Origin of the sequence: Mammaliicoccus sp. Q-M61 (assembly GCF_022386055.1) — a bacterium.
GTDB lineage: Bacteria > Bacillota > Bacilli > Staphylococcales > Staphylococcaceae > Mammaliicoccus > Mammaliicoccus sciuri_A.
Map to the genome: position 1 here is coordinate 57,672 of NZ_JAJNJL010000006.1, position 57,671 is coordinate 115,342.

Consider the following 57,671-nt stretch of genomic DNA (forward strand, 5'->3'; position numbering starts at 1 on the left):
TGCATTTTCGTGTTTTTCGATATTTTTAACTAATTTACGCGTTAATTCACCGAAGTTAACATCTGTACCTTCGTCAATTTTACTTGCTGCAAGGGGCTCGTTTGAATTACGACCTTTCATCATTAAAGGCATCCACTCAGCTAATACTTTATGATCTTCTGTATAAGTTAAGCCTTCAAACATTGGTAGAGATTTTAATGCATCATAACGACGTTTTAAGAAATCTACATTTCGAATACCCATTACGAAACTAATGTGAGGTAATGGTCTAATGAATTCTTGTGGATTCTCGATAGCTTTGCTCTTAACTAAGTATGACCAAAATTGCTTAGAAATTTCGAATTGCTCGTTAATTTCTTTCGCTCTTTCAACATCAATTGAACCGTCCTCTTGCTCAACTGTGTAGTTTAATTCGCATAGCGCAGCATGACCTGTACCAGCATTATTTTTTTCATTTGAACTTTCAATAGCTGGTTGTTCTAATCTTTCGAATAACTTAATATTCCAATCTGGTTCAATATTTTTCAAAAAAGAACCAAATGTTGTACTTAAAATACCAGCACCAATGAGAATAACGTCTTTTGGTTGGTTATTATCCATTTTGATCACCTTTCTAAAATTTAAGATGTATTATATTCATGAATTGGGTATACATAAATATAAAAGTCTGAAAGAATTGCAACTTTCTTTAAGAGATATCTTAATTCTTTATATACCAATTCTAAATCAATATTGTGTAAAAGTAAATCATAAGGTGTGCAGGTCACATGATGTGTTGTAAAAATACATTAAAATTTTTTATCTGAGCTTTCTGTACTTAACGAACTGATTTTGGATTCAGTGCATCTTTTAAACCTTCACCTATAAAGTTAATACATAAAATCGTAACCGTAATGATGATCGCTGGCGGCATCCAAATCCATGGTTTACTTCTCAAAATATCTCCTTCTTGCGCATCAGTTAGCATATTACCCCATGTCGGAACAGTCTTATCAATACCAAATCCTAAAAAGCTTAATCCCGCTTCTGCTACAATTTGGACTGCAAATACTAACGTTGCTTGTACAATAATAACGCTCAGTATATTAGGTAATAAATGCTTTAACAAAATTTTATAAACAGGTGTTCCAATTGATTGAGCTGCTAAAAAATATTCATTTTCTTTTTCTTGCAATACTTTACCGCGAACAATACGTGCAATACCAACCCATGACAATGCAATCAGTACGATTGCAAGTATTAAAGCAGATCCATATTTGTTTTCAATTTTACCGCTAAAAGTCGCATTCAATACAACAGCGAATGGTATAAAAGGAAAGAGCATTACAAACTCTGTGAAACGCATAAGTATTGTATCAACCCATCCTCCATAATATCCTGAAAGCATGCCGACTAATATTCCGATTAACATTAATCCCACAGTCGTAACGAGACCGAAAATAAGTGAAACTCTACCAGAATACAATAATCTACTCAATATGTCTCGACCACCTGAATCTGTCCCTAACCAATGCTCAGTTGTCATTTCACCTTTAATCATGACTAAATTTTGCAAGTTCGGATCATATGGAGCAATGAGTGGTGATATTATAGATACAAAGAATATTAAAGATAATATTAAGGTCGCAAACATAGCTGGTTTGTTACGTATAAATTTGTTTCTTGCAATTGTCAAAGGCGATTTGTTTTTGATTTTATCTTGCTTACTCATATTATCCCCCCTTAGTTACTCTTGATTCGTGGATCTACTAAACTATATGAAATATCCGAAATTAAATTGGCTAATAACCCTAAAAATGAAAAGAATAATAATAACGACATCATGAGTGGATAATCTTTACCACCAATAGATTCAATCAGCAACTTCCCAATTCCAGGATAAGAAAAGATTGATTCAGTTATAACTGCTCCACCAAATACAGATAATACGTCAGATCCAAAAAATGTAACAATCGGAATGATTGAATTTCTTAAAATATGTTTATTATAAATTTTAGATTCCGATAACCCTTTCGAACGTGCTGTACGTATATAATCTTTTCTCGATACTTCGATAATGTCATTTCGTAAGAATTGTATATAACTTGCAGTTGATAATAACCCCAATATCATTCCTGGTAAAATAGCGTGATATAACTTACTTATATAATATGCCAAACTACCTTGTTCAAGTCCTATTTCAACAGATCCTGAAAATGGAAACCAGCCTAATTGAAATGCAAATACATATATTGCAAACACACCAGCTACAAATGAAGGTATGGCTAACATAAGATAATTCAACACTTGTATACTATAATCGTATAAACTATATGGTTTCCTACCCGAAATTATGCCAAGTGGAAATGCAATCATATATGTAATGACTAAACTGATAACACCTAATAAAATCGTATTAGGCATACGTTCTTTTACTAAATCCATAACTGGTCTTTTATATCTAATTGAATCACCTAATTCTCTATGAAGTATTTTATTCCCCCATGTAAGATACTGTTTATAGAGCGGATCATTAAGTCCTAATTTTTCTCTTTGTTCTTCATAATATTTCGAACTAACATTAGGTAGCTTTTGACCAGTAAACGTATCTCCTGGTTGCATTTTAGCTAAACCAAAAATAACAATAGAAATTAAAAATAGTAATGGAACCATGAGTAATAATCTTCTAATAATTAGAGTTGTCATTTACTTTCACCTCATCTTCTAGCAGAATACATGCAGCATAATGTTCGTCTCCAACTTTACGATAGCTCGGTTTTTCAACTGAACATTCTTTTCTCACATAAGGACATCTTGTATGGAATGGACAACCTTTTGGCGGATTACTCGGTGATGGTAAATCACCTTCTAATAAAATTCTCTTCTTCCGCTTCGAAGGATCTATTTCCGGAATAGCTGAAATTAACGATTGTGTATAAGGATGTCTAGGATTTTCATATATTAAATCAGCAGGTCCTTTTTCTACGATATGTCCTAAATACATCACACATATATAATCACTTACATGTTTAACAACGCTTAAATCATGCGCAATAAATAAGTAACTCAGTCCAAATTCTTTTTGTAAGTCTGCCATGATATTTAATACTTGAGATTGTACAGATACGTCTAATGCACTTACTGGTTCATCCGCAATAATCAATTTAGGTTTTAACGCGAGCGCTCTAGCGATACCTACACGTTGCCTTTGTCCTCCAGAAAATTCATGCGCATATTTATAGTAAGCTTCTTCGTTAAGTCCAACTTTTTCTAGAAGTTCCATCACTTCTGATTTCACTTCTTCTTGAGATTTCTTGTAATAATTTCTAATTGGCTCTCCAATAATATCTCCAATCATCTGCATTGGATTCAACGAAGCATAAGGATCTTGGAATACCATTTGGAATCCTTTTCTCACTTGTCTTAAAGACTTTCCTTTTAATTTTGTAATGTCTTGATCACAAAATATAATTTCTCCAGATGTTGCCTTTTGTAATTGTAAAATGGTTCTACCAGCTGAAGATTTACCACATCCTGATTCACCAACAAGTCCGACAGTTTGTCCAGCTTTAATATTGAAAGAAATACCATCGACTGCTTTTACTTCTCCAACTTTACGCTGAAAAACACCACCTTTAATTGGGTAGTACTGTTTAAGATTTTTAACTTCTAATACATACTCATTAGACATGTAATGGACCCCCTTTTTCTGATATCGATTCATCATATAAATGACACGTTACTTTATGTTGTTCATTTATAGAGATATCTTTTAAATTTGTCGTTGCACAGGCGTCCATAGCAAATGGGCATCTATCATAAAAGTTACATCCAACACTCGGTATTTTATCTATTGAAGGTACAGAACCTTTAATCGTTTCTAATTTATCTTGTTTGATATCTAATCTTGGTATCGTTTTTAATAGTAATTTCGTATATGGATGTTTAGGATTATTAAATATTTCTTCCACTGAAGCACGTTCAACAATTTTACCTGCATACATAACTGCGACAGTATCACATATTTCTGCAATAACCCCTAAGTCATGTGAAATAAAGATAACGCCCATATCCGTTTCATCTTGAACATTCTTCAATAAATCTAATATTTGCGCTTGAACAGTTACATCTAGTGCTGTTGTAGGCTCATCTGCAATAAGTAATTTAGGGTAGCAAGAAATCGACATAGCAATCATGACTCTCTGCCTCATACCTCCAGATAATTGGTGAGGGTACTCGTTAATAACTTGCTGTGCTCTTGGTATACCTACCTTTTTCAATAGATCTATCGCTCTTTCTTTAGCTTCTTTCTTAGAAATATTTAAGTGCAATAACATCATTTCGATTAATTGATTACCTATTGTAAATACTGGGTTAAGTGATGTCATCGGCTCTTGGAAAATCATAGCAAGTTCTTTTCCTCTAATATTATTTAATTGTTCATTCGTATATTGATCAATACGTTCACCCATGTATTTGATCTCACCTGAATTAATTTTCGCAATTTTTTCAGGTAATAATTTTAAAATCGACATACTTAACACCGATTTCCCAGAACCAGATTCTCCTACAATCCCCAAGATTTCACCTTTCTCTAAAGTTAAATTAACATTAGAAATCGCATTGTAGTTCTTACCGTTTATATCAAATCCCGTACTTAAATTATGTATTTCTAATAAATGATTACCATGCATATTATCCCCCCGTTAGTTAGTAAGTCCTTCACCTTTTATAAAGGTTCAAATGTTACACTAATAGATATGATAAGAGTCTGGAACATTAGTACTCGTCCCAGACTCAAAAAATTAACGCACTAAAATATTTATTTATCTTCTTCTACAGCCCATTCGTAGATTGGATTTGCACCTTTTAATGAAACTTCATAATTTTTAACTCTTTTATTTACAGCTGTTGTATCAATTAATTCAGTAAGTGGAATTGCTGGAATTTCTTCTGCCCAGATTTTTTGCCACTCTAGATATTTCTTCTTACGCTTATCTTGGTCTTCACCTACAATTTTTACGTCTAAAGCTTCATCTAATAATTTGTCTGCTTTTTCATTTTTATACCTTGTTTCATTCCAAAGTGCTGTTGATTTATACATTTCTGATGGATCTGGGTCTGCTCCTTGAATCCAAGTACGGAAGTATACTTCCATATCTTTAGAGCCTTTCTCTAAATCATCATTATATTTACCAAATTCAACCATTTCTACTTTTGTTTTTAGACCAATTTTTTCCCAATATCCTTTAAGTGCTGCTGTACGAGGTTCAAATGTTGGGTTTGTTCCTGCATAGTGCTTAAGATTGATTTCAAACTTTTTACCATCTGGATCTTCTCTAAAGCCGTCACCATCTTTATCTTTGTATCCTGCTTTATCTAATAATTTTTCTGCCTTTTTAACATCATATTTGTATTCTGTTACTTCACCTTTTTTAGCACCACTCCAGTGTGATGATGGAATTAAACCATTTAACGGTTTACCATAACCATGATAGAATGCTTTAATCCATTCATCACGATTGATCGCATATGCCATAGCTTGTCTTAATTCCTTAGATTGATATTTAGGACGTGCTTTACCGATTTCATTCTTCTCTTTATCGTAATCATTCAACACAAAACCAATAATTGCATAAGATGTTGACGGTGATTCTAATAATTTAACGTTTTCAGATTTACTATCTTTAATTTCTTTAGCAATCGGTGGTGAAACAGAAGATATATCAATTTCCCCTTTTTCTAAAGCTTGTGCAATTGAAGTTTGTTCTACAACTCTTAAATTAATTTTGTCTAACTTAGGTTCACCTTGCCAATAATCTTTATTCTTAACAAATTCTACTGATTCTCCATCAACAATATTTTTAACTTTGAAAGGACCTATACCTATAGGATTTTTACGAACTGCATCAGATTTAGCCATCTCTTTTACAGGAATATCTTTAAATACTTTTTCACTAATAAGTGATCCAGTCCATAAAGCATATAAATTGTTTGCTTTTTCTTTCTTAAATGTAATTTCTACAGTGTAGTCATCTATTTTCTTAATACCTTCTACTTTGTCTGCTTTACCAGCATGTTTCTCTTCGGCACCTTTAATAAGCTCAACACCACTATAACGTGGACCATCATAGTCTTTATTAGCTAATGTTTCTAAAGTAAAAATCCAATCGTTAATAGTAAGTGGATTGCCATCATGCCACTTAATGCCTTTTTTCATTTTGAAAGTATAAGTTAAATTGTCTCCATCTTTCTTATCCCATGACAAAATATGTGGCTTTATTTGTAAATGATCATCGAAATCAACTAATCCATCGTTGAAATAACCGATAACTTCAGAATCACCTGCTGTACCAGCAAAAATACTTTGGAAGTTACCTTCAGGTGCATCGCCGATACCAACTTTCAAAGTGCCACCTTTAGCATCACTTTTTCCAGTTTTATTTTCCATAGCTGATTCCTTTTTAGAATCCTTATCTTCCCCTTTGCCACATGCTGCTAATACAAGCATTAAACTTAAACATACTAATAAAAAAGTTTTCCAATATGGTTTCATATTTATACCCCCTTGTGTTGTTAAAGTATGTATATATAGTAAATATTTTAATTATTCTGTAAACTTTGTCAATAACTGGTAAAAATATTATAATTTAATAAATCTACAATTATTACGTATGTAAAATATTTTGTTTTTTTATCTGAGCTTTCTATTTGTAATTTCTCCTGTGTAATAATACACTATTGTTAAATAGATATTTGTCTCTTGCTTTGAATTTTGGATATTCATTATGAGTAATCAAGGAGGTTTTTCAAATGACTGTTGAAGGTAAAAATCTTATAAAAGTGAACCGGCAGAATGAACAAAGATCTTCAGAGATTTCAGTTATGATTGAAGAAGGTGGATTAGGCGCTGATAATTACTATCAAATTATTAAGCCAAACGCGAGCCATAGGGAAACAGAAGAAAATATTTTCCAATTCGAAGATGAAGTTAGTCAAAAAAGTGATTCTGATTTAATTGACTTACTTATTGTAAATGCACAGGAACATACTGCAGAGAATTACAAAGAAGCACAAAATATTATTAAAGCTGAGTTATTGAAACGAATGTGTTAAGAGAATATACAATATGAGGCTGGACCATGGTTTATATGGTCCAGTTTTTTATATTTTACTGGCTAACGATCTTGTTTCAGTTTCTTGAACGTTAAAATTTCTAACGATCTTGTTTTTGAGTCTTGATCGTTAGCCCCTTTCTCTCCATTATCCTTTTTTTGTATATCCTTGGTAAATTATGGTACAATATTTCTTATTGGAAATTTTTACAATTTATTGAGGAGACAATGAGAAATGAATGGTCAAATGAAAGAGATAAAGTCACATCCAATTCGTTATTTATATGGTCTAGATGGCTTGCGTGCAATTGCTGTTATAGCTATCATCATTTATCACCTTAATCCTAAGTGGTTATCGGGTGGTTTTTTAGGTGTGGATACTTTTTTTATCATTTCTGGCTATTTAATTACGAGCTTATTAATCCATGAATATCAACATACTGGCACGATTAACCTCTTACATTTTTGGAAGAAACGTATTAAAAGGTTACTGCCGGCAGTCTTATTTTTATTAAGTATTGTACTCATATATACCTTATTATTTGAACCGAGTATTATTAAAAGTGTAAAACAAGATACGTTTGCTGCTTTATTTTATGTATCCAACTGGTGGTATATTTTTCATCATGTTAGTTATTTTGATAGCTTCAAAGTGATGCCACTTAAACATTTATGGAGTCTAGCGATTGAAGAACAATTTTACGTATTTTGGCCAATTTTATTAATGATATTACTTCGCATTAAAAAGTTAAAAAGGCATTTTGTTTTAGTTGTATTTATAGCTTCTCTTATTTCATTATTGTTAATGATTTTAATTGCTGAACCGAATGTTGATAATTCAAGAGTATATTTCGGAACAGACACTAGATTACAAACTTTGCTATTAGGTGTAATACTAGCATACATATGGCCGCCTTTTAGATTGAAACAGCATATTATAACGCCGTTAAAGATTGGAATTGAAACGATAGGTTGTATTTCTTTAGCGCTACTAATTTACTTTATGTTGACTGCTTCATCCAGTGACAATTGGTTATACTTTGGTGGTATTTATCTTATATCTTTAGGTTCTTTACCTGTTATCGCGAGTGCTGTTCATCCTAGCACGTTATTATCTAAAGTATTAGGTAATCGATTATTGTTATGGATTGGACAGAGATCTTATAGTTTATATTTATGGCATTACCCTGTCATAACATTTATCAATAAACATTTCGTTCAAGGGCAAATCCCTTTTTACATGATATTGATAGAAATCATATTAACGTTACTGTTAGCTGAATGTTCATATCGTTATGTTGAAGTACCTATTAGAATACACGGGCTAGCGTATTTCAAACCTGGAAAAGCTCAATTAAAATCACTTATTGCTAAGAGTAGCATTACTTTAGTATTAATTGGTCTTACGTTAACAATACTTTCTGGACATTTTGATTATTTACAACAAACGCAACAACATCATGCCAAGAAGACTTTTAAAGTTTCAAATCACGATGATAGGAATAGTTTGATATTACCTATTCCTAAAATTAATTTTAATAGCGAACAAACTCATAATCATAAAGGGAAGCATCAAGATAAAATGTTATTTATCGGTGATTCCGTCATGGTTGATATCGGGGAAGAAATACATAAAGCATATCCAGATGCAATAATAGATGGTAAAGTCGGTCGTAATTTAAATGACGCTATTCCACTCGTTCAAGAAAAATACAGTACATTTAATAAAGCCAATCAACAAGTCGTACTTGAACTTGGTACGAATGGAGATTTTTCTTATGATGATTTGACAAAGCTCATTAAAATGTTTGGTAATGCGCATGTATATGTCGTGAATACACACGTACCAAGAGATTGGGAACAAAGTGTCAACAAGAAACTTTCAAAAGCAGCAGATTCACATAAGAATGTTCAATTAGTCAATTGGTATCAAAAAGCACACGGCCATTCAGAATACTTCGCCTATGACGGCGTGCATTTAGAATATAAAGGCGTACAAGCACTCGTATCCGAAATAAATAAACACATCAAGTCATAATATTTGAAATTAACAAAAAACAGTCTAGAACCCTATTTTGTTCTAGACTGTTTTTTTCGTTTAGCTCGTATTGTTTCTTCTATAATTGAACCGACTATGAGACCGACTGAGATGATGATTTTTCCTATTAATAAAATCATACGAAATCACCCTTTAATATCATATTTGAGTTCTGAAACAAGTATTTATATTTGTGCTAATAATCTATAAGATTGCATTCTATCCTCATGCGTTATTGTATTTGTACTGACCATGATTTCATCACATTGATATTCTGATCGAATTGCTTGAAGTCTTGATTGAACGGTTTCAACATCACCTATGATCATATTGTCTTTCATGTCATAAAGCATTTCTTTTTCACGGTCACTTAACGCATCAAATGTTTGTACTTTTTCTTTTTTATCTTCACCTTGTACTTTAGGTATTAAACTTTCTATAGCAAGTGCTTCCGCTTCTTGATTAGTCTCTGCACATATGACAGATACCGTTACAATCACTTTAGGTGTTTCTTGATTTCTTTGTTCAAAATGTTCACGGTAACGATCCACAATTGCACGACCATTTTGATCACTCATAAAAGCACCAAACACATATGGCATGCCATTTTTAGCAGCAAGTAAAGCACTTTTCTCACTTGTTCCTAATAACCACGGTGTTGGTGGTACATCAGGTTGTGGTAACACATTTACTTTATGATATTCGTGATCTACAGGAAATTGACCTTCCAAGAACATCAATAATTCTTCTAACAGTTCTGGTAAAGCCCACACTTGTTTCAAAAAATGCTTCGATAACGCATTAGTTGCTTCAGCTGAGCCACCGGGTGCTCTTCCTATACCTAAATCTACTCTATTTGGAAATAAAGTAGCCAAAGTATTAAACTGCTCGGCAACTTTATACGGTCTATAATGTGGTAACAAGATAGCACCTGCACCAATTCTAATACGGTTTGTATGCGCACCAATATAAGAAAGTAATACCTCTGGCGCTGAACTTGCAAGGTTGGACAAACCGTGATGTTCAGTTAGCCAATACCTTTCATAACCTAAAGCCTCTCCTAATTGCGCTAATGCCAACGAATCTTTAAAAGCATCACTCGCTGTTTGACCAGGTGCAATCGGTGATTGATCAAGTATACTCAATTTCATACCGTTCATCCCTTTTGGTCCTCTCGCATTTCTTTAAGCACAAGACGGTACACCGCAACTTGATTGTCCTCATATAAATTTGTTAAAGACGTTGAATAATTATAGATTTCACCTTTAAACTTCTTATCTTTATCCGGAACTTCAACATCAAAACGCCCTCTATATAACAAAACTGCAATATCGTGATACGCTTCACTCGTTACATTAAATTCAATTGTTACTTTATATAAACCATCTACAGTTTCGTCTTCAAAAAATGTTAATGGAATTTTCGTTTCATCTAAATATATATTTTCAACCAATTACGTCACCTTCAAAGTTTATATTTAATATCTAAGTTCAGTATAATATGTCGAAAGATATAATACATGCATTCTGTTTATAGTAAGTGAGCATTATGATGAGCTCAAGTATAATTGATATGTAACTTGTAGCCTTATTTTTCTAATGCTTTTTGGTACTCATATAACGCAATAACCGTTTCAAATTTAAGCTTATTGATATCGTGTATACCTTGTCTAATTTGTTTAATAGTAGTCGCTGCAATTCCGATATCTTTATTGATTCTATATGCGCTAATATCCTTGTTGTCTATTAACTTTTGTACCGTTGATATAACTTCTTGAATTGGTTCCATTTTCATTACTCCTTATATAATTTACTTATTTTCTAACATTTATTATTTACACTAATATTACCTTATTACCCAATTAATTTAAACATTAGTTATGTGCAGAACCGCCTTTAAAAAAATAACCTCCTACCTATTAAGTAGGAGATTTATTTAAAATTTTAAATCTTTTTCGTCTAATGTTTCTTCAATAAAGTCTAACGTATCTCTTATTGCTTCTAAATCAATATCAAATAATATTATTTTTCTTTCATCTTGAACATCTCGTTTTTTCTTAAAATACCCTAATGATTCAAGATTTTTTAAAGATGATGCAATTTCAGATGAAGAAGTGTTGTACATAAGTTTCCTCAGACGTCGCACATAAATTTTTGTAGCATTCATTTCATTTATATAAAACAACGTTATAATGTCTATTTTCTTTAACTTCTTCTTATCATGTATTTGATTCAAAACATCTTTTCTATGTAATTCATATTGTATAATGCCTTTCATACTAACCTCTCCTAACCTTTAAAAGCACTCAACTAAATATATTATTGAAACTCAAATACAATAAACATATTTTTCAATTCATTAGCTGCTATGGAATATACTAATAAATGAATACTTTATAATTTAAATATATGAGCCTTTTCTACACTAAGAAAAGGCTCATTATTTTTGGATTCAATAAACATCTATCCTCAGTCCTACACTAAATAAGAAGAATAAACTTACTTCATCTTCTCTATATTTAGAAATGACCAAATCTTAAACAATATTTAGTTCTTTATCGTTCAAACTTATACAAACATCACTTTTAACTAACCTTTTAAATTACATATCTTCTTTTTATTTAGTTACTTTTCTTCTCTTGAATAAGAGGAAGCTAGCACCAAATATACCTATTAAACTACCAATTAAACCTTTATCAACATTAGCTTCACCCGTATTCGGAAGCATTTGACTTTTATGATCTTTGTCACTATGCGTGTTCATATTTATTTTTCCAGAAGACATATTATTTCCATTATCATTATTTTGGTTATTCATATTTTCAGATTTAAGAGGAACCATCGTTTTATCTTTATTTCCTGGATTGTTAGCTTTAATTGGCTTCATTGGTTCCATTGGTTGCTCCGGTTGTTCTGGTTGCTCCGGTTGTTCTGGTTGCTCTGGTTGCTCCGGTTGTTCCGGTTGTTCCGGTTGTACTGGCTCTTCTGGCTTCACAGGTTTGTTACCATTACCGTCACCTTTTTGCCAATCATATTTTAAAAGTTTTTTACCAGACCATGTAGTACCTTCTGGTGCAGTTGAATTGTTTGAAAAATAAAATTCATCCATACTTTGTTGTTGTTTAATATTATCTGCAAGTAAAACTGGGACTGCTACTGTATAACCATAACCTTGCTCTACATCCATAGAAACAGTAACTTTCCCTTTAGAGCAAACGACTTTTATGTTGTATTTATCCGCATCTTTAATTGTATTTAAGAGCGTATAGTTATTTTTAGCAACACCATAGTATAAATTTAATCCATATTTTTCGATTGCTTCACAGTTATAATATGCATCTGGATAATTTTCAGAAATGAATTCTACAGTATGTCTGCCTGACTCTTTAAATTGAGGCGTTGAATACATATGTAAAATATCACTTACCCCTTCTTTATATTCTTGAACTGGCGTAAGAGATTCTGTATATCCAGAATATGTACTTACTTTAAGATTTAATGTATTATTTGTTGATACAAAATTATCATTAATCAATAATCCAACTTCTCGAGAAGTGTTGTTTTCCCAAATTGGTGAAGTTGCTTTTGTAACAATATTTAAGTTTGCATTTATGTCAGTATGTGTATCAAAGTAATTATCAGCAGTAAATATTAATTTGTTGTTCTCATAATTAACATTTCCTAATAATTCCCCTTCTTTATCATAAACATCTAACATCTTTGATCCACTATACTTATTCATATAATCTGGTAGCGTTATTTCAAACTTATCTCCAGGCTTTGCATTAGGATTAAATGTCATATTTAAAGCTAGATTAATATTTGTATTGTAATCAATAGTACTTCCATTCTCAGGAGATAACATCTTAACACTAATGTCTTGAATAATTGATTGATTGTCTGTTTCTGCTGAAGTTGCAGTCATTCTATCTGTATTTTCATTACGTTCATTATTTGAATCTGTATTTGCAGTTTCATTTGGTTGAGTGATATTTGATTCCATGTTTTCTTCTGTTGTATTTGAAGTTTGATTGCTGTTTGGCTGTATTTCTTCTGTTGTTGCTTCATTTACACTTTCTGATTCTGTATTTTTATCATCATTTTGCAAGCTTTCTTTATTTTCCGCTTCGTTAGTGTTAGTGTCTGTGTTTTCCGTCATGTTGTTTGCGTTATTTATAGGATTTTCTTCACTCATTGTACTTTCTTCGGTCATAACATTTTCAGTAGCTTGATCATTCTCAGCTGCTTGCGCTTCTTGATTGACCCCTAAAAATATTAGTACCCCTAATAATACTGATCCTGTGCCAATAGAGTACTTTCTAATACTAAACCTTTGTTTATTAATTTTCCTTTCCACCTTAACTTCCCCATCCTTTTATCAAAACGTAAAATATGAAGTTTGCTTTGTAAATGATGTAAATATACACAATAAACTTCAGAAAAATTATACAATACATTTTGTAAAATTTTCAAGTACTTTTTATATAATTTTATAAGAATTCGATATTTTATTTAATATTTACGTTACAGTTGTTTTATTTATAAATAATTGTATGAATAAAAAATGTTAACAATGTAAAAACAAATATTTCCGTATATTAATTTAGTTTTATTCAAAGAATCTTGATTATACACTATTTATTTTTATCGCATTAATTTAGCTTTATTAATATAGTTCTTATATTATTTTCCTACTATCCTTAACTACAAAATCAACAGTATAAGATTATTTTTTTAGTTTTTTAAAATAGTTATTTTAAGTGGAATTAAAGAACACTCACAACTAATTGGACACTCTAGAATTATCGTTATTTGTCACCCATTCATTAAACGCTTACAATATAATATGAATCTAAATGTGGACTTGAAATGTGGTGGGATTATTGTTAGAAAGACATGTGAAATTAATGAGACTATTACTTTTAAATCGTGATAGTTATTTAAACGGGACTGAAATAGCTGACTATTTGAATGTTTCAAATAGAACGGTAAGAAGCGATATTAAATATATTAATAGTGAAATTAAAGATGTCATTATCAGTATTAAAGGGCGTGGTTATCAGTTAAATCACGAGTTATATCAAACTGAAGAGATAGAATCCATATTGAATCAATATACGGAAAAGAACGGTCAGACGCTTATCAAGATGGCTTACCAATTATTAATGTATAAACAATCTGTTACGCTTGAACAATTATCTGAAGACTATGCTTTAACGAAGAATGAACTCATCGATCATTTAAATCAAATTCAAGCTTGGTGTGAATCTTATGACGTTGCGATTAAACTTGTTAAAAGAAAAGGCGTTACGGTAAGTGGCAATGAAATGGATATTCGCAACGCTATTCTTCATTTAAACCAACTCTCTACAAACAATGTTAAGGTAGAGGACTTCATTTTGAATGAAATCCCAAAAGCGCATAGCGAATTAATGATGCATATTATGGAACAACATTTAGAGCATAACCATATTCAAACTTCAAAAGTACATATTAAACAGTTGCTCGTACACCTAATCATTATTTTCAAAAGAATCCACGATACAACAGAACAATGGGATATTAATCAAGAGGCATTGGCCATTTCCCGGGCAATTATAGAAGATATTAATAGACAACTTAAGTACACTTTAAGCGATGAAACAGCGAAGTTATTTTCATTTTTTATTAGCTATTATTTTGATAAATATGATCTTGGCTTCAAACAAATATTTATTCAAAGTTATATTGAACGTTTAATTTATCAAATGAATGCCAAAGTCGGTATAGATTTTATGCAAGATGCTGTACTTCGTGAAAATGTTTATTCACATTTTAGCAGAACATATTTGCGTATCGTTAAGAACGTTTATATTAACAATCCGCTTACAGAGGATATAAAACAGCAATACCCATTTGTGTTCAATGCATTATATGAAACGGTTCATTTACTGGAAGAAGATGCACAACTTAATATAAGTGAAGACGAGATAGCCTTTCTAGCATTGCATTTTCAATCATCGATAGATCGTAATGTACAAGATCAATTTAACGTTGTCATTACTTGTTACTATGGACTTGGCATTTCAAGCTTATTAGAAGCAAAAATTCAAAAGTTAAACCATAAAATTAATATTACGGATACGATTAAACTTGAAGACGTTTCAACTTACCCATTTTCTAATACGGATATACTCGTTACAACACACGAAATTGATATGAAACATATACCAAGTAACGTGCAAGTTGTTCAAGTATCACCTTTATTTTCAGAAGAAGATGCTCATAAATTTCAAACCATTTTAAATCAAAAGCAAAACCCTATTTTAAATAACGACGCATTATTGCCTATCGACTTTCTATCGGTACCAATCGAAACAGACATACATTCTACTGTTGATATATTCCAACATGCGGAACGTTTGCTTAATCAACAACATGCAATATCAAGTGGGTATATTGAAAGTGCATTAGAAAGAGAGAAGTTCTCATCAACTTATATTGGAAATGGCATCGCTATTCCACATGGCGACCCTACTAAAGTCTTTAAGTCACATGTACTAATGTTTAGACTCCGCCAAGATATATCATGGAAACAACATAAAGTTCATTTAGTATTCTTCTTATCTATTGCAGACAAAGATAAACAAGTAATGAAGAAAATCATACACAGTATTGCTGCATTAACAGAACAAGATGTTAAACATTTACTAAAATTAGAAGATGAACCATTCAAACAATATATCATTGATCGTTTTAAAGAATAATTGCCACTACTAACGGCAATTATTCTTTTTTATGCTTCAGTGAATGCGTTTACAATTGAATTAAGAAGGAGCTGACGTTATGAAAATTTTAGCAATTACATCTTGTCCAAACGGGATTGCACATACTTATATGGCTCAAGAAAAATTAGAACAAGCCGCAAAAGAAATGGGCATAGATATTAAAGTAGAAACACAAGGTGGTGTCGGTGCAGAAAATGTTCTGACATCAAAAGAAATTAGAGAAGCGGATGGTATTATTATCGCTGCTGACAGACAAGTCGATTTATCAAGATTTGACGGGAAACGATTAATTAACGAAAGTGTTAGAGAAGGTATTCACAACCCTAAATTATTAATTCAACGCATCATCGATCAAGATGCACATATCCATCATGAAAAAGGTGGCAATAAACAAACTCATGATGACGAAGAACAAAAAAGTGGTCTACAAATGGTCTACCAACATTTAATGAATGGTGTCTCATTCATGGTGCCATTTATCGTAGTTGGTGGTTTATTAATGGCCATTGCTTTAACTTTAGGAGGACATACAACACCTGAAGGTCTTAAAATTCCGGATGATTCATTCTGGAAATCTATTGAAAATATCGGTAGTTTAGCATTTAGTTTTATGGTTCCAATTCTAGCTGGTTACATTGCAGTTAGTATTGCTGATAAACCAGGTTTAGTACCAGGTATGATTGGTGGCGCAATTGCTGCTGATGGTAGCTTTTACGGAAGTGAAGCTGGTGCAGGATTCCTTGGTGGTATTGTCGCTGGTTTCTTAGCAGGTTATATTGCTAAATGGATTAAAAATATTAAAATTCCTAAAGCAATGGCACCGATTATGCCAATTATCATTATTCCTATTATTTCTTCAATTATTGTAGGACTTATTTTCATATTTGTTATCGGCGCACCGATTGCGAGTATTTTTGAAGGCTTAACAACATGGTTAAAAGGTATGCAAGGTACAAATAGTATTATCTTAGCGCTTATTATCGGAGCTATGATTGCATTCGATATGGGTGGTCCAGTAAACAAAGTTGCTTTCTTATTCGGATCAGCTTTAATTGCTGAAGGAAACTATGCCGTTATGGGTATGGTTGCAGTAGCTGTATGTACACCACCTATTGGTTTAGGTCTTGCTACTTTTATCAATAGACGTAAATTTAATAAAGGTGAAATTGAAATGGGTAAAGCATCATTTACAATGGGCTTATTCGGTATTACTGAAGGTGCTATTCCATTCGCCGCACAAGACCCATTACGTATTATTCCCGCAAATATGATTGGTGCAATGGTTGCAGCAGCTATTGCAGCTATAGGTGGCGTTGGAGATAGAGTTGCACATGGTGGTCCAATTGTAGCTGTACTTGGTGGTATCGATAAAATACTATGGTTCTTTATTGCTGTCATCATCGGAAGTAGTGTTACAATGCTTGTCACACTTTTATTAAAGAAAAAAGAAGCAACAGTTGCAACACCTGAAATGGAATCATCTAATAGTGGTATCACAACATCATTTATGGGATTAGATGAAGATGATAACGATCAAAAAGAAACAACCACTTCAAATGATGAAACTCAGAAAGAATCAGAACAAGTCTTTCACGAAAAAGTCATCACAATAGAAGACGCTGAAATGTCTCGAGATGACGCAATCGATAAACTAATTCACAATTTAAAACATCACAACTTTATAGACGATGAAAAAGCGTTAAAAGAAGCTGTATTGAAACGCGAATCAGAATCAACAACAGCAATTGGCATGAATGTAGCCATCCCACACGCTAAATCAAACGTTGTCAAACAGCCTGTCGTAGCTGTTCTAAATAACAAACAAGGTGTTGAATGGGAAAGTTTAGATGAAACACAACCTAAGATCATCTTCTTAATTGCTGTACCAAATGATAGTAGTGACACACACTTGAAGTTATTACAAAGACTGTCACGTACGCTTATGGACGATGATACTAGAGAAAAATTAATCAACGCTGAAAGCACAGAAGCTATTTATAACATTTTGAAAGAAATTTAATTTAAAAATCCTGGAACGAATTTGTTCCAGGATTTTTTTATGTCTGATATACCTAACTGCATTGCTCTATTTCGTGATACTTCTCACCTATCTTGCGTGCCGCTTCTCTTCCACCCATAATATTTCTAGCGAAAGGTCCCAATTCTAAATCAGCTAATCCACCTGATACGAATAAATTCGGCAACCATTCTAAATGTTTACTGATTTCAGGATAACCACATTTATTGAGTGGTGCTTCATACTCATGAATTAAACGATTTAATATCGGTTGAGTTAATAAAGTATTATCAAACCCTGTTGCCAATAATATATGGTCATAATCCATATGTTTCCCATCAACTGTTATGATTTGATGATTGTTAATATAATCTAATTCATTGAGATGTATCGTTAGTCTGCCCTTTTTCACATATTTCTTTAATCTAATGAATAACTCTTGTGGCATCGAACCTTTATGACGTTCTTTTAAGACAATATCCATCTTCTCTTCTGGATCTATTACTTTTGAAAAGCTTGCCATATTTTTAGGTCCTAACCACCCTGGATCAGCATCAAAATCATGAATTTCTAACGGCTTGTTCGTCCATAAATGCACATGCTTTTCATCATCATGATAAATTAATTTTAACGCTAAATGTGCTGCTGATATCCCACTTCCAACAACATGTGAACTTTCATCAAATTGAATATTTGCATCTTCAAAAATATGTTGTACATCTGGTGCATTCTCATACATTTTTGGAACCTTTGGCTTATGGTTACAACCAGATGCGATAATGACATTCTGTGTATATATCATCTTCCCTGATTCCAATACAACACACCAATTATCTCGATCTTTCTTTATATCTACTGCAGTATCTTTAACATGACATTCATGTAATCGGTAATATTCAACTTGTTCTGCTGTATGGTCCATAAACATATCTCTTTTCGGTCTCTTATACTTACCATAAATGCCACCTGCATAATCCATTTTCTTAAAATATTGTTTTAAATGAAAAGGATTTGGATGAACATGGTGTACGATTGGAGATCTTAAATAAGGCATACTAATATTCTGTGTTCGATGATCAAATTGATGACAGAACACATCGTGCGGGTCAATAATTGTTAAGTCTTTATTTTTTAATCCTTTAACTTTTAATTCTAATGCTATCGTTATAGCGTGGATGCCACCACCTACTATCGTCCACTTCATCTTATCACCTTTATTCTTTTTAAATCGTAATCAGTACGTTTTATATCATAACCGATTTTACCTATCGTTTGCAACTGAACATTTATACAAACTTGACATCGATTATTAAAAACTATACATTGAAAGTAATTAAATAGATGCACTAGGGGTGTTTTTTTAACTGAGATGAGTATGAACTCGAACCCTTTGAACCTGAACTAGATCGTACTAGCGTAGGAAAGTGTTTGTGAAAAGAATTTATAGGGATGACTATGCCCTTTTTATAAATATCTTTGTTTTTACACAACTTTCTTACGAGAAGGTTGTGTATTTTTTTATTTAAAATTCTATATGGGAGTGTTACATATGACAAAGACAATTTTAGTAACAGGTAGTAGTAGAGGATTAGGCGCAACAATCGCACGTACATTAGCATCTGAAGGACATCAAGTCATCATTAATTATCATAATAGTAAAGCGTTAGCAGAACAGTTAGTTGCTGAAATCGGTGCAGAACAAGCGATTGCTATTCAAGCGGATGTGACAAATCGTTCTGAAGTTGACCAGTTAATTGACGAAGGTACGAAACATTTTGGAAAAATTGATGTCGTCGTCAACAATGCTTTAGTTAACTTTAAATTTGACCCAGTAAAACAAAAAGCATTCGTCGATCTTACATGGGAAGACTATCAACAACAAATTGATGGCACATTAAAAGCAGCATTTAATATCGTGCAAAGTGTTGCACCACAATTCATTGAAAGAAAACAAGGTGCTGTCATTAGCATCGGTACAAACTTATTCCAAAATCCTGTCGTACCTTATCATGAATATACAACTGCGAAAGCTGGTTTAATAGGTTTCACGCGTAATATCGCTGCTGAATTAGGTCAATACGGCATTACAGCCAATGTTGTTTCAGGTGGCTTACTCAAAACGACCGATGCCAGCTCTGTAACAACACCTGAAGTATTCGACTTAATTGCTCAATCAACACCTCTTAAAAAAGTTACTTCACCACAAGATGTCGCAAATATGGTGAGCTTCCTTGCTTCTGATAAAGCAAGTGGTATAACTGGCCAAAATTATACTGTAGATGGCGGCTTAACAATGAACTAGAATTCCAAAAGAGAGATAAGGAGAATAGAAATGCGTAATTTAAGAAGTGATCAACTCAATATTGGTGTCTTATTATATGGCTGTGGCCATCATCAAGCTGCATGGCTTATGGAAGACTCCTCTATCGAACAGATTGGTGATATCTCTTATTATCAATCATTAGCACAACTATCAGAAAGAGGTTTATTAGATGCCGTGTTCTTTGCAGATAATCAATCTTTCCCTGCAAAGTCAGATAGTGAATTACCTGCATTCTGGTTAGATCCGATTGTGAACTTAACTGCTATATCACAAGTTACACAACATATTGGTTTAGTTTCAACAATCTCAAGTTCATTTTCAAACCCTTATACTGCTGCAAGGCAAATTTTAACACTCGATCATGCAACGAATGGTCGTGTTGGTTGGAACTTAGTAACATCTATGACAGATATAGAAGCTCAAAATCATAGTATGAAAGCTTTACCTCAGCATGATGATAGATATCATAAAGCGCAAGAATTTGCTGAGTTGATGGACAAACTATTTACATCTTGGCATAAAGAAGACTTCGTTCATGACCGTCATAACAATAAAGTGATTAATCATGAGCATGTGCATGCTTTTCATCATTCTGGCGATTATTTCCAAGTAAATGGACCGTTATCGACACCAAGTAGCCCACAAGGGAAACCTGTCGCTATGCAAGCTGGTGCATCCAAACAAGGTATTGCATTAGCCGTCAAACATGCAGATGCAGTTTATTCAGTATCATGGAATTTGAAACAAGCGAAAGCTTATAGAAATAAATTAAATACGGCTATTAGCGAAAGTGATACACCTGAGAAATATATTAAAGTCTTCCCAGGATTAGTCACTTATGTTGGCGAAACACGTGAAGAAGCACTGCTCAAAAAAGAAAAATTAGATAAAGCTTTACCAATTGAAAATGCCATCAAACAATTAAGTACGTTTGTTAGACAAGATTGTTCGAAATGGGCATTGGATGAGCCTGTCCCAGAACTGCCACCTGTTGAAGCATTCGATGGTCCAGTAGGCAGATATGAAACAATTTTAGAAATTATAGAAGATACCGCCCCTACAGTGAGAGAATTATTAGGATATCTCAATGCAGGTGGTGGGCATCTAACATTAATAGGTACACCCGAAGAAATAGTAGATGAAATGGAGCTTTGGTTTAAGTCTGGTGTTGCAGATGGCTTTAATTTAATGCCACCTACTTTACCACATAGTCTTGAAGATTTTGTAACATACATCGTTCCAGAATTACAACGACGTGGACTCTATAGAGAAGCTTATTCAAGTCAGACATTTAAAGAACTTTTAAATGTACATTAAAAAATTAAATAAGATAAATAAATGACAACAACAACAGAAATAGAACTAAACAACGTAGACATGAAGACTAATTCTGCAGCTAAAGCTGGATAATTATCATATTCTTGCGCAATAACTGAACTGTTCACGGATGTTGGCATCGCTGAAGCAATAAATAGTGTTTGTGCGATAATGCCATCTAACCCCATGCATTTTATAATGACTAATGCGATAGCTGGTCCAACAACTAATCTTATAAAGATATAAATATAAGAAGATGACCATTTAAAATTAAGTTTAATATTGGCAATTTGTGCACCGAGAAGAATTAAAGCAATCGCAATCATAGCATCAGACAAATAACTGACAGTCGTCCACATGAACTCAGGAATTGGAATATGATTATAATTTAAAATAATAGCAAGGACGAGTGCATATATAATGGGCATCTTAAAGTAATTGAGTAAAGCTTTAAGTTTACCTAATTGAACAGATTGAATTGCGAAGACACCATATGTAAACGTGAAGACATTTTGTAGCGTTAATACAATAACTTGTGCAGACATTGCGAGTGGATCACTTTTAAATACAATATCATTTAACGGCGCACCGTAGTTACCAGAGTTAAAGAAGAGTACACTGTTTGTTAAAGTTGTCTCTTTACCTTTATCTAAATTTTGCATTTTGGCGATAACAAAAGCGACGATATATAGAGCAATTATGTATATGACGAAGAATACGATGATTAATAATAATAAATTGACCGCTAACTCAGCTTTGTAAAACTTCGCAAAAATAAATCCAGGCACAAACACATTGATATTTAATTTTGCGAGCGTACGTAAATCAAGTTTCACACGCTTTTGAAGCACATAACCTAACGCTGTCATTAGAAAAATCGGTACAACAACCGTTAGTAAAATATTGAGCATTTCAGACAAAAAGACACCCCCACGATGTATAAGATAAGTTTTTGATAGTAATATCATAACATTCTTAGAAAATTGTTGGGGTGTCTTTTTAATATTGCAAATAATCGTGTGCTGTATATGAGAGAATGATACAGGATTTGAATCATTTTATGGGTTGGATGTGGGATAGAATTGGTTTTTTGTGGAACTTGTGAGTTTACTAGGGTATTAACTCGCATCTGCGGCAATCACGTGTGTTTACTCCGACTTTAACTCACATCTTTTGCGATCTTGTGAGTTTACTGCCTCTTTAACTCACATCCCAGCCAATATTCTCATTCCACTCATTACTCAATTTATAAAATATACACTATGATTTCATGAATCTCTTTTCTACACCTCTTCATTTATATAAAAAAGAAGAATCTTGGACAAAAATTCATTTGTCCAAGATTCATTCACACTAGTAAATATAATGGTTTCATTATATTTGTATATGCTCGTAATTGAATTATATCATGTCTTCCAATTACTACCAACTACTTACACTCACTACATTAAAATACATCAAATTTTATCATTATACATATTTGAATTTTTAGTAAATTCAGTTTATTTTATTGAAAACCATTTTCATTTGTATTATGATTTTATTTAATATGTTTTTTTTAGACTTTATTTTAACCAACAAAGGAGCGTCAATCATGAGTGAAAATAGCAATCTTGTAACTTCTACACAAAATATAATTGAACAAGCTTTATATAAATTAGGGTACGATGAAGGTCTTTTTGAATTGATTAAAGAACCTGCTAGATTTTTAAGAGTTCGTATTCCAGTTAAAATGGACGATGGATCTGTAAAAACTTTTACAGGATATCGCTCTCAACATAATAGTTCAGTGGGACCTACTAAAGGTGGCGTCCGCTTCCACCCTGATGTAGATGAAAATGAAGTAAAAGCATTATCTATGTGGATGACTTTAAAATGTGGTCTCGTTAACTTACCTTATGGTGGTGGTAAAGGTGCCATTCAATGTGACCCTCATAGCATGAGTCAAAACGAACTAGAAAGATTGTCACGTGGATATGTTAGAGCAATTGCTCAAATCGTTGGACCTACTAAAGATATCCCTGCACCCGATGTATATACGGATGCTCAAATCATGTCTTGGATGATGGATGAATATAGTATTATGCATAAAGTTAACGCGCCAAATTTCATTACAGGTAAACCCATTTCTTTAGGCGGTTCACTAGGTCGCGAACAAGCAACAGCTTTAGGTGCTGTAATTACGATTGAAGAAGCGGCTAAGCGTAAGCATATTAATATCGAAGGTTCAAAAGTTGTTATACAAGGATTTGGTAATGCTGGTAGCTTTATTGCTAAAATCCTCCATGATAAAGGTGCAAAAATTGTCTGTATCTCAGAAAGTCGTGGTGCTTTATATGATCCAGAAGGTTTAGATATTGATCATTTATTAGAGCTTCGTAAAGAACACGGTAGAATCACACCTCTATTTGATAACATTATTCCGAACGAAGATATATTTGGAATTGATTGTGACATTTTAGTACCCGCAGCTTTAGCAAACCAAATCACCGCACAAAATGCAGGAGATATTAAAGCAAGTATAGTAGCAGAAGCGGCTAACGGTCCTACAACACAAGAAGCAACTCGTATTCTGACAGAAAATGATGTCCTTTTAATTCCCGATGTACTTGCCAGTGCTGGTGGTGTAACTGTTTCATATTTTGAATGGGTACAGAACAATCAAGGACTTTATTGGTCTGAAGAAGAAGTGAATCAGTTATTAAAAACTAAGATTGTCGAAGCTTTTGACAAAGTATATGACATTTCACAAAAGAGAAAACTAGACATGAGATTATCAGCTTATGTTGTAGGTGTTAGACGTACAGCCGAAGCAACACGATTCAGAGGATGGGCTTAATAAATAGAGTATTAATGAAAAAGCAGGAACCTCACTTGTGGTTCCTGCTTTTTACTATATTAACTATTCAAAATAGTGATGTGCTTTAAGGAATTTTTCTGCGATTATAGCGGGCTCTTCTTTTTGGCCGTCTGCTTGATAATTCAATTCTTGCATTTTTTCAGTAGATACTTTCCCAACCAATTTTTCTATTGATTTTTTAGCTTTTGGATTATGTTTCAAATATTCATTTGTTGCTAAAGGGCTGGCGTCATATGGTGGGAAGAAGTGACGATCATCTTCTAGTGTCACTAAATCATAAGCAGCTATTCTTCCATCTGTTGTATACCCAAGTGCGGCATCAATGCTTTTATTCTTCAATGCATCATATACGAGTCCGATTTGCATTGTTCTAATATCTTTAAATTCAAATCCGTATGCCTTTGAAAAAGCTGGATAGCCGTCCCCTTTTCTCTTAATCCATGTAGGATCACTTGCTACTCTTAATTCATCTTTATGTTTAGCTAAATCCGAAACTTTTTTTAAATTGTACTTTTTAGCTGTATCTTTAGTGACTGTAAATGCGAAGGTATTTTCAAATCCATATGAGTCAAAAAATGTTTGATCAAATTTCTTTTGAAAACCTGTTTTAACAGCTTTCTCAGCTTTTTTAGTATTTGTAATGGGTTCAGAGTTTAAAGCACCTACTAAATCAGTACCTGTATATCTTGTTGCGGATATTTGCGCATTATCATTTAATATCGCGTTATGTTCAATTACCGCAGAACCAAGATTATTTACAATTATCGGTTTTACTTGTCCTTTTGTATCATGCTCGATTTGTAAGCGAATCATATGCGCCATGATTTGAGACTCGCTTGTAGCAAGCGCCGTAATTTTCACTGTATCAGACGATGCGCCACCTAAGCCTGGTAAAGTACAACCGCTTAATAATAATGTACAAATTAAAATTAAAGTAAGTTTTTTAAATTTGATAACGATTCTCCTCCATTTTATGTATATTTGTATAGTATTATATTAGCATAAATTGATTGCCTTATTTTTCTACCATTTGGAAAAAGATTTTGAAGCGGAATGTATAACAATGTTTAGTTTATATTCAATTATACAACTGGTATAATGTGTATTAAGATAAAATATATCATTAAACATATAGACGCACGGAGGATAAATGAATGGACGACTCATTAAGAAGCAAAAGGAAGAATGAACATATTCAGCTGGCATTAGATACGTATTCACCAGTTAGTACTGATTTTGATAAAGTACAGCTTATACATCAATCCATTCCTTCTATTAATAAAAATCAAATTGATTTATCAGTAAAATTTCCGCATTTCACGTTTAAATACCCTATTTATATCAATGCGATGACGGGTGGAAGTGAAAGAGCGGCAACTATTAACAAAGAGTTAGCGCAAATAGCTAAAGCTTGTAACATACCTATGGCAGTAGGTTCTACACATTCAGCCCTAAAAGACCCTAACGCTGAATCAAGTTTCACAGTAGTACGTGACGAAAATCCTGAAGGTTTAATATTCAGTAATGTCGGAGCAGATATTGAATATGCAAAAGCTAAGAAATCTATAGAACTTCTAAATGCTGACGCCCTACAAATTCACGTCAATGCACCTCAAGAACTGATAATGCCTGAAGGTGATACTGAATTTGAAAATTGGCTAACAAACATTCAAGAAATTCAAGATAATATTGATATACCTGTGATCATCAAAGAAGTTGGTTTCGGTATGAGTGCTGAAACGATTCAAAAAGTTAAAGATATTGGTATTCAATATGTAGATGTTAGTGGTAGAGGCGGTACGAATTTTGCGGACATTGAAAATCAAAGAAGACCATTAAAAGATATGGCATTCTTAAATCAATGGGGACAAAGTACTGTTCAAAGCTTATTAGAAGCACAATTATTAAATGCAGATATTCATATATTAGCTAGTGGTGGCGTTAAAAACCCACTCGATGCCATTAAATCTCTTGTACTAGGTGCAGAAGCTGTTGGCTTATCTGGATATGTTCTCAAATATTTAGATGCTTATGGCGTAGAAGATACAATTGAACATATGAAACAATTTATCGAACAAATGCATGTCATTGCTAATTTATTGAATGCATCAAACGTATCTGATTTAAAATCAGTCAGCTATGTATTGTCTCCAGAATTACAGACATATGTAGAACAACGCACGAAATCAATTAAAGCTTAATCAGAAAAACAGCTTTTCCTCTTCTCGAAAAGCTGTTTTTTATATGTTTATAATTTCTTTTACATCATTCATATTTTTCGCAATTTAATATTCATTTTCATTGTAAGTTAAAAGTGATAATATTAAAGATATATATTAAACACATCTTTAAAGTACATGTGTACTTTTCTATATTGTACAACTTAAAGGAGAGATTATCATGGCTGATCAACATATACCATCTTTATATTATACGGAAGCTTCAAAAAGTGCTGTCCCACTACTTGCGCATGAACAACACTTGCAAACTGTAACAGCTGAACCCTGGCTCAAAATTTCTGATGAAGGTCTTCAATTAGAAGGTTTATGCTTTGATAGAAATCATAATCTATTCTTATGCGAAGTATTTGGCGGGACTATTTTCCGCGTTGATTTACCTGAGAAAAAAGTTAATACAGTATTTAAATCTGAGAAAACTAACCCGGCTTCTGTTAAAATACATAAAGACGGACGATTATATATGTCTTATTTAGGTGACTTCAAAAGTTCTGGAGGTATTTTTGCGACTGATGCAGACGGCAAAAATCCACAAAGTATCGTTTCAGATATCGATACAGAATATTGCGTTGATGATTTAGTATTTGATAGTAAAGGTGGATTCTACTTTACTGATTTTAGAGGATACTCTACAAATCCACTTGGTGGCGTATATTATGTTTCACCAGATCATCAAACAATTACACCTATTATTCAAAATATCGCAGTAGCAAATGGGATTGCATTAAGTACAGATGAACGTGTACTATGGGTAACTGAAACAAATGCGAATAGATTACATCGTATTTCACTAGAAGAAGACGGTGTGACAATTGAACCATTTGGTGCATCTATTCCATATCATTTTACAGGTCATGAAGGTCCTGATTCTTGTTGTATTGATAGTGACGATAACCTTTATGTTGCTATGTATGGTCAAGGTAGAGTACTTGTCTTTAACAAAAGTGGTTACCCTATCGGACAAATATTAATGCCAGGTCGCGATCAAGGGCATATGTTAAGATCGACACATCCTGCATTTATACCAGGTACAAATCAATTAATCATTTGTGCCAATGATATAGAACGTGGTGGCGATTCTTGGTTATTTACAGCGAAAGGCTTTGCAAAAGGTCATAATAGCTATCAATTTCATTAAAAATTGTAATAATTACACATTAATTAGTTAAAGTTTTTGAATATATGGTGACAGAGCTTTATAATAATAAAGTGTTTAACAAAAATAAAATAAGAAATACTAAAGGTGATTGAAAATATGGCACAAATAGGATACGGGGAAGCAAATGGGAAAGTTATTTTAATAGGAGAACATGCTGTTACTTTTGGACAACCAGCAATAGCGATTCCATTTACAACAGGTAAAGTGAAAGTAACGATCCAGTCTCTTAACGCTGGTGATACTTCATATATTAATAGTGATGTATATGAAGGAACGTTACTATCAGCTCCTGAACATATTAAATCTGTTATTTCAAGATTTATCGATAAACATCATATTGAAGAGCCTATAAATGTTAAATTCGAAACAAATCTTCCCCCTTCAAGAGGATTAGGTTCCAGTGCTGCTATGGCTATCGCCTTTGTAAGAGCAAGTTATGATTATATAGGAGAGCCTCTTTCTGACGAATTATTAATAGAAGAAGCGAATTGGGCAGAACAAATCGCACATGGCAAACCGAGTGGCATCGATACTCAAACGATTGTCTCTAATAAACCAGTATGGTTCCAACAAGGAAAAGTAACAACTTTAAAACCACTATCCATAAACGGCTATATGGTCGTGATTGATACAGGTGTTCAAGGTTCTACTAAACAAGCAGTCGAAGATGTCCACCAATTATGTGATCATAATGAACAATATATGCAATATATAGAGCATATTGGTACGCTCGTATATGATGCTAATGAAGCAATCGAACATCATGATTTCACAAAATTAGCACACGTATTTGAACGTGCACAAGAAAATTTACGCAAGTTAACAGTTAGTCATGACAATATTGAAGCATTACTTGAAATAAGTAAATTACAAGGTGCAACTGCTGGTAAACTAACAGGCGGCGGCCGTGGTGGTAGCATGATTGTACTCGCTCAAAATCTCGACATTGCTGAAAAAATTGCAACAAGTGCTGAAAAATTCGGTGCTCATCATACTTGGATTGAAAATTTAGGAGGTTAACGAGATTGAATATGAGTGGTAAAGCCCGCGCGCACACAAATATTGCTTTAATTAAATATTGGGGAAAAGCCGATGAATCACTGATCATCCCCATGAATAATAGCTTATCCGTTACGCTTGATAAATTTTATACAGAAACAAAAGTGACATTTAGTCCTGAATACACGAAAGATATACTCGTTCTAAATGGTGAAGAAGTAAACGAAGAACAATCGAAGAAAATTTATCAGTTTATGAACCTTGTAAGAGAACGTAGTCATACTTCACACTATGCTTATATTGAAAGTGTCAATTATGTTCCTACAGCAGCAGGTCTTGCTTCATCAGCAAGCGCATTTGCAGCCCTTGCTGCAGCTTGTAACGAAGCACTTAACTTGAATATGTCTGATAAAGATTTATCAAGATTAGCTAGAAGAGGTTCAGGCTCAGCTTCTAGAAGTATTTTTGGTGGATTTGCTGAATGGGAAAAAGGTCATGACGACGAAACGTCATATGCACACTCAATTGATGCACAAGGTTGGGAAGAAAATTTATCAATGGTATTTGTGGTCATCAATAACCAATCTAAAAAAGTATCTAGTCGTTCAGGTATGTCCCATACGAGAGACACTTCTCGTTTCTACCAATATTGGTTAGATCATGTTGATGAAGATATTGCATCAGTTAAAGAAGCCATTCGTAATAAAGACTTCAAACATTTAGGTGAAGTCATCGAAGAAAATGGCTTACGCATGCACGCTACTAATTTAGGTGCACAGCCACCTTTCACATACTTAGTACCAGAAAGTTATGAAGTTATGGATATTGTACATCAATGTAGAAAAGCTGGATATCCGTGCTATTTTACAATGGATGCAGGTCCAAATGTTAAAATATTAGTCGAAAAGAAAAACCAGCAATTTATAATAGACGCTTTACTTAAATCTTTTAATAAAGAACAAGTTATTGCGAGTGATATTACAAACACAGGAATTGAAATTATTGAGTAAGGAAGAGATATAATGATTCAAGTCAAAGCGCCAGGAAAGCTGTATATTGCTGGAGAATATGCAGTAACAGAGCCTGGATATAAATCTGTCTTAATTGCAGTTGATCGATTTGTGACGGCAACAATTGAAGATACGAATTCATCATCAGGATTTATCCATTCTAAGACTTTACATCATGAGCCGATTACATTTACAAGAGAACAAGACAAAATCATCATTTCTGATAATGATGCTGCAGATCAGCTTAAATATATTACACAAGCTATAGAAGTCTTTGAACAATTTGCTAAAAGTTCCAATGTCACATTAAGACATTATAACTTAACGATTGATAGTAACCTTGATGATGCATCCGGTCATAAATATGGTTTAGGTTCTAGTGCAGCCGTATTAGTATCTGTTATCAAAGCTCTAAACGAATTCTATAACTTACAATTATCAAATTTATTTATTTATAAATTAGCTGTTATCGCTAATATGAAATTACAAAGTTTAAGTTCTTGCGGTGATATTGCAGTAAGTGTTTATACAGGTTGGTTAGTCTATAGCACTTTTGATCACGTTTGGGTTAAACAACAAATAGAAGAAACATCTGTAATGGATGTCCTTTATAAAAACTGGCCAGGCTTACACATCGAACCACTTCAAGCACCAGAGCATATGGAAGTATTAATCGGTTGGACAGGCTCACCCGCTTCTTCACATCATTTAGTAAGTGAAGTCAAACGCTTAAAAGCAGACCCAACAATATATACACAATTTTTAGATCAATCACAGAAATATGTCGAACAACTTATTAAAGCATTTAAGACAAACAATATACAAGGTGTTCAAGATACAATTAGAAAGAATCGTACCGTTATACAATATTTAGATTCATTCGCTACAATAGATATCGAAACACCACATCTTAAAAAATTATGCGATATCGGAGAATCATACGGTGGCGCAAGTAAAACATCAGGAGCTGGCGGCGGCGACTGCGGTATCACAATTGTAGAAAACGATAGAAATAAACAAAAAATATACAATGAGTGGTCAAGCAATGGCATTAAGCCACTGAACTTTAGTATTTATCACGGACAATAAAATGAGAAAAGCTAGGACTTTGAACAAGTCCTAGCTTTTTTGTGGAATAGTATATGGGGAACCGTGGCGAATGTTGCTAGTCACGGACGTCTTGCAATATTCGAGAGCTCTATGTTGCTAGTCATGGCCGTCTTGCAATTTTCGGCGGCCCTATGTTGCTAGTTAGGGCTGTCTTGCAATTTTCGGCGCCTCTATGTTGCTAGTTAGGGCTGTCTTGCAATTTTCGGCGCCCCTATGTTGCTAGTTAGGGCTTTCTTGCTATTTTCAGGGCTTCTATGTTTCTAGTCATGGCCGTCTTGCAATTTTCGGCGCCCCTATGTTGCTAGTCATGGCGGTCTTGCAATTTTCGGCGCCCCTATGTTGCTAGTCAGCGGCGTCTTGCAATATTCGACGCTTCTATGTTGCTAGTTATGGTCGTCTTGCAATATTCAAGGCCTCTATGTTGCTAGTTAGGGCTGTCTTGCAATATTCGGCGCCTCTATGTTGCTAGTTAGGGCTGTCTTGCAATATTCGGCGCCCCTATTTATCTAGATTGATCAGTCTTGATAAATACAATGCTCATATTTATCTTGTTTGGTCTGTCTTGATAAATACAATGCTCATATTTATCTTGTTTGGTCTGTCTTGATAAATACAACGTCTCTATTTATCTTGTTTCGCCTGTCTTGATAAATACAACGCCCCTATTTATCTTGTTTCGCCTGTCTTGATAAATACAGCGCCTCTATTTATCTTGTTTGGTCAATCTTGATAAATACAACGCCCCTATTTATCTTGTTTGGTCTGTCTTGATAAATACAACACTCATATTTATCTTGTTTGGCCAGTCTTGATAAATACAACGCCTCTATTTATCTTGTTTGGTCAATCTTGATAAATACAGCGCCTCTGGACCCATCTCAAATACCTCTTTATTTATATTTATTCATCATTTCTTGGGAAATGTGGCAATAATCGTCTGGGCATTTTGCTAAACGGTCTTGGTGTTCTTCTGCGCTTCGTACATAATTCTCTAATGCTTTAACCTCAACTGCAATTCGGTCTGCATCACTTCTATTTGCTATAAATTGGCGTGCAGCTTCTAAATGATGGTCTTCTTCACTATAGACTCCTGTTCGATATTTCAACCCAACGTCTTCACCTTGTTTGTTCACACTATATGGGTCTATAATTTCAAACAAGTATGCCATCAAATCTTCTACACTAACGATTGCAGGATCAAATACAGTCTTTACACATTCTGCATAACCATCGTAATCACCTTCAAGTGTACGGCTACTTCCATTCACTCTACCCGCTTCTGTCTCAATTACACCAGGTAACGTCTTTACAAAAGCTTGTACGCCCCATAAACAACCGCCTGCTAAATATATCGTTTCCATAGCCAACTCCCACTACACTTTTATATTAAGTGTTTTTGATTATTACAATTTTATTATTAAATCGATTTTTAAGATAGACTATATACTTAAACCATTTCAAATAGCGCCATCTATGTGAGTATCTATCAAAGTAATTATATTCTTTAACAACTTTCCAACTTCCTGGCAAAATATCTTTTAACTCTGCGACATTATTATAACCAAACTTAAATAATGGTTTACTAGAAAGTTTAGAGACAGATGGATGATTATTTGTATGTTTAGTCATAAACTTTGAACAAAATTCAGAAGCAATTACTAAATGATGCTTATCAAATGACTGAGCAATCTCTTTATACAAAGCTTCAATTTCTACTTTCTCAAAATACATTAACACACCTTCAAATATTATTAAAATATCACTATCTTCTTTAAAATGTACATTACGTTTAACATCATCAATCCAAGTATAATCAAACATAGACTTATTAATCATTTTATAAAAATATGTTTCATTAAAAAATCGTCTTCTAAGATTTATACTTTCAGGTACATCAATATCAATCCATGGTATCTTGTTCAATTTCAAGCGACTGAGACGCGTATCCAATCCGCATCCAATATTAATAATAAATGGATGATTAGAATCTTTAATAAAATTAATCACAATTTCATCTAAAATTTCTGTCCTAATACTAATACCAAGCTGCGTTAGCCAATCCACATATGTATCAAGCACAGGATTGTCTATTTCTTTTATTATTTTAACAGATAAAGGATCATTAATAATTGGCATATCACTTAAAGTCTCTTTTGCCTTAACAGCAATCGGTATTAGCATAGATTCTGGTATCCCTTTCAACTCCGACATATCTTATCCCCCACTAGAATTTTAAATTTATTATTACACATTGTAAAAAAATGTCAATTTAAACTTTGTTTTCTTTTGAAAAAGGTTATTTAAATTATGATAAAATACAAACAATAATTTAACAGACATAAAAGAGTTATTTTAATTTAGAAATCAAATTGGAGGTTTACTATGAAATTAATTGCATATAACGACAATTATTATAATAAAGTGCAGTCATATCAAATGGATCATTCACAACTTCAGTTTACAAAAACACCGAAAGAAAATATTGAACTGGCAGCACAAAATAAAAATAGACATTGCATATTGGGATTATCAGAAGATGACAAACTGGCTGTATTCTTCGTCTTGCATGAACATAGCGAATTTACAAAGTACTTTTCAACACCAGATGAATCCACAATTTTTGTAAGATCATTATCAACAGATAAACGCTATTTAAGACAAGGCTATGCAAAACAAAGCTTGCAACAACTCAATCATTACTTATTAGAACATATGCCACATATAAAACACATTGCACTCTTAGTAGATATTCCAAATCAAATTGCATATGAACTATATATTAAATTAGGCTTTGTAGATACCGGCGTAGAAATAAATAACGATGGTGATTTAACAAAATTAATGGAGAAGGATTTATTCTCCCCTAATTCTTAACTCATTCTTAACTATCATTAAATAACTTTTAACTGCCTATTTTTTGGAAATATATATATTATAATCAACTTATCAAATGATTGGAGATGGTTATATATGAAATTCAAAAAATTAATTCCTGTTACTTTATCTGCTGTTATTCTAGGTTTTGGTGCGGTTAGTGTTACTGATTCTCATCATGCTGATGCTAAAACACATTCTCAAAATGGATTAACGCTTCATGATGATACGCGATTACCTTTCCACACTGATCAAGATTTAGCTGTTCTACTTAATAAAGATACTGACACATTAACTAAACAGCAACTTATTGATTATTTTAAATTATTAGGCTTTAAAAATGTAGGACAAGTTATTAAAACGGCAGAAAAACAAAATATCGATGTTTCAGCTTTTCATAAGTACAGAAATCATAAAGGCTGGAAATAATAATATCAGAAGTTGAATTTGGGAATGATTAAATTCCCTTTCAACTTCTTTTTGTTTTTGAATAACATTAATACTCAAAAACAATTAATTGTGCATAACAACTAAACATTACCATACAATTTGCGAAATTTTACTTTTTTATTTAATCAAAGTTTGATAAAATCTTAATGCATAAATTAATTTAATGGAGGAATACAATATGGAAAATATAGAGAGACAAGAGTTATTACAAGATTTTAAAACTAAGCTTTTACGATTAAATACTAATTTTAAATTTCTATGTGGACATGTTGCTAATAACAATGGTTACTCATTAAATTACCTGAACTTATTATATTTTATTAGTGAAAATGAAGGTATGACATTAGCTGGACTTGCTGAGTCTCAAGACATGGATAAAGGGAATTTAAGTCGTTTGTTAAATGGTCAAATTAAAGAAGGCTTCGTAGAAAAGAAAATGGACAAGGAAGACAATAGAAAGATTCATGTATTTATAACAGAAGTTGGTCGTGAAAAAATTAAAGAATTAAACAACATATGTATTAGCAATTTAGATCACTTACTAAAAATAATACCTGATGATGAATTTACAAGTTTCATTTCAACTTTAGATAAATTAGACAACCATTTCGGTAATTACGCGAAAGAAATTAAAGAAGGCGAATTACAAATTTAACTTTCTCAAAAAATAACAGTCAACATAACTCCATTTCCACCTCGAACTCACATTAAACGATAGATAAAAACGATTTCATATTATTTTACAAAATCAAACAATTGAAAAATGCAACTTTTTTGATACAATATAATGAGGATAAAAATGTGCATTCATATCAAAATTGTTCCATATCAACTAGATACATTCAAATTGACATATCATATAAATAAAAAAAGAGAATTAGAGGAGATAAGAAAATGGATTATAGAGTACTATTGTTTTATAAATATACAACAATTACTGACCCCGAAACTTTTGCAGCAGAGCATTTAGAATTTTGTAAAGACCTTGAACTTAAAGGACGTATTTTAGTAGCAACTGAAGGTATTAACGGTACACTTTCAGGTACGAAAGCTGACACAGATAAATACATGGAACAAATGAAAGCAGACGAAAGATTTGAAGGCATTACATTCAAAATCGACGAAGCAGAAGGACATACTTTCAAAAAAATGCACGTGCGTCCAAGACCAGAAATCGTAGCATTAGACTTAGAAGAAGATGTAGATCCTAGAGAATTAACTGGTAACTACTTATCACCAAAAGAATTTAGAGAAGCTTTATTAGAAGAAGATACAATCGTCATTGATGCAAGAAATGATTACGAATATGACTTAGGACACTTCCGCGGTGCAATTCGTCCAGATATTACAAGATTCAGAGATTTACCAGACTGGATTAAAGAGAATAAAGAACAATTTATGGATAAGAAAATTGTCACTTATTGCACAGGTGGTATCCGTTGCGAAAAATTCTCAGGCTTCTTATTAAAAGAAGGTTTCGAAGATGTTAGCCAATTAGAAGGCGGAATCGCAACTTACGGTAAAGATCCAGAAACTAAAGGTGAATTCTGGGACGGTAAAATGTACGTATTCGATGAAAGAATTAGCGTAGACGTAAACCAAGTTGAAAAAACAGTAGTCGGTAAAGAATGGTTCGACGGCACACCATGTGAAAGATACATTAACTGTAGTAACCCAGAATGTAACCGTCAATTCTTAGTTACAGAAGAGAACGAACACAAATATCTTGGTGCATGCTCACACGAATGTGCATCACACGAAAGAAACCGTTACGTAAAAGCACACAACATTAGCGAAGAAGAAAAAGCAAACCGCTTAGAAAACTTTAAAGCATTAGTATAAAATAACCGTCACTAAATAAACCCCCTTACTAGTCACGTAGTAAGGGGGTTTGGTGATGCCTATGGAAATTATGTTATGCATTTATTATACTGCACCTCCTATAATTTGTAAATAAAATAGTTTATAAATAGACTTCTGTTACTTTCAAATTATTTCCCTTTTACAAAAACTACTTTTCGTTTACTCCGCTTCATTTTACCGTTTTGATCTACAAATTGATAATTCGTGAGTACAGTATTTGTCGTTTTGACCAGTTTAATATTATTAATGGTTGAAACTTTCTCTGTAATGGCAAAGAAGTTAAACATATATTTATACTTGCCTGAATCGTTTTTAAATTTCATATATCTTTTTTTATTTTTATTTACTTTATATACCGCAACGACTCTGCCATCACAAGGATGTATGCCGATAATATAATTGACTTTTTTAGCTACTTTTTCACTGATTTCTAATCGTGTAACGATTTCTTTTTTTATAGTTTTTGAAGTTGTTGAATACGTTAATGATGCTGGTATGTTATTTTCTTTACTATCTATGCGCAACTTTACAATGAGTATGTTATAGTGCCCTAGTTCATTAATATCAATATATTGAATATCTGTATGATGTTGGATTGTATTGAAATCTCCATATATTTTTGCATTAATTTCATCGTTGTCCACTTGAAATCCATTTGTATAATTATACATTTGATTATAGGATACAACCCCTCCATAATTGACTGGACTAAATACTGTATATTGATTGAGCATTGTCTTTACAGTGATTTGTGCTTCTCTTTCTGTTATATCCGTCATAAATACGACTGGTGTGATATACGATGAATTTTCTATATATGCCTTTGATTGTTTGTGACTATTGATGATAGGAATCTTATCAATATCCTGTGCAGTCAAATTTCCTTGGTGATATCCTATGTATAAAAGCGCATTTTGTTCATTATCCAGTAGTCCATATACGTAATACTGACTAAATGCTTTAATATTCTCCATTTGCAGTAGTATTTCATTGTCTTTATCACTTTGAATGTTAAGTTTCTCAGGTACTTTAAAATTTTCATATAATGTTTCTGAAAAATCATCTTCATACTTCTGATAATATAATGAATCAAATCTCTCTAATAACTTTATCCCGGAATTTCGTACATATACAACTGACTTTCTCGTATGCTCATATAATTCACTTGCAAGTAAATTTTGTACATAAAGTGACCTTAAAATTTTCTGTGTATATTTATCTATATCTTTTACTTCGATAAAAATTTTTCCTTCATTAATTTCTTGTTCAAATGTTACTTTATGTTTAAAGTGCTTATAATCTCCTTTAGGAATTTTGACTAATATTTTACTTCTATGATGTGGTATAGATCTAACTGATTTTAGTACAAAATAATGATGATAACTAAAATAAGTCCAAGCCGCACTTTTTAAATATTGTTTGATGCTATTCATCATACTTTCCACATCTCTATAGCGATCATAATAAACGCTATAAAGTGACTTAAGTGTCCCTTTTCTTTTATGATCACTAATACGAAATGTAATCCATTGATGTGATTCTGTATTGAGCAATGTTACATAATACGAATGCTTATTACTTGAGAATGTTAAAGATAATAATATCTCATCCGGTTTCAGCAAATTTTTAATTTCTGTTTCAAGAATTTTTGAAAATTCTTTGCTATGTGTATTAACAAAATCTTTACCGTATAACATATAAACCATCCCTCGTTTTAAACAATTATATATTAAGATTTTATTATTTCTTTATTTATATATCATAGCAAAATTTTTATATTAAATGTATGAATATTTATACTTTATTCCATAAACAAACTCAGAAATCCATAAATTAGATTTCTGAGTTTGTTCAATCTTAGATCATTCTATTAAAACGAAATAACGCCTATTATCCCAGCAACAAATATCATAAATACTGAGGAACCTATTGCCCATTTCATAACAACTTTTTGGTTTGTACCATAATCTATGCCTAACATACCTACTAATAAATAACCGGCAGCGTATAGTGGACTTAATACGTGTAATGGTTGTCCGAGTATTGAAGCTCTTGCCATTTCAGCTTTTGCGACACCGAATTGTTGGGCAGATTCTGCTAAGATTGGCAAAATACCATAATAAAATGGATCATTAGCCATAAAGTATGTGAATGGCATACTTAATATTGCGGTAATAAGTGCGAAATGATTACCCATTGATTCAGGAATAACATTTACTAATGCTTTTGCCATCTCATCTACCATTTCTGTACCATTCATAACCCCTGTGAAAATTCCAGAAGCAAACACTAAACCTACAACTGCTAATACATTCCCTGCATGACGTTTAATTAATTCAGATTGCACTTCAAGGCTTGGATAATTGATTAGTAATGCAGTCGCAAAACCAATCATGAATAATACTGGAATTGGTAAGAAACCTGTAATCAATGCGATTAGTAATAATATAGTTAAAAGTGCATTAACAATAACAATTTTTGGTCTTAATAATGCTTTTTCATCTTCATCTGTACCATTAGAATTATGCATTTCATCAAGTGTTAAACTTAAATGATTTTTAATACCGACTCTTCTTCTTTCTTTAACACCTAATACGTAAGCTGCAAATACAGCGAATAATATACCAGCTATCATTACTGGAATAATCGGTGTAAATACTTCTTCAGTCGTTAACTGTAGAGAAGAAATCGCTCTTGCAGTTGGACCACCCCATGGCGTCATATTCATAACACCAATAGATAGCAATGCTAACGTTGATAATATGTATAAATTCATGCCCATTTTCTTATATAAAGGCAGCATAGCCGTAACGGTAATAATAAACGTTGTCGTGCCATCTCCATCTAACGCAACTAGTGATGCTAAAGCAACTGTTCCAATTGTAATCTTAACTGGATCACCTTTAACAGCTTTCATAATTGCTTCAATAACAGGATTAAATAATCCTGCGTCAATCATAACCCCAAAGTATAAAATTGCGAATACGAGCATAATACCCGTTGGTGCTACTGTTAATAGTCCATCCACCATATATTCGCCTAATTTAGAATAGAATCCCCCAATCAGTCCGAAAACTGTTGGCACTATAATTAATGCTGCTAAAGCTGACATCTTTTTGCTCATAATGAGAATCATAAAAATGATAACCATTATAAATCCAAGTATTGCCAAATTCATGTTGTAGTACCCCCTCTATTGTATTTTATAATTGTAAGCGTTTTTATAAATATTCGCAATAGACTATTTTAAAAATTTTCAGAATATTAATAACCTTATTCTAATATACAAAAAAACCGTCCAATTTTTGGACGGCTTCTTTGCTAGATTTTACGATCTATTCAAAAGTTTATATAATTTATAAAATACTGGTCGGATAGGCTTAATAAAATCACCAATTAATTCTTCTACATGCCCATTAAATCCACTTTTGAATTTAATAACACCCGCATCTTCTGCGTTTTCTGTAAAATCACCCGTAATACCATAAAAGTTATAACGGTCTATATGGTGTTCTTTAGCAAATTTAATCATTTCCCATTGAAGTTTGTATGCTCCCATAAATCTATTAAATTTAGGATTAGATCCGCTAGATAAATAGTACACTTCATGGTCATTATAAATATAGAGTGCTGCTGCTAAATTAAGTATGTCACCTTCTATACCTCTTAAAATTTCGCTTTCTTTTATTTTTCCTTCAATACTATTTAGCTTTTTCTCATTTTCTTGCTTTCTCGTCTTATTCTTTTTAGAATTTGGACTTTCTTTTAAAGCTTCTTCGATACTTGTTCTTTCTATATTTAATTTTTCTTTCTCAAAAATCAAATTACTAATATAATCATTCAAGTCTATATAAGCAAGCTTTATACATGATTTACCTTTGTACATTTCTAGCATTTTTTTGAAATACGCTTCATCTCTAAAAGAAAAGCCGTGTTTTTCTTCTGCCATTTGAAATAAACTGTAAAATAAACTCACTTCTGAAACTGGTAACTCTCGTACTTTCACACCCATCTCTTCAGTCTTCTTAATATTTCGTCTTGTCTTATATTCCATATCATTTAAGACGTCATCTAGAGATTTATTTTTAAGATCTAATACCGAAATCCATCTAATTTGTCGTTTATCTGAATAACCTATGCTATATCCTTCATGCTTGTAACCGAGTTTATCCAAATTATGAATCAAAGCCCGATTATTATTCGACTTCAAAATTTCTCCACTATGATTTCTAATATTCTCAATAACATATGGATCTACAAGTACAAATAAACAATTTCTTTTTCTTAAATATTTAGTTAAATTCTCAAAGAAAAAATTAACAAGCTCTATATTGTTGTAATCCATTACCGGACCTCTATGACTATAGAAATATTTAAAGAACTTTAAAGACTGTGCTTCTGTTAATAAACATGCAGCAATGATATTTTGCTGACTGTCTTTTACCCCAACTAAATGACAGTCGGCATTTGTAAGATTTCGATAATTATATTGTTCAGCCGATTGCGTATAATGCGAAAAATGCCCCTTCACAAATAAATCAAATTCCTCAACTTCCAAATTTACAAATTCCACAACAAATCCCCCCATAATTGTATATCTACTTACAATAATACACCAATTATGGAATTAAATGTAACTTATAATAAGATTATTCCACTTTAATATGTTTGATAAAAAAATCTAAACACTATTGTATTTTATATAAAAAACCGCCCAAATATTATTTGGGCGGTAATGTGATTAATTATTTAAAGCTAATTTAATATGTGCTAAATGATGTTCTTCATGCCATGATAATTTCGCAATTTTAAAAGCTACTGTTGTTTCACCATTATCTTCATGAATGAATGCGCGTTTCAGCTGTTCTTCAGACAAACTTCGTCCTACTGCAACAATCCGTTCGTTTATACCTTCTAACATTCTAAGAGAACATTCGATAGGTAATTCATTATCTGGTAATTCAATCCATTTTTCTTGATCAAATCCAACTATTGTCGGCTTTCTATCATCGGTTAAAGCAATCTTCAAACGTTGATACATATTCAATTGAGAATCGGCTATATGGTGGACAAGCTGTCTAACTGTCCAACTACCTTCTCTATACTTTTTCTTTAATGCTTCATCGTTTAATCCATCAACAACTTTTCTTAATCGATTTGCGTAGTTACCAATCTCATCTAACCACTGATTAATATCATTCATTGTTACTTTTTCAGGTAATTCTAATTCTCCAATCGGAAATCTTACATCCACAATAATCACCCTTTTCATTAGATTAAATTCACCTTTATTATAGGTTATATTTACTATGAATGAAAATTAAACAGGTTGAGTGGTTAAGTAATTGATTAATTTTCAAAAAAACAGGAACACCCCTTGGCGTTCCTGTTATAAGATTCATATTTATTTTGTAATTTTCACTTTACCTACTGAGTTGTCTTTACTTTTTGCTGATACTTCAAATTTCAAGCCATTATTCGGTAATAATACACCCGCATCTTTTTGTCCTTGGTTTGAGTAATCTTGACTATCATCGAATACAGGATTTTTCTTCGTTTTATTATCATGTAATTTATAGCCGTCTTCGTTTTTCAATTTTAATTTAGGTTGGTGATCTAAACTAAATGCTGCGTCTCTAATTTGGAATTGTGTTGTTGCTGGATCATCAGCTACTCCTTTTTTCTTCCAATTCAATGCATTTTGGTCAGCATCTACAACGCTTATGAAACCTTGTCCTTGGTGTGAACTTACGTTGTTATCTGAGAAACTCTTATCAACGTACCAAACTGTTAAACCTTTGTTGTAAGACATTGTTCCGCCACCGCGTTTAATGTGTTGTAATCCTTTATCTGGTCCTGTAAAGTTTCTCCATTGTAATAAATAGTAGTTCTCATCATATCTATTGCCATCACTTTGTTCAAAGCCTTGTAAATCAAATTTCGCTTTATTTTCTGCATTATCACTGAAGATTTTTTGTCCATCTTCTGAAGTTACTCTAACTTTATCGACAAACCAACCTGGGTTTGTTTCAAATTTATCTGTTACATATAAGAATCTTAATTTTACTTTTTTGCCATCGTATTTTGATAAATCAAATTTAGCATTTACATATCCTTCAGACTGACCATCAATACCATTTCCTTGGTTCTGACCACTCTCTGATGGATCATCATTGTTCGTAATATTACCTGCTACGTTTTCCCAATTTTGACCATCGTCTGTAGATACTTGAACGTAACCATAGTCAAATCCTTGTTCTATATCATACCAAGTCTTAAATTTCAGCTTACTTGATTTAGCAGAACTTAAATCTAATGCTGTTTCCATTGAATATTGTGAATCATCATCTGCGCCACTCCAATATGCTTTCTTACCTTGAAATGGTTTTTGAATTAAAGTAGATTTGTCAGGGAGCTTAACTTTAATTGCATCATTGTTTGTTCCTTTAGTAGATGCTTCATCTATAAGTTCTGACGTTTCACCTTTAAATTCAGATGCGTTGATTTCATTACCTGTTTGCCAATTACCACCATGTAATTGTTGAAGCATTTCTTTCATGTATGGATCAAATCCAGTCGGTTCAGTACCTGGAACAGTACCTGCCCAACTACCTGATGACATAATAGACCAGAATGAAACAGGTTCACCTTTACCTGAATACTCAGTATCATATTCATCTGGTAATCCTAAATCATGTCCGAATTCATGAGAGAACACACCTGCTGCTCCATCTTCAGGTTGAACTGTGTAATCAATTGCTGCTAATTTCCCATCAAATTGATCAAGCCCAGAATCAGTGCCTGGAATTGTATAAGGTTCACCTTTATCATCAATATCAAGTGACCATCTATGTGACCAAATAGCATCTGTTCCTAATTTACCGCCACCTGATTCTTCACCAGGTCCTGCATGTACAATCATAATGTGATCGATAATACCATCTTTCTCATCATAAACGCCGTCACCATCAATATCATCACGATCCCATTGATCATAATCGCTTAAATTAATATCTGGATCTTTCGCTGCTTGTTCTAGCGCTTCTTTAATCAATTCTTTCGGTTTACCATCACTGCCACTTTCGTCTGGCACATTTCCACCATAATAACTTGCAGGATGTTTAGCTTTATACCAACCGTGCACTTTTCCATCTATATCATAACTACCACCAGATTGGTTTTTGTAATACTGTTTCATACTCATTAAATTCTCGCCATTTGGACCTTTATAACCATTTTCTCCAAATACCATATCTTGAAAATGCGAAACTGTATAATCATCATAGTACATATCCGTTTCATCTTTTTTAATTGAATTGTGTGGATAGTCTGGAAATTCCATCGCTAGTACTAACACTTTATCTTGTCGTACTTTACCTTTATATTTTTCTTCTTCAACATTATCAACACGTTTACCGTTGTTTTTCTTTTTATACATTTCTTTTTGATTCTTATTCATCTGTCCTTGACGCTTACCATTATTCCCCTTGTTGTACTTCTTATCAAAAAGTCCTTTATTCGGTATGTATTTTTGGTGATATTGTTCACCTTTGCCATCCATATACTCTCTGATTTTTTCATTTTTCTGTTCAGGTGTTTCGGTTGATTCAATGACGCCTTCTTTTTCTAATGTTTCGAGTAACCTGTCTTCATTTGGTGCGACACTATTTGCAGATGCTTGAGTAGCAAATGCAGGTAGTGCAATCAGAGCACTTAATGAAGCAACTGATAACTTTTTCATAAATAAATTCACTTTTAAAAATCCCCCTTATTTATCTAATCTATATACATTATATACATATTCCCATAAAATAGTAGTAAGAATTCAAAAAATTCTAATTTTTCTTTTTAATATATCTAAATAATTTACCTCCGTATAATTTTACTTTATGAAAAATTATACGGAGGTATATTGTTAGTTATTCTATAATAAAATGATGTTCTTTCAAGTCCCTTACAGCATTGTCTAAAATCTTTTCAGTGTGTGCAGAAATTGTATGTAAATGAAGGTTATCTGTTAAATGTGCTAACATTTGTCCTTCAAACTTTTCCATTTCGCTTATAAATTTAGATAAATCTTCGTACGTTTCAATCATTAGATCCGCTTTAATACTGCCATACACTGGATGATCAATCGCAACATCATCAATCATTGCCCCGTTATCCAATATTAACTTTAACTCTTCTTCCATTCGGTCATTATCATGTTGGCAAACAATGACACGTTTATATCTTTTACCGCATTGTACATTATTAACAACATAACCACGACTTGTTGAATCAATATTATAATTTTGTGATTTCAATATAGAAATATCTTTCACAATAATCTGTCTCGAAATATCGAATTGTTGACTCAGTTGTTTACCGCTAATCGGTTCATCTGAAGATTCGAGTAATTGTAAAATTTGTTCTCTTCTTTTAAAAGGGTTATTCATTTCACTGATCTCCTCTTATAGCTGTTTTTAAATGGTGCAAACAAGTATCTATGTCATTTCTAGTCGTAAATTTTCCAATAGATAAACGTATATATTGGTCATACGTTTTCTCAGGTATTGAATCTATTTTAACTTGTAAACCACTACTTAACAATGCGCCATGACCACATGCAGTGCCTGTTGAAACACATATATTTCTATTCGACAAATATTGCATAATATATTGTCCTTCATATATCGGTGTTAATACTGCAATAATATGTGGTGCTTGCGCTTTGTAAACAATTGGTGTAAATGATAAGTCACTTAATTGTTCGATGAAGTATTGTTGTAAAGTATGCATCTCGTCAATACTAGGTGACATTGATAATGCTTTTGTCATCGCGATAATACTTGGTGAATCTATTGTACCATTTTGTGTATACATTTCATGAAAATAATGTTGATTTAACGGCTTTACATATTCATGATTCATCATTAACACACCCGAACCTTTTGTACCGTGAAACTTATGTCCTGAAAAAGTGTATGAACTGAACAATTTTACATTAATATCATTTAATTTATGAACTGCTTGTACGCCATCAACATGCATTGGAATATTGTAATCCTGTGCAATTTGACTCAATGCTTCAACAGGTAATATGTATCCAGTCTCAGAATTAACATGTTGTGCAATGATGAGCACGACATCATCTGTCATGAAGTCAGTCGTATGTTCTAAATCTATTTCTCCATTATTGTCTAAAGGCAACATAATCATTTCAAATTTATCTTGATAAACTTCTAAAGCGGCATGTATAGAGGGATGTTCATAAGGTGATACAAGTACTTTACCGCTTTCCTGCTCTTTCAAAAAGCTATGTATCGCAATTTCATTTGCATGAGAACCGCTTCTTGTATAAATCACTTCTTTATCTGTTGAAAAGTAATCCTTTATAAATTGTTTACACTCATCCAACAACTGTCTAGTATGTATACCACCTATATGTAAACTTTCGCTATTGTAATATGCTTCGCGCTGTATATCTTGATAGACATCCATCACTTGGCTATCAATCCTCGTAGTTGATGCATTATCTAAATAAATCAATTATAATCCCCCCTCTTGTTATTTACGTTTCATTGTGTCAATATATTGTATATAAAATGATAACATATATGTAAAGTAAGGTGTAAACTTTGAGAAAAGTCATTGTAGTAGGTTCTGGCATCGCTGCATTAGCAGCTATACAGTCATTTAATGAGCAAACTGAAATTTATTGCATTACGAAAGATAAACTAAATAAACATAACAGTTCACTAGCTCAAGGCGGGATTTGTTGTTCTCAATACGAACATGACAATGGGCATGCGCATTTTGTAGATACGTATAAAGCTGGTAATGAACTTGGAGATATTGATGTCATACAATCCATCATCCAACATAGTCATTGTTATATCGAGCAACTCATTCAAAATGGATTGAGTTTTGATACGATTACAAATCAACATGTTTTAGACTTTGCGATGGAAGGTGCGCACACTCGACCACGCATTTTACATATTGGTGGTGATCAAACGGGGAAATATTTAACGCACCATTTGATGAATCAATTATCATCCAAGCATATTAAGATTTATGAAGAAACTGAAGTAATTGATTTGTTGAAAGATACAGAACATGCTGTTTGTGGTGTACGTGCACTTGATAAACATGGACAACAACTTGATATCATAGCCCATGATGTCATTTTGGCTACAGGTGGTTACAGCAATTTATTCCCTACGCATTCCAGTGCGTCCAGTTCAATAAGTTCAGGTCATGTTATCGCGCATCATCACGGCATTCCATTAAGACATATGGAAATGATTCAATTTCATCCCACTTTACTCGGTAAGCCCGGACAAACATACGGTCTAGTTTCCGAGGCAGTAAGAGGTCATGGTGGTATTTTAGTCAATAGCCTTGGGGATCACTTTATGAAAGATAAGCATCCTTTAGGCAGTCTCGCTCCTAGAGATGTGACAAGTAGAGCCATCTTTCAGCAACAACAACTTGGTCATCAATGCTTTATTAATATTGAACAGGTTGAAGCATTTTCTAAAAGATTTCCAACGATTTATCAAAATGTCATTGAACACTTTCCAGATGAATATGCGCATCATCTCATTCCTATTACACCTGGTGCTCACTATACAATGGGTGGCGTAAAAACAGATATTTATGGTCGAACGAACTTGAGACATTTTTACGTTATAGGGGAAGCGAGTAATACGAATTTTCATGGTGCAAATCGTTTAGCCAGTAATTCCTTACTTGAAGCTCTTGTTATGGGACATCTTTGTGGAGAAGCTATTCATCAATCCGAAATAAGAGATATTCATGTTAGCGAATATGAGCAACGACTGATTCCTAAAATAAGTGATGAAGACTTACAAGGTCTTCGTCAACAAACTTTTAAAGTGTTAGGTATAGAGCGTAATGGTCCAGACATCACAGCTTACTTAAATTCAATACAAGATTGTCTAAGCAATGCGATGAATTTAACTGAATGGACTCAATCAGATTGGCAGAAATATATAGAAGTAAAGACTTTAGAAATGATCTCAATATCAGCTTTAAGCCGTTCAGAATCACGCGGTGTCCACTACAGATTAGATTATCCAAATACTGAACCAACACTACAACATACTGATATCGAAATACTAATGGAGGATTCAATTCATGCTAAACAAGTTATACGTCCAAGAAAAACTCAAACAATTTTACCTTGAGGACAACCATTATGGTGATTTGTCATCAAGTTTATTCGATGCCACTCAACAAGGTACATTAACACTTTTAAGTAAATCAGAAGGCATATTTTGTGGTGAAATGATCATTCAAGAAAGTTTTAAACTCATTGATGATGCTATTACGACCACTTTGTTCGTTCAAGACGGTACATTCATAGAGAAGGGTCAGAAGCTCGCTGTTATTGAAGGTAGCATTTCGACACTCCTAACGATGGAACGCATCACTTTAAATTTAATTCAAAGAATGTCCGGTATCGCTACAGCTACACATGAAATCGTCCAAAAAGTTCAGCATACAAATGTCAAAATTGTAGATACGAGAAAGACAACGCCAGGATTAGGTATGTTCGAGAAACATTCAGTATTTATTGGTGGTGGCTATAATCACCGTCGAACGCTTAATGACGGATTAATGTTAAAAGATAACCATATCAGTTTCAGTTCATCGATTCGCGAACTTGTTGCTAAAGCTAAACAACATATCGGACCAATGGATAAAATCGAAATAGAAATTGAAGATGAACGTGCTTTAGATGAAGCCATTTTATCCAATGTGGATATCATTATGTTTGATAATTGCAAACCGGAATGGATAAAAGCACATATCGCGAAAGTGCCTGAACATATACAAACTGAAGCATCCGGTAATATCAATATTAAAAATGTTGTCGACTACGCTGAAACGGGTGTCGATTATATTTCTATAGGTTCGTTATTTTATGAGCAACATGCATTAGATATCTCTGCAAAGGTGGTTATATAAATGTTTAATCTTACAATTGAGAATGCCCAATCTATTCCTGAAAAGTACATAAAAATGTCTCATCAAGAACTTGAAGACAAAATCAAATCCATTAAAGCTTCATTAGGTGATCGTTTATTTATGCCAACGCATCACTATCAAAAAAATGAAGTTGCTCAATTTGCTGATATTATGGGAGATTCTCTTGAACTTGCACGTATTTGTAAAGAGAATACAAAGGCTCAATATTTCGTCTTTAATGGTGTGCATTTTATGGCTGAAACTGCCGACATCTTAACTGACGATAATCAAGATATTTACTTACCTGATTTATCTGCAGGTTGCTCTATGGCAGATATGGCAAATATTGAACAAACGCTCCATGGCTATGATATATTAACGAATCGTTTAGGTGATAATATTCTCCCGCTTACTTATGTGAACTCGACTGCTGCAATCAAAAAATTCGTCGGAGAAAATGGTGGTTCTTGTGTAACAAGTGGTAATGCTGACAGCGTGATTCAATGGGCTTTAGATCAAGATAAACGTATATTATTTTTACCTGATCAACATTTAGGTCGTAATACAGCTTATAAATTAGGTATTAAACTTGAGGAAATGGCCGTCTGGGATCCAATACAAAAGAAACTAGACTTCGACGGTCGTGATGAAGATATTAGAATCATCTTATGGAAGGGACATTGCTCTGTTCATGAAAAGTTCTACCCCATTCATATAGATCAAGCGAGAAAAAAAGATCCAGACGTGAATGTTATTGTACATCCAGAGTGTCAATTTGATATTGTACAAATGGCAGACTATGCAGGTTCAACTAAATATATAATCGACAAAATAAAAAATGCGGCGAAAGGTTCTCATTGGGTGATTGGTACTGAGATGAACCTCGTACAACGTTTAAAAGAGACTTATACAGATATTACAATTGAATCACTTAATCCACTTATGTGTTCATGCTTAACTATGAATAGAATTGACTTACCTCATCTCGCATGGTGCTTAGATAAAATCATTGCCGGAGATCGATCAAATATTATTAAAGTAGATAAAGAAACATCGCATTTTGCGAAACAATCATTAGAACGCATGTTAAGTATCGTATAAAAAATAACCTTTCACCTACAATATAATCGAGGTGAAAGGTTATTTAATATTAAAATGGATTTCGATTGAGCCACTGACCGCCATCCATTGTGATACAATCGCCATTGATATAAGCCGCTTCATCTGAGAATAGAAATCTTGCTAATCCTGCAATTTCTTCAGGTTGGCCCATTCTACCTACAGGAACACTATCTAATGTTTGTTGTCTGGCATCTTCAGATAACGTTAACTTCTTAGCACCACCTGTATTATCAATTGGTCCAGGTGCAATGGCATTAACCGTAATTCCGTATTTAGTTCCCCATTCAACTGCTAATGTTCTCGTCATAGCAAGCACACCTGCTTTGGCACTTGCTGAATGTATCACACCTGCACCAGCTGTCCATGAATACGTTGCTACAATATTCAATATACGTCCTTTATGACCACTCTTAATCCATTCTTTACCTACTGCTTGCGAACAATAGAAAGTCCCATTTAACACAATATCTATAACTGAATTCCAACCGTTATAAGACAAATCTTCTGCTGCACAAATGAAATTTCCTGCTGCATTATTGACTAATCCGTCTATTTTACCAAATGTTTTAATTGTTTCATCAACAGTATACTGAACACGTTCTGGATCACGTACGTCCATATCAATACATAATACTTGTCCTTCTTCTTGTTCCATATCCTTTTTCGCTTCTTCAAGTCTTTCAAGTGAGCGTCCAGTTATGACAACTTTTGCACCATCTGCTGCAAATCTCGTTGCCATCGCTTTACCCATACCACTGCTACCACCCGTTACAATGATTACTTTATCCTTCATATATATTCTCCTCATATTTACTATATTAAAATACTTGTATTTAGTAAGCGCTTACATATAGTGTACAATAAGTTGCAATAAAGGACAATTAAACAGAAGTTATACGCTACATCAAGCTTTAAAATCATTTATTAGTATAATAAATAGACCTTTGAACTTTATAAGCTCAAAGGTCTTTCAATATATTAATATCCTGAACCAACTTCTTCTCCATTTTCATCATACTCAGTCACTTTACCATCATCATCTATAATATAAGAACCTGCTAAATTGCCATCTTTATCTTCAAATGAGAAGCCCCATTTACCTTCGTCAGTCTTCTCAGGTTCTTTATACGTATACTTATCTGTATCTAACAGTGAACCTTCATATGATTCTACTTTATCAATAACATTCTCACGTGTTACTTTTTCAGAATTACTGTCATCATCTGAATCAGAATCTGAACCATCATTCATAGAAGTTGATCCATTAAACATTTTCACAGTTTTTGCTATTTGTTCATCAGACGCATCATAAAGTTTAACGACTTTCGGATTATTTAAAATCTTTTCAGACTCTTGTTGAGAGTACTCATCATCTTCTAACCATCTTCTATCTTGGAAATGTGAAGGTACGTTATAAATAGAAATCGTACCATCTCCATTATTCTTATACACAACTTGTCCAGCAGCAGTAGGTGAACCTGCTAAAAGGTACATACCTTTAGGATATTTCACAGTATTTGCTTTATTATATGGATTCAAATACTCACCCTCAAGATTATGAAATTGAAGATCTGCATTCATTTCACTTTCATCCATATTTCGATAGCTCGGTAAAGCCGTTAACCATACTTTCGCATAATATTCATCACTATTCGTATTCTCGTTAGAAGTGTTGTTGTCTTGATTGGATTCATGATTATTACCATCATTAGATTCATCTTTATTCGAGTTATTATTTTCTGAACCATTAGACTGATTATCCTGTGATTCACTCTTTTGTGCATTTTCAGATGACTTGTCATCATTTGAATCTCCACCAATACTAATCGTACAACCACTCAACAACACAACCGACATAAGTACAAGACCAGAGAACAGTTGCTTCTTCAAAAGAATCACTCCTTTATTAATTTATAATATATTCGCTAAATAATTTAAAATAAGTTATATACATGTTCTTTACTATTGTAACAAATACGTTGTAAATTGAAATGTATACGGAGATATTTCACTTAAAAGAATGTGTTCCCAAAAGCCTTTTTATTTATGATTAAGCCTTCTTAAATTTATTAAATGCTGTATGTGCAATAATGATGACTGTAATCAATATTCCTACATATCCTACAAATGGATAAATGGTTGCAACTAATGAACCAAATGGCAATGTACCACCTAGTATAAAGATAATGCCTAATACTATTGTAACGATGATATCAAATCTATTATTGATATAGCGCATCACTTCATTTTTAACGAGCCAATACATTGGCGCAGTTGTTGAGAATATACCTAATACAATACAAATTGCGAAGAAGAGCGCAACGATTGCATGGATTGTACCACCTATATACAATACTGGCACTTCTAATTTAATGACATCATTATAATAAACGAGCATCGCAACAACCATCATAATAACTGTTAACATTAAACCAGATCCTCCACAAATTGCTGCAGCCACCGCTTCTTTTTTACTATTTGCTTCACTACCTAATTGTGTGAAAAATACTGTACCTGCTAGCATGTTATAACAGAAGAAGAGTATTGCCGATTGCCAAAAATGACTAGTCGGTTGTAAGTCTTTAGCTGCTTGAGGTAAATGATCAAATGATGGTATGTTTCCAACTTGTGTAATAAACACATATCCACATATAAAGACAGTTAATACAACGATGACAGGACCGATTAAACCAATAATATCTATCAATTTATTTAAACCTAGAATAACTGTAATCATTGCTAGTATACCCATTCCTAAAAATCCTACTGAAGAAGGTAATTTAAAGTGTTCAGACACAACTGCCCCTGTACCAGAAATCATAATCACCACAATACTAAATATGAATAATAAAGCGAAATACTCTATAATTCTTCCGAAAAAGTTACCACAATAAACTTTAAAAATATCGCCAGGCTGACTTAATTTCAACTCGTGACCTTTAACCATAATCATTGAACCTAATAAGCAAAATAGTACTGCAGAAATCAATGCACCAACTATCCCTACTGGTCCATATGACGCAAAAAATTGCATAACTTCCTGACCTGTTGCAAACCCAGAACCAATTAAATAAGCTATATATGCACCACTTAATTTAATAACATTTTTCCAACTGAATTCCATCTATATCACTCCTTACCATCCTTGGCCTTCGACCTTGTAATTGTTAAGTTGTCCTCGTTCTAATTCTTCAATTGTTTCTTCTAATATATTTAATGCTGTATTTAATTCTTCATCCGTAATCACTAATGGTGGTTGGAATCTGAGCACACTACCTGCTATAGCGATAATGACTACACCACGGTCAAAGCATCTATTACAAATTTTTAATGCGGCTTCAGAATCCTTTGTCTTGGATGATTTATCAGAAACAATATCAATTCCAATTGATAACCCTTTGCCACGTACATCTCCTACACAATCAAATCTTGTTGCCCATTCTTTCATGCGCTTCTTGGCAATTTCACCTTTTCTTTCAGTTTCTTGAATTAATTGCTCTTCTTCTAAAATTTCAATCGTGGCAAGTGCCGCCTCACAACAAACTGGATTAGCGCCAGTTGTAAATAAGTGAGCTGGCGCATCTAGTGCTTCCATAATCTCTTTTCGACCTACAATGGCTGACATCGGCATACCACCTGCAATTGATTTACCATAAGCAATAAGATCCGCTTCAATATTAAAATGTTCAATTGAACTAAACTTACCGGTGCGACCAAATCCTTGTTGAATATCATCTAAAGCAATTAAAATACCATGTTCTTTACACAAATCAGACAATGCTTCAAAATATCCTGGCACCGGCTCTAACAAACCGCCATCCCCTTGAAATGTTTCAATCATAATACAAGCTACTTCTTCTGGAGGCACATATTTTTCAAACATTTCTTTCAACGGTGCAAGATATCCTTCAACAGTCTTCGGTTCATTTTCTTTGTACATACCACGGTAATTATCCGGATAAGGAATATGATAGAACCCTGGTAATAATGGACCAATTTTACGTCTCATATTCAAAGAAATAGTTGAAGCTGTAATCGAACCATATGTAGATCCATGATATGCATTTTCAAAACTAATAATATATGGACGTCCCGTATAGCCTCTCGCAAATTTAATCATTCCATCACAAGCATCAGAACCAGTTAATCCAAACAGAACTTGTTTCTCAAAATTACCTGGAGATAATTTACATAGCTTTTCAGATAACTTTGTAAGTGGTTCATGGTGCATATACGCTGGTGTGTAATGAACCATTTTAGAAGCCTGTCTTTGAATAGCTTCAACTACTTTTTTAGGCGTATGTCCTACATTTTGTGAACTAGCACTCGATAATAAATCAATATATTTCTTACCTTCTACATCAATCAAAGTTGAGCCATGAGCTTCTTCAATGACTAATGGATAATAAGGAATACGCCCAGCTTTAGCAAAATATTGTTTATCCCTATTCATAACATCTTGTACTTTTCCCACAAAAATTCCCCTTTCCTTAAATAAAAATTCTTATTATTTAAGCATATTACCAATTAGAAACATCAAAGTAAATAAATATTTCGGAATTTTCTGACTTTTGTGTTAAAAAAAGGAGTAAATATACAATTTCAGCCATTTTAACATTACTTTTTCTTTTGAATAGTTATGTTTCCAAACTGTTTAAATACCTTCACATTCCCTAAGTGACGGGTTTTTGTGCATATTTGTACGTTGTTTTTTATCTAATTAACAGTTATGTATGATTTTTGGCTTTATAGGGAATTTTTAACATAAATGGGTTAAGTTTATTTATACTTAATGTATCTTAAAAGGAAAGAGGTTTTGCAAATGGATATCGCTGGTGTTATTACAAGCATTATTGATTTAATCAAGACTTGCATTCAAACTTTCGGTTAATTTTCAGTTTTATTGCATTAAAAAGGCAGAGGAAATATTCAATCTTTTGATTGTTTCCTCTGCTTTTTTAAATATATAGTTGTAAAATACAAATGATTTTAGTTTAATGTTTTAATTTGAAAAGGTATTATTGATATAACTATATTCTTTCAATAGAATAAATGAAACACTCATTCTTAGTCCTAATTCTGGGAGGATTCTTATGAAAAAATTAATCATCGCCATCGTGATAGTAATCATCGCTGTTGGTTCAGGCGTATTCTTTTATGCATCTAAAGATAAGAAAATAAACGAAACAATTGATGCCATTGAAGATAAAAACGTTAAGCAAGTCTTCAAAAATAGTACTTACCAATCTAAAAACGATAATGGTGAAGTAGAAATGACAGACCGTCCTATTAAGATTTATGACAGTCTCGGCGTCAAAGATATCAACATTAAAGATCGTGATATCAAAAAGGTTTCAAAAGACAAAAAGCAAGTCACAGCAAAATATGAACTTCAAACGAATTACGGCAAAATTAATCGCGACGTTAAATTAAACTTTATTAAAGAAGATAAAGATTGGAAATTGGATTGGAATCAAAGTGTCATTATTCCAGGCATGAAGAAAAATCAATCTATCAATATTGAACCATTGAAATCAGAACGAGGTAAGATTTTAGACCGAAACAATGTAGAGTTAGCCACTACAGGAACAGCACATGAAGTTGGCATTGTTCCTAATAATGTTTCGTCAAATGATTATAAAGCAATCGCTGAAAAATTAGACCTTTCAGAATCGTACATTAAACAACAAACAGAACAGGACTGGGTTAAAGATGATACATTCGTCCCTCTTAAGACTGTTCAAAATATGAATCAAGATACAAAGAATTTTGTTGAGAAGTATCATCTCACAACACAAGAAACAGAAAGTCGACAGTATCCGCTTGAAGAAGCAACAACGCACTTGCTTGGTTATGTTGGCCCTATTAACTCAGAAGAATTAAAGCAAAAAGCATTTAAAGGTTATAAAAAAGATGCCATCGTCGGTAAAAAAGGGATCGAAAAACTTTACGATAAAGAACTTCAAAATAAAGACGGGTATCGTGTCACAATTATTGATGATAATAATAAAGTGATAGATACATTGATTAAGAAAAAGAAAAAAGATGGCAAAGATATTAAATTAACCATTGATGCCAGAGTTCAAAAAAGTATTTATAACAACATGAAAGATGACTACGGTTCAGGGACTGCTATTCATCCACAAACAGGCGAATTGTTAGCACTTGTCAGCACGCCATCTTATGATGTTTATCCATTTATGAACGGTATGAGCGATGAAGATTATAAGAAATTAACAGAAGATGATAAAGAGCCACTTCTTAATAAGTTCCAAATCACGACATCACCAGGTTCTACTCAAAAAATATTAACAGCTATGATTGGCTTAAATAATAAGACGTTAGACGACAAAACAAGTTATAAAATTAACGGAAAAGGCTGGCAAAAAGATAAATCTTGGGGTGATTACAACGTCACAAGATATGAAGTTGTTAATGGTGATATCGACTTAAAACAAGCTATTGAATCATCGGATAATATCTTCTTTGCGAGAGTTGCACTTGAATTAGGAAGTAAAAAATTCGAAGAAGGTATGAAACGTCTAGGTGTTGGTGAAGATATCCCGAGTGATTATCCATTCTATAATGCACAAATTTCAAATAAGAACTTAGATAATGAAATATTGTTAGCTGACTCAGGTTATGGCCAAGGTGAAATATTGATTAATCCAGTTCAAATTCTTTCAATATACAGTGCATTAGAGAATAAAGGTAATGTGAATGCACCACATGTACTGAAAGATACGAAAAATAAAGTCTGGAAGAAGAATATCATTTCCCAGGAAAATATTAAATTGTTAACAGACGGTATGCAACAAGTCGTCAACAAAACACATAGAGAAGATATTTATAGATCATATGCCAACTTAGTTGGTAAATCAGGTACAGCTGAACTCAAGATGAAACAAGGTGAGACAGGACAACAAATAGGCTGGTTCATTTCATATGATAAAGATAATCCAAATATGATGATGGCTATTAATGTGAAAGATGTTCAAGATAAAGGTATGGCAAGTTACAATGCCAAAATATCAGGAAAAGTGTATGACGATTTATATGATAACGGCAAGAAAACGTATCGTATTGATAAATAAACAAACAGAGCAGCATCCGTAATTGGATGCTGCTCTGTTTGTTATATCTTTAAAATATATTCATAAGAATCCTTGATATATATAGTAATGCAAGAATTAAACTACATATAAATACCATGCTCATATATTTTTTCTTTTTAGGCTTTGCTGCTTCTATTTCGTCTTTATTCTCAAGATATTCTAGTAATTCTTTCTCTATTTCCTCGTTAATATCTTTGTCATGATTTTCACTCACAACTATCCCTCCACGACTACATGTTCATCTTTAAATTTATATTATTACAATTTCTGTAAAAGGACAATCTTTACTTTTGTTATTTATAAGTTATCAACATTAGTATCTTTTTTCAATTTGTGAGCACCTTCTTTGATTAATCGCGCGCGATAGTTTAATATATAATCAATCGCACACGATAGAAAGGAGTATTTTATGGATCACAATATGAAGCTAGCCAATCAAGTATGTTTCTCAGCATATAATGTAAGTCGATTATTTGCTCAATTTTATGAAAAAGAACTTAAGTCATTTGGCTTAACTTACTCACAATATTTAGTCTTACTTTCATTATGGGAAGAAAATCCTCAAACATTACATTCGATTGGTCAGAAATTGGACCTTTCAAGCAACACGCTTACCCCACTTCTTAAAAGATTAGAACAATCAGGATGGGTTACTCGACAAAAATCAGACCAAGACAAAAGACAATTAATTGTTTCATTAACTCAAAAAGGAAAAGAACAAAAACAACCTATTTATGATGCCATCTCTAAATGTATATCAGAAGAAATGGATTTAGAATTATACAAACAAACGAAAGACATTATGGATCAATTAGAAACAACTTTAAGAAAGCAATTAAATAAATAATATATAAAGGATGATAAACTATGAAAAAATTTGATGTTGTATTTATAGGTAGTGGCCATGCTGCATGGCATGCTGCGTTAACGTTAAAACATGCTGGCAAATCTGTAGCAATTATAGAAAAAGACACGATAGCTGGTACATGTACGAATTATGGCTGTAATGCCAAAATCTTACTTGAAGGACCTTATGAAGTTCTAGAAGAAGCTAGTCACTATCCTCAAATTATTGAATCTGATCAATTACATGTAAACTGGGAGAACTTGATGCAATATAAGAAAGCTGTCATTAATCCCCTTTCTAATACGCTTAAATCTATGTTTGAACAACAAGGTATTGAAGTAATCATGGGTGCCGGTAAATTAGTAGATGCTCATACAATTGATGTTGAAGGCACACCTATTCAAGCAGAGAACATCGTTATTGCCACAGGTCAACATAGTAATAAATTAGATATAGAAGGTAGTGCATTAACACATGATAGTCGTGACTTT

Annotated in this window: 49 protein-coding genes, 2 pseudogenes and 1 riboswitch (2 of these 52 cut by a window edge); of the genes and pseudogenes, 23 read left to right on the top strand and 28 right to left on the bottom strand. The window is 33.0% G+C overall.

The features are described from left to right. From mqo to opp4A, 6 genes are all read right to left on the bottom strand, one after another. Window positions 1–600: the 5' portion of a malate dehydrogenase (quinone) gene (mqo, locus tag LQ677_RS09300; RefSeq protein ID WP_239740768.1), read on the bottom strand. Its footprint begins 885 nt before the window's first position; 600 of the gene's 1,485 nt are visible here — the first part of the coding sequence; its start codon is at window positions 598–600; its stop codon lies off the left edge, out of view. 217 nt (window positions 601–817) lie between these two features. Then, window positions 818–1,711: an oligopeptide ABC transporter permease gene (gene opp4C, locus LQ677_RS09305; protein WP_037589228.1), complete on the bottom strand. Its 894-nt coding sequence runs from the start codon at window positions 1,709–1,711 to the stop codon at window positions 818–820. An 11-nt stretch (window positions 1,712–1,722) separates the two neighbouring features. Further along, complete coding sequence (opp4B, locus tag LQ677_RS09310) at window positions 1,723–2,685, bottom strand: oligopeptide ABC transporter permease (protein WP_239748727.1); 963 nt, start codon at window positions 2,683–2,685, stop codon at window positions 1,723–1,725. Then, window positions 2,666–3,670, bottom strand: a complete 1,005-nt coding sequence (locus LQ677_RS09315; RefSeq protein ID WP_037589226.1) for an ABC transporter ATP-binding protein — start codon at window positions 3,668–3,670, stop codon at window positions 2,666–2,668. The genes opp4B and LQ677_RS09315 overlap by 20 nt, the downstream gene beginning before the upstream one ends. After that, window positions 3,663–4,673: an ABC transporter ATP-binding protein gene (locus LQ677_RS09320; RefSeq protein ID WP_196308347.1), complete on the bottom strand. Its 1,011-nt coding sequence runs from the start codon at window positions 4,671–4,673 to the stop codon at window positions 3,663–3,665. The genes LQ677_RS09315 and LQ677_RS09320 overlap by 8 nt, the downstream gene beginning before the upstream one ends. Before the next feature lie 128 nt (window positions 4,674–4,801). After that, window positions 4,802–6,535, bottom strand: coding sequence for an oligopeptide ABC transporter substrate-binding protein (gene opp4A, locus LQ677_RS09325; protein WP_037589224.1), 1,734 nt, complete (start codon window positions 6,533–6,535; stop codon window positions 4,802–4,804). 257 nt (window positions 6,536–6,792) lie between these two features. Here opp4A and LQ677_RS09330 point away from each other — a divergent pair, with 257 nt between their 5' ends. Both LQ677_RS09330 and LQ677_RS09335 read left to right on the top strand, forming a co-directional pair. Next, a complete protein-coding gene (locus LQ677_RS09330) occupies window positions 6,793–7,095 on the top strand; it encodes a hypothetical protein (protein WP_037589223.1) in 303 nt (100 codons plus the stop codon). 234 nt (window positions 7,096–7,329) lie between these two features. Further along, the gene (locus LQ677_RS09335; protein WP_239748728.1) at window positions 7,330–9,132 is read left to right on the top strand and encodes an acyltransferase family protein; all 1,803 of its coding nucleotides are present in this window, start codon (window positions 7,330–7,332) and stop codon (window positions 9,130–9,132) included. Window positions 9,133–9,317: 185 nt separating this feature from the next. Here the strand turns inward: LQ677_RS09335 and LQ677_RS09340 are convergent, their stop codons facing one another. From LQ677_RS09340 to LQ677_RS09360, 5 genes are all read right to left on the bottom strand, one after another. Continuing rightward, complete coding sequence (locus tag LQ677_RS09340; RefSeq protein ID WP_239748755.1) at window positions 9,318–10,283, bottom strand: LLM class flavin-dependent oxidoreductase; 966 nt, start codon at window positions 10,281–10,283, stop codon at window positions 9,318–9,320. 5 nt (window positions 10,284–10,288) lie between these two features. Continuing rightward, on the bottom strand, window positions 10,289–10,585 hold the full coding sequence (locus LQ677_RS09345; protein ID WP_126477633.1) for a DUF3219 family protein: 297 nt from the start codon (window positions 10,583–10,585) through the stop codon (window positions 10,289–10,291). A gap of 134 nt (window positions 10,586–10,719) precedes the next feature. After that, complete coding sequence (locus LQ677_RS09350; RefSeq protein WP_126477634.1) at window positions 10,720–10,920, bottom strand: hypothetical protein; 201 nt, start codon at window positions 10,918–10,920, stop codon at window positions 10,720–10,722. Window positions 10,921–11,067: 147 nt separating this feature from the next. Continuing rightward, window positions 11,068–11,409, bottom strand: a complete 342-nt coding sequence (locus LQ677_RS09355) for a transcriptional regulator, SarA/Rot family (protein WP_037589219.1) — start codon at window positions 11,407–11,409, stop codon at window positions 11,068–11,070. Window positions 11,410–11,748: 339 nt separating this feature from the next. Next, entirely contained in the window at window positions 11,749–13,488 is a 1,740-nt protein-coding gene (locus LQ677_RS09360; protein WP_239748729.1) for a YSIRK-type signal peptide-containing protein, read from the bottom strand. Window positions 13,489–14,038: 550 nt separating this feature from the next. Between LQ677_RS09360 and LQ677_RS09365 the strand changes: the two genes are divergently transcribed. The 3 genes and pseudogenes from LQ677_RS09365 to LQ677_RS14850 form a co-directional block, all read left to right on the top strand. Continuing rightward, window positions 14,039–15,877 (top strand): BglG family transcription antiterminator, encoded by a 1,839-nt coding sequence (locus LQ677_RS09365; protein ID WP_239748730.1) that lies wholly within the window; start codon window positions 14,039–14,041, stop codon window positions 15,875–15,877. Window positions 15,878–15,956: 79 nt separating this feature from the next. Further along, window positions 15,957–17,412, top strand: a pseudogene (locus LQ677_RS09370) (PTS fructose transporter subunit IIC); the annotation flags it as partial. A 71-nt stretch (window positions 17,413–17,483) separates the two neighbouring features. Continuing rightward, window positions 17,484–17,918 (top strand): annotated as a pseudogene (locus tag LQ677_RS14850) (PTS sugar transporter subunit IIA); the annotation flags it as partial. A gap of 52 nt (window positions 17,919–17,970) precedes the next feature. Here the strand turns inward: LQ677_RS14850 and LQ677_RS09375 are convergent. After that, complete coding sequence (locus tag LQ677_RS09375; protein WP_239748732.1) at window positions 17,971–19,119, bottom strand: NAD(P)-binding domain-containing protein; 1,149 nt, start codon at window positions 19,117–19,119, stop codon at window positions 17,971–17,973. 134 nt (window positions 19,120–19,253) lie between these two features. Then, window positions 19,254–19,355: riboswitch (TPP riboswitch) on the top strand. A gap of 109 nt (window positions 19,356–19,464) precedes the next feature. Here LQ677_RS09375 and LQ677_RS09380 point away from each other — a divergent pair. Further along, window positions 19,465–20,217 carry a 3-oxoacyl-ACP reductase gene (locus LQ677_RS09380; protein ID WP_107576769.1) on the top strand — a complete coding sequence of 251 codons (753 nt, stop codon included), beginning with the start codon at window positions 19,465–19,467 and terminating at the stop codon, window positions 20,215–20,217. A 30-nt stretch (window positions 20,218–20,247) separates the two neighbouring features. Continuing rightward, window positions 20,248–21,555 carry an NtaA/DmoA family FMN-dependent monooxygenase gene (locus LQ677_RS09385; RefSeq protein WP_239748733.1) on the top strand — a complete coding sequence of 436 codons (1,308 nt, stop codon included), beginning with the start codon at window positions 20,248–20,250 and terminating at the stop codon, window positions 21,553–21,555. Here LQ677_RS09385 and LQ677_RS09390 read toward each other — a convergent pair. Continuing rightward, entirely contained in the window at window positions 21,552–22,475 is a 924-nt protein-coding gene (locus tag LQ677_RS09390) for an AEC family transporter (RefSeq protein WP_204253228.1), read from the bottom strand. The genes LQ677_RS09385 and LQ677_RS09390 overlap by 4 nt on opposite strands. Before the next feature lie 674 nt (window positions 22,476–23,149). Between LQ677_RS09390 and LQ677_RS09395 the strand changes: the two genes are divergently transcribed. Next, window positions 23,150–24,394 carry a Glu/Leu/Phe/Val family dehydrogenase gene (locus LQ677_RS09395; protein WP_107576772.1) on the top strand — a complete coding sequence of 415 codons (1,245 nt, stop codon included), beginning with the start codon at window positions 23,150–23,152 and terminating at the stop codon, window positions 24,392–24,394. Window positions 24,395–24,457: 63 nt separating this feature from the next. On the opposite strand, the gene LQ677_RS09400 is transcribed toward LQ677_RS09395, so the two are convergent. Next, window positions 24,458–25,369 (bottom strand): osmoprotectant ABC transporter substrate-binding protein, encoded by a 912-nt coding sequence (locus LQ677_RS09400; RefSeq protein WP_196308041.1) that lies wholly within the window; start codon window positions 25,367–25,369, stop codon window positions 24,458–24,460. A 200-nt stretch (window positions 25,370–25,569) separates the two neighbouring features. Here LQ677_RS09400 and fni point away from each other — a divergent pair, with 200 nt between their 5' ends. The 5 genes from fni to LQ677_RS09425 all read left to right on the top strand — a co-directional run bounded on the left by fni (window position 25,570) and on the right by LQ677_RS09425 (window position 30,909). Then, entirely contained in the window at window positions 25,570–26,616 is a 1,047-nt protein-coding gene (gene fni, locus LQ677_RS09405; protein WP_037589210.1) for a type 2 isopentenyl-diphosphate Delta-isomerase, read from the top strand. A gap of 199 nt (window positions 26,617–26,815) precedes the next feature. Then, window positions 26,816–27,790: an SMP-30/gluconolactonase/LRE family protein gene (locus LQ677_RS09410; protein WP_037589209.1), complete on the top strand. Its 975-nt coding sequence runs from the start codon at window positions 26,816–26,818 to the stop codon at window positions 27,788–27,790. Window positions 27,791–27,907: 117 nt separating this feature from the next. Beyond that, the gene (gene mvk, locus LQ677_RS09415; protein ID WP_239748734.1) at window positions 27,908–28,831 is read left to right on the top strand and encodes a mevalonate kinase; all 924 of its coding nucleotides are present in this window, start codon (window positions 27,908–27,910) and stop codon (window positions 28,829–28,831) included. Window positions 28,832–28,836: 5 nt separating this feature from the next. Next, window positions 28,837–29,820 carry a diphosphomevalonate decarboxylase gene (mvaD, locus tag LQ677_RS09420; RefSeq protein ID WP_239748735.1) on the top strand — a complete coding sequence of 328 codons (984 nt, stop codon included), beginning with the start codon at window positions 28,837–28,839 and terminating at the stop codon, window positions 29,818–29,820. Between the two features lie 12 nt (window positions 29,821–29,832). Then, entirely contained in the window at window positions 29,833–30,909 is a 1,077-nt protein-coding gene (locus LQ677_RS09425) for a phosphomevalonate kinase (protein ID WP_037589206.1), read from the top strand. 911 nt (window positions 30,910–31,820) lie between these two features. Here the strand turns inward: LQ677_RS09425 and LQ677_RS09430 are convergent. Then, the gene (locus LQ677_RS09430) at window positions 31,821–32,291 is read right to left on the bottom strand and encodes a peptide-methionine (S)-S-oxide reductase (protein ID WP_196307683.1); all 471 of its coding nucleotides are present in this window, start codon (window positions 32,289–32,291) and stop codon (window positions 31,821–31,823) included. A 25-nt stretch (window positions 32,292–32,316) separates the two neighbouring features. Continuing rightward, the gene (locus LQ677_RS09435) at window positions 32,317–33,141 is read right to left on the bottom strand and encodes a class I SAM-dependent methyltransferase (protein WP_159316047.1); all 825 of its coding nucleotides are present in this window, start codon (window positions 33,139–33,141) and stop codon (window positions 32,317–32,319) included. 171 nt (window positions 33,142–33,312) lie between these two features. Between LQ677_RS09435 and LQ677_RS09440 the strand changes: the two genes are divergently transcribed. The 4 genes from LQ677_RS09440 to trhO all read left to right on the top strand — a co-directional run bounded on the left by LQ677_RS09440 (window position 33,313) and on the right by trhO (window position 36,096). Continuing rightward, window positions 33,313–33,804, top strand: coding sequence for a GNAT family N-acetyltransferase (locus LQ677_RS09440; RefSeq protein WP_204253224.1), 492 nt, complete (start codon window positions 33,313–33,315; stop codon window positions 33,802–33,804). A 96-nt stretch (window positions 33,805–33,900) separates the two neighbouring features. Beyond that, a complete protein-coding gene (gene spn / locus LQ677_RS09445; protein ID WP_126476562.1) occupies window positions 33,901–34,233 on the top strand; it encodes an SPIN family peroxidase inhibitor in 333 nt (110 codons plus the stop codon). A gap of 199 nt (window positions 34,234–34,432) precedes the next feature. After that, window positions 34,433–34,909, top strand: coding sequence for a MarR family winged helix-turn-helix transcriptional regulator (locus LQ677_RS09450; protein ID WP_037589193.1), 477 nt, complete (start codon window positions 34,433–34,435; stop codon window positions 34,907–34,909). 239 nt (window positions 34,910–35,148) lie between these two features. Beyond that, complete coding sequence (trhO, locus tag LQ677_RS09455) at window positions 35,149–36,096, top strand: oxygen-dependent tRNA uridine(34) hydroxylase TrhO (RefSeq protein ID WP_037589192.1); 948 nt, start codon at window positions 35,149–35,151, stop codon at window positions 36,094–36,096. Between the two features lie 149 nt (window positions 36,097–36,245). Here trhO and LQ677_RS09460 read toward each other — a convergent pair whose 3' ends face one another. From LQ677_RS09460 to LQ677_RS09490, 7 genes are all read right to left on the bottom strand, one after another. Further along, entirely contained in the window at window positions 36,246–37,814 is a 1,569-nt protein-coding gene (locus LQ677_RS09460) for a hypothetical protein (RefSeq protein ID WP_204188233.1), read from the bottom strand. A 173-nt stretch (window positions 37,815–37,987) separates the two neighbouring features. Next, window positions 37,988–39,295, bottom strand: coding sequence for a CitMHS family transporter (locus LQ677_RS09465; protein WP_037589187.1), 1,308 nt, complete (start codon window positions 39,293–39,295; stop codon window positions 37,988–37,990). Between the two features lie 150 nt (window positions 39,296–39,445). Continuing rightward, window positions 39,446–40,690: an aminoacyltransferase gene (locus tag LQ677_RS09470; RefSeq protein ID WP_126476564.1), complete on the bottom strand. Its 1,245-nt coding sequence runs from the start codon at window positions 40,688–40,690 to the stop codon at window positions 39,446–39,448. Window positions 40,691–40,858: 168 nt separating this feature from the next. Next, the gene (locus LQ677_RS09475; RefSeq protein WP_058612126.1) at window positions 40,859–41,371 is read right to left on the bottom strand and encodes a YfiT family bacillithiol transferase; all 513 of its coding nucleotides are present in this window, start codon (window positions 41,369–41,371) and stop codon (window positions 40,859–40,861) included. Between the two features lie 150 nt (window positions 41,372–41,521). Next, complete coding sequence (locus tag LQ677_RS09480) at window positions 41,522–43,858, bottom strand: immune inhibitor A domain-containing protein (protein ID WP_126476590.1); 2,337 nt, start codon at window positions 43,856–43,858, stop codon at window positions 41,522–41,524. A gap of 178 nt (window positions 43,859–44,036) precedes the next feature. Further along, entirely contained in the window at window positions 44,037–44,555 is a 519-nt protein-coding gene (locus LQ677_RS09485) for a transcription repressor NadR (RefSeq protein ID WP_126476565.1), read from the bottom strand. 1 nt (window position 44,556) lies between these two features. Beyond that, window positions 44,557–45,648, bottom strand: coding sequence for a cysteine desulfurase family protein (locus LQ677_RS09490; protein ID WP_239748736.1), 1,092 nt, complete (start codon window positions 45,646–45,648; stop codon window positions 44,557–44,559). An 89-nt stretch (window positions 45,649–45,737) separates the two neighbouring features. On the opposite strand from LQ677_RS09490, the gene LQ677_RS09495 reads away from it, so the two are divergent. Genes LQ677_RS09495 through nadA form a run of 3 tightly spaced genes read left to right on the top strand, consistent with a single transcriptional unit; the run spans window position 45,738 to window position 49,197 of the window. Next, window positions 45,738–47,312, top strand: coding sequence for an L-aspartate oxidase (locus LQ677_RS09495; protein WP_239748737.1), 1,575 nt, complete (start codon window positions 45,738–45,740; stop codon window positions 47,310–47,312). Next, entirely contained in the window at window positions 47,263–48,096 is an 834-nt protein-coding gene (gene nadC, locus LQ677_RS09500; protein ID WP_159316062.1) for a carboxylating nicotinate-nucleotide diphosphorylase, read from the top strand. The genes LQ677_RS09495 and nadC overlap by 50 nt, the downstream gene beginning before the upstream one ends. Then, the gene (gene nadA, locus LQ677_RS09505; protein ID WP_239748738.1) at window positions 48,097–49,197 is read left to right on the top strand and encodes a quinolinate synthase NadA; all 1,101 of its coding nucleotides are present in this window, start codon (window positions 48,097–48,099) and stop codon (window positions 49,195–49,197) included. A 49-nt stretch (window positions 49,198–49,246) separates the two neighbouring features. Here the strand turns inward: nadA and fadH are convergent, their stop codons facing one another. From fadH to LQ677_RS09525, 4 genes are all read right to left on the bottom strand, one after another. Further along, entirely contained in the window at window positions 49,247–50,011 is a 765-nt protein-coding gene (gene fadH, locus LQ677_RS09510; protein ID WP_037589179.1) for a 2,4-dienoyl-CoA reductase, read from the bottom strand. Between the two features lie 185 nt (window positions 50,012–50,196). Continuing rightward, on the bottom strand, window positions 50,197–51,108 hold the full coding sequence (locus LQ677_RS09515) for a hypothetical protein (protein ID WP_037589177.1): 912 nt from the start codon (window positions 51,106–51,108) through the stop codon (window positions 50,197–50,199). Window positions 51,109–51,268: 160 nt separating this feature from the next. Then, on the bottom strand, window positions 51,269–52,342 hold the full coding sequence (locus tag LQ677_RS09520) for a YkvI family membrane protein (RefSeq protein ID WP_126476572.1): 1,074 nt from the start codon (window positions 52,340–52,342) through the stop codon (window positions 51,269–51,271). A gap of 12 nt (window positions 52,343–52,354) precedes the next feature. Then, entirely contained in the window at window positions 52,355–53,692 is a 1,338-nt protein-coding gene (locus LQ677_RS09525) for an aspartate aminotransferase family protein (protein ID WP_037589175.1), read from the bottom strand. 619 nt (window positions 53,693–54,311) lie between these two features. Here LQ677_RS09525 and mecA1 point away from each other — a divergent pair. Continuing rightward, window positions 54,312–56,312: a PBP2a family beta-lactam-resistant peptidoglycan transpeptidase MecA1 gene (gene mecA1, locus LQ677_RS09530; RefSeq protein ID WP_126476573.1), complete on the top strand. Its 2,001-nt coding sequence runs from the start codon at window positions 54,312–54,314 to the stop codon at window positions 56,310–56,312. Between the two features lie 49 nt (window positions 56,313–56,361). On the opposite strand, the gene LQ677_RS09535 is transcribed toward mecA1, so the two are convergent. After that, window positions 56,362–56,547 carry a hypothetical protein gene (locus tag LQ677_RS09535; RefSeq protein ID WP_037589173.1) on the bottom strand — a complete coding sequence of 62 codons (186 nt, stop codon included), beginning with the start codon at window positions 56,545–56,547 and terminating at the stop codon, window positions 56,362–56,364. A 195-nt stretch (window positions 56,548–56,742) separates the two neighbouring features. On the opposite strand from LQ677_RS09535, the gene LQ677_RS09540 reads away from it, so the two are divergent. Both LQ677_RS09540 and LQ677_RS09545 read left to right on the top strand, forming a co-directional pair. Beyond that, window positions 56,743–57,180 (top strand): MarR family transcriptional regulator, encoded by a 438-nt coding sequence (locus LQ677_RS09540; RefSeq protein WP_126476574.1) that lies wholly within the window; start codon window positions 56,743–56,745, stop codon window positions 57,178–57,180. A gap of 20 nt (window positions 57,181–57,200) precedes the next feature. Beyond that, window positions 57,201–57,671, top strand: partial view of a dihydrolipoyl dehydrogenase family protein gene (locus LQ677_RS09545; RefSeq protein ID WP_126476575.1) — the 5' portion only. Its footprint extends 873 nt past the window's final position; the window shows 471 of its 1,344 coding nt (coding positions 1–471); the start codon lies at window positions 57,201–57,203; the stop codon falls past the right edge of the window.

What these genes read in the sequence shown, in the direction of transcription:
- opp4C (WP_037589228.1), bottom strand. Translation starts at nt 1,711, where the DNA reads ATGAGTAAGCAAGATAAAATCAAAAACAAATCGCCTTTGACAATTGCA.
- opp4B (WP_239748727.1), bottom strand. Translation starts at nt 2,685, where the DNA reads ATGACAACTCTAATTATTAGAAGATTATTACTCATGGTTCCATTACTA.
- LQ677_RS09315 (WP_037589226.1), bottom strand. Translation starts at nt 3,670, where the DNA reads ATGTCTAATGAGTATGTATTAGAAGTTAAAAATCTTAAACAGTACTAC.
- LQ677_RS09320 (WP_196308347.1), bottom strand. Translation starts at nt 4,673, where the DNA reads ATGCATGGTAATCATTTATTAGAAATACATAATTTAAGTACGGGATTT.
- opp4A (WP_037589224.1), bottom strand. Translation starts at nt 6,535, where the DNA reads ATGAAACCATATTGGAAAACTTTTTTATTAGTATGTTTAAGTTTAATG.
- LQ677_RS09330 (WP_037589223.1), top strand. Translation starts at nt 6,793, where the DNA reads ATGACTGTTGAAGGTAAAAATCTTATAAAAGTGAACCGGCAGAATGAA.
- LQ677_RS09335 (WP_239748728.1), top strand. Translation starts at nt 7,330, where the DNA reads ATGAATGGTCAAATGAAAGAGATAAAGTCACATCCAATTCGTTATTTA.
- LQ677_RS09340 (WP_239748755.1), bottom strand. Translation starts at nt 10,283, where the DNA reads ATGAAATTGAGTATACTTGATCAATCACCGATTGCACCTGGTCAAACA.
- LQ677_RS09350 (WP_126477634.1), bottom strand. Translation starts at nt 10,920, where the DNA reads ATGGAACCAATTCAAGAAGTTATATCAACGGTACAAAAGTTAATAGAC.
- LQ677_RS09355 (WP_037589219.1), bottom strand. Translation starts at nt 11,409, where the DNA reads ATGAAAGGCATTATACAATATGAATTACATAGAAAAGATGTTTTGAAT.
- LQ677_RS09365 (WP_239748730.1), top strand. Translation starts at nt 14,039, where the DNA reads ATGAGACTATTACTTTTAAATCGTGATAGTTATTTAAACGGGACTGAA.
- LQ677_RS09375 (WP_239748732.1), bottom strand. Translation starts at nt 19,119, where the DNA reads ATGAAGTGGACGATAGTAGGTGGTGGCATCCACGCTATAACGATAGCA.
- LQ677_RS09380 (WP_107576769.1), top strand. Translation starts at nt 19,465, where the DNA reads ATGACAAAGACAATTTTAGTAACAGGTAGTAGTAGAGGATTAGGCGCA.
- LQ677_RS09385 (WP_239748733.1), top strand. Translation starts at nt 20,248, where the DNA reads ATGCGTAATTTAAGAAGTGATCAACTCAATATTGGTGTCTTATTATAT.
- LQ677_RS09395 (WP_107576772.1), top strand. Translation starts at nt 23,150, where the DNA reads ATGAGTGAAAATAGCAATCTTGTAACTTCTACACAAAATATAATTGAA.
- fni (WP_037589210.1), top strand. Translation starts at nt 25,570, where the DNA reads ATGGACGACTCATTAAGAAGCAAAAGGAAGAATGAACATATTCAGCTG.
- LQ677_RS09410 (WP_037589209.1), top strand. Translation starts at nt 26,816, where the DNA reads ATGGCTGATCAACATATACCATCTTTATATTATACGGAAGCTTCAAAA.
- mvk (WP_239748734.1), top strand. Translation starts at nt 27,908, where the DNA reads ATGGCACAAATAGGATACGGGGAAGCAAATGGGAAAGTTATTTTAATA.
- LQ677_RS09425 (WP_037589206.1), top strand. Translation starts at nt 29,833, where the DNA reads ATGATTCAAGTCAAAGCGCCAGGAAAGCTGTATATTGCTGGAGAATAT.
- LQ677_RS09430 (WP_196307683.1), bottom strand. Translation starts at nt 32,291, where the DNA reads ATGGAAACGATATATTTAGCAGGCGGTTGTTTATGGGGCGTACAAGCT.
- LQ677_RS09435 (WP_159316047.1), bottom strand. Translation starts at nt 33,141, where the DNA reads ATGTCGGAGTTGAAAGGGATACCAGAATCTATGCTAATACCGATTGCT.
- LQ677_RS09440 (WP_204253224.1), top strand. Translation starts at nt 33,313, where the DNA reads ATGAAATTAATTGCATATAACGACAATTATTATAATAAAGTGCAGTCA.
- spn (WP_126476562.1), top strand. Translation starts at nt 33,901, where the DNA reads ATGAAATTCAAAAAATTAATTCCTGTTACTTTATCTGCTGTTATTCTA.
- LQ677_RS09450 (WP_037589193.1), top strand. Translation starts at nt 34,433, where the DNA reads ATGGAAAATATAGAGAGACAAGAGTTATTACAAGATTTTAAAACTAAG.
- trhO (WP_037589192.1), top strand. Translation starts at nt 35,149, where the DNA reads ATGGATTATAGAGTACTATTGTTTTATAAATATACAACAATTACTGAC.
- LQ677_RS09460 (WP_204188233.1), bottom strand. Translation starts at nt 37,814, where the DNA reads ATGTTATACGGTAAAGATTTTGTTAATACACATAGCAAAGAATTTTCA.
- LQ677_RS09465 (WP_037589187.1), bottom strand. Translation starts at nt 39,295, where the DNA reads ATGAATTTGGCAATACTTGGATTTATAATGGTTATCATTTTTATGATT.
- LQ677_RS09480 (WP_126476590.1), bottom strand. Translation starts at nt 43,858, where the DNA reads ATGAAAAAGTTATCAGTTGCTTCATTAAGTGCTCTGATTGCACTACCT.
- LQ677_RS09485 (WP_126476565.1), bottom strand. Translation starts at nt 44,555, where the DNA reads ATGAATAACCCTTTTAAAAGAAGAGAACAAATTTTACAATTACTCGAA.
- nadC (WP_159316062.1), top strand. Translation starts at nt 47,263, where the DNA reads ATGCTAAACAAGTTATACGTCCAAGAAAAACTCAAACAATTTTACCTT.
- nadA (WP_239748738.1), top strand. Translation starts at nt 48,097, where the DNA reads ATGTTTAATCTTACAATTGAGAATGCCCAATCTATTCCTGAAAAGTAC.
- fadH (WP_037589179.1), bottom strand. Translation starts at nt 50,011, where the DNA reads ATGAAGGATAAAGTAATCATTGTAACGGGTGGTAGCAGTGGTATGGGT.
- LQ677_RS09520 (WP_126476572.1), bottom strand. Translation starts at nt 52,342, where the DNA reads ATGGAATTCAGTTGGAAAAATGTTATTAAATTAAGTGGTGCATATATA.
- mecA1 (WP_126476573.1), top strand. Translation starts at nt 54,312, where the DNA reads ATGAAAAAATTAATCATCGCCATCGTGATAGTAATCATCGCTGTTGGT.
- LQ677_RS09540 (WP_126476574.1), top strand. Translation starts at nt 56,743, where the DNA reads ATGGATCACAATATGAAGCTAGCCAATCAAGTATGTTTCTCAGCATAT.